The sequence below is a fragment of the Polynucleobacter sp. genome (genome assembly GCF_030693775.1).
Taxonomy (GTDB): domain Bacteria; phylum Pseudomonadota; class Gammaproteobacteria; order Burkholderiales; family Burkholderiaceae; genus Polynucleobacter.
Map to the genome: position 1 here is coordinate 734,553 of NZ_JAUXZY010000004.1, position 55,951 is coordinate 790,503.

At 50.7% G+C, this 55,951-nt stretch carries 58 protein-coding genes (1 of these 58 running past the window's edge); 35 read left to right on the forward strand and 23 right to left on the reverse strand.

Translation table 11 applies throughout. The features are described 5' to 3' along the window. Nucleotides 1-351 carry the start of a circularly permuted type 2 ATP-grasp protein gene (locus Q8M75_RS06480; RefSeq protein ID WP_305487539.1) on the reverse strand. 1,062 nt of this gene lie to the left of the window's left edge, so 351 of the gene's 1,413 nt are visible here — the first part of the coding sequence; it begins with the start codon at nt 349-351; its stop codon lies off the left edge, out of view. A gap of 80 nt (nt 352-431) precedes the next feature. After that, nucleotides 432-881 (reverse strand): SsrA-binding protein SmpB, encoded by a 450-nt coding sequence (gene smpB / locus Q8M75_RS06485; RefSeq protein ID WP_108469312.1) that lies wholly within the window; start codon nt 879-881, stop codon nt 432-434. 27 nt (nt 882-908) lie between these two features. Between smpB and Q8M75_RS06490 the strand changes: the two genes are divergently transcribed. From Q8M75_RS06490 to Q8M75_RS06510, 5 genes are all read left to right on the forward strand, one after another. Next, entirely contained in the window at nt 909-1,337 is a 429-nt protein-coding gene (locus Q8M75_RS06490; RefSeq protein WP_305487543.1) for a type II toxin-antitoxin system RatA family toxin, read from the forward strand. Next, on the forward strand, nt 1,337-1,672 hold the full coding sequence (locus Q8M75_RS06495) for an RnfH family protein (protein ID WP_305487546.1): 336 nt from the start codon (nt 1,337-1,339) through the stop codon (nt 1,670-1,672). The genes Q8M75_RS06490 and Q8M75_RS06495 overlap by 1 nt, the downstream gene beginning before the upstream one ends. A gap of 26 nt (nt 1,673-1,698) precedes the next feature. After that, nucleotides 1,699-3,165: an IMP dehydrogenase gene (gene guaB, locus Q8M75_RS06500; RefSeq protein WP_305487549.1), complete on the forward strand. Its 1,467-nt coding sequence runs from the start codon at nt 1,699-1,701 to the stop codon at nt 3,163-3,165. A 13-nt stretch (nt 3,166-3,178) separates the two neighbouring features. Beyond that, a complete protein-coding gene (gene guaA / locus Q8M75_RS06505; RefSeq protein WP_305487551.1) occupies nt 3,179-4,786 on the forward strand; it encodes a glutamine-hydrolyzing GMP synthase in 1,608 nt (535 codons plus the stop codon). Between the two features lie 81 nt (nt 4,787-4,867). Then, nucleotides 4,868-6,058, forward strand: a complete 1,191-nt coding sequence (locus Q8M75_RS06510; RefSeq protein WP_305487553.1) for an anaerobic sulfatase maturase — start codon at nt 4,868-4,870, stop codon at nt 6,056-6,058. Between the two features lie 23 nt (nt 6,059-6,081). Here Q8M75_RS06510 and Q8M75_RS06515 read toward each other — a convergent pair whose 3' ends face one another. Beyond that, the gene (locus Q8M75_RS06515; protein ID WP_305487555.1) at nt 6,082-7,062 is read right to left on the reverse strand and encodes an HAD family phosphatase; all 981 of its coding nucleotides are present in this window, start codon (nt 7,060-7,062) and stop codon (nt 6,082-6,084) included. Nucleotides 7,063-7,152: 90 nt separating this feature from the next. Beyond that, nucleotides 7,153-8,697: an arylsulfatase gene (locus Q8M75_RS06520; protein WP_305487557.1), complete on the reverse strand. Its 1,545-nt coding sequence runs from the start codon at nt 8,695-8,697 to the stop codon at nt 7,153-7,155. A gap of 417 nt (nt 8,698-9,114) precedes the next feature. Here Q8M75_RS06520 and Q8M75_RS06525 point away from each other — a divergent pair, with 417 nt between their 5' ends. The 6 genes from Q8M75_RS06525 to Q8M75_RS06550 are packed head-to-tail and all read left to right on the forward strand — an operon-like array spanning nt 9,115 to nt 13,084. After that, nucleotides 9,115-9,816 carry a hypothetical protein gene (locus Q8M75_RS06525; RefSeq protein ID WP_305487559.1) on the forward strand — a complete coding sequence of 234 codons (702 nt, stop codon included), beginning with the start codon at nt 9,115-9,117 and terminating at the stop codon, nt 9,814-9,816. A gap of 9 nt (nt 9,817-9,825) precedes the next feature. Beyond that, complete coding sequence (locus tag Q8M75_RS06530) at nt 9,826-10,560, forward strand: hypothetical protein (RefSeq protein WP_305487560.1); 735 nt, start codon at nt 9,826-9,828, stop codon at nt 10,558-10,560. 9 nt (nt 10,561-10,569) lie between these two features. Beyond that, nucleotides 10,570-11,223 carry a 7-carboxy-7-deazaguanine synthase gene (gene queE / locus Q8M75_RS06535; protein ID WP_305487562.1) on the forward strand — a complete coding sequence of 218 codons (654 nt, stop codon included), beginning with the start codon at nt 10,570-10,572 and terminating at the stop codon, nt 11,221-11,223. After that, nucleotides 11,220-11,684, forward strand: a complete 465-nt coding sequence (gene queD, locus Q8M75_RS06540) for a 6-carboxytetrahydropterin synthase QueD (RefSeq protein ID WP_305487563.1) — start codon at nt 11,220-11,222, stop codon at nt 11,682-11,684. The genes queE and queD overlap by 4 nt, the downstream gene beginning before the upstream one ends. A 3-nt stretch (nt 11,685-11,687) precedes the next feature. Continuing rightward, a complete protein-coding gene (gene tadA, locus Q8M75_RS06545) occupies nt 11,688-12,143 on the forward strand; it encodes a tRNA adenosine(34) deaminase TadA (protein ID WP_305487564.1) in 456 nt (151 codons plus the stop codon). Further along, nucleotides 12,143-13,084, forward strand: coding sequence for an LD-carboxypeptidase (locus tag Q8M75_RS06550; protein ID WP_305487565.1), 942 nt, complete (start codon nt 12,143-12,145; stop codon nt 13,082-13,084). Before tadA ends, Q8M75_RS06550 begins: the two co-directional genes overlap by 1 nt. 30 nt (nt 13,085-13,114) lie before the next feature. On the opposite strand, the gene Q8M75_RS06555 is transcribed toward Q8M75_RS06550, so the two are convergent. The 7 genes from Q8M75_RS06555 to Q8M75_RS06585 are packed head-to-tail and all read right to left on the reverse strand — an operon-like array spanning nt 13,115 to nt 20,770. Continuing rightward, entirely contained in the window at nt 13,115-13,987 is an 873-nt protein-coding gene (locus tag Q8M75_RS06555; protein ID WP_305487567.1) for a 23S rRNA (adenine(2030)-N(6))-methyltransferase RlmJ, read from the reverse strand. Between the two features lie 3 nt (nt 13,988-13,990). Further along, complete coding sequence (locus tag Q8M75_RS06560) at nt 13,991-14,767, reverse strand: phosphatase PAP2 family protein (RefSeq protein WP_305487569.1); 777 nt, start codon at nt 14,765-14,767, stop codon at nt 13,991-13,993. Nucleotides 14,768-14,774: 7 nt separating this feature from the next. Beyond that, on the reverse strand, nt 14,775-16,028 hold the full coding sequence (locus Q8M75_RS06565; RefSeq protein ID WP_305487571.1) for a glycosyltransferase family 9 protein: 1,254 nt from the start codon (nt 16,026-16,028) through the stop codon (nt 14,775-14,777). 37 nt (nt 16,029-16,065) lie between these two features. After that, on the reverse strand, nt 16,066-17,118 hold the full coding sequence (locus tag Q8M75_RS06570; RefSeq protein ID WP_305487573.1) for a lysylphosphatidylglycerol synthase transmembrane domain-containing protein: 1,053 nt from the start codon (nt 17,116-17,118) through the stop codon (nt 16,066-16,068). Between the two features lie 27 nt (nt 17,119-17,145). Further along, on the reverse strand, nt 17,146-18,738 hold the full coding sequence (locus Q8M75_RS06575) for a glycosyltransferase family 39 protein (protein ID WP_305487575.1): 1,593 nt from the start codon (nt 18,736-18,738) through the stop codon (nt 17,146-17,148). Further along, complete coding sequence (locus tag Q8M75_RS06580; protein ID WP_305487577.1) at nt 18,680-19,552, reverse strand: NAD(P)-dependent oxidoreductase; 873 nt, start codon at nt 19,550-19,552, stop codon at nt 18,680-18,682. The genes Q8M75_RS06575 and Q8M75_RS06580 overlap by 59 nt, the downstream gene beginning before the upstream one ends. Nucleotides 19,553-19,585: 33 nt before the next feature. Further along, on the reverse strand, nt 19,586-20,770 hold the full coding sequence (locus Q8M75_RS06585; protein WP_305487578.1) for an MFS transporter: 1,185 nt from the start codon (nt 20,768-20,770) through the stop codon (nt 19,586-19,588). Nucleotides 20,771-20,836: 66 nt separating this feature from the next. On the opposite strand from Q8M75_RS06585, the gene Q8M75_RS06590 reads away from it, so the two are divergent. Further along, nucleotides 20,837-21,658 carry a DUF3047 domain-containing protein gene (locus tag Q8M75_RS06590; protein WP_305487580.1) on the forward strand — a complete coding sequence of 274 codons (822 nt, stop codon included), beginning with the start codon at nt 20,837-20,839 and terminating at the stop codon, nt 21,656-21,658. Between the two features lie 26 nt (nt 21,659-21,684). On the opposite strand, the gene Q8M75_RS06595 is transcribed toward Q8M75_RS06590, so the two are convergent. Further along, nucleotides 21,685-23,961, reverse strand: a complete 2,277-nt coding sequence (locus tag Q8M75_RS06595) for a cation-translocating P-type ATPase (RefSeq protein ID WP_305487582.1) — start codon at nt 23,959-23,961, stop codon at nt 21,685-21,687. A 47-nt stretch (nt 23,962-24,008) separates the two neighbouring features. Between Q8M75_RS06595 and Q8M75_RS06600 the strand changes: the two genes are divergently transcribed. From Q8M75_RS06600 to Q8M75_RS06655, 12 genes are all read left to right on the forward strand, one after another. Beyond that, nucleotides 24,009-24,203: a heavy-metal-associated domain-containing protein gene (locus tag Q8M75_RS06600; RefSeq protein WP_305487584.1), complete on the forward strand. Its 195-nt coding sequence runs from the start codon at nt 24,009-24,011 to the stop codon at nt 24,201-24,203. Between the two features lie 151 nt (nt 24,204-24,354). Further along, nucleotides 24,355-25,449, forward strand: coding sequence for an iron-sulfur cluster carrier protein ApbC (apbC, locus tag Q8M75_RS06605; RefSeq protein ID WP_371131757.1), 1,095 nt, complete (start codon nt 24,355-24,357; stop codon nt 25,447-25,449). Nucleotides 25,450-25,509: 60 nt separating this feature from the next. Continuing rightward, a complete protein-coding gene (locus Q8M75_RS06610) occupies nt 25,510-26,055 on the forward strand; it encodes a DUF3305 domain-containing protein (protein WP_305487586.1) in 546 nt (181 codons plus the stop codon). Continuing rightward, a complete protein-coding gene (locus tag Q8M75_RS06615; RefSeq protein WP_305487588.1) occupies nt 26,055-26,708 on the forward strand; it encodes a DUF3306 domain-containing protein in 654 nt (217 codons plus the stop codon). The genes Q8M75_RS06610 and Q8M75_RS06615 overlap by 1 nt, the downstream gene beginning before the upstream one ends. Next, nucleotides 26,708-28,804: a 4Fe-4S binding protein gene (locus Q8M75_RS06620; RefSeq protein WP_305487590.1), complete on the forward strand. Its 2,097-nt coding sequence runs from the start codon at nt 26,708-26,710 to the stop codon at nt 28,802-28,804. The genes Q8M75_RS06615 and Q8M75_RS06620 overlap by 1 nt, the downstream gene beginning before the upstream one ends. Next, on the forward strand, nt 28,801-29,454 hold the full coding sequence (locus tag Q8M75_RS06625) for a molecular chaperone (protein ID WP_305487612.1): 654 nt from the start codon (nt 28,801-28,803) through the stop codon (nt 29,452-29,454). Before Q8M75_RS06620 ends, Q8M75_RS06625 begins: the two co-directional genes overlap by 4 nt. Nucleotides 29,455-29,581: 127 nt before the next feature. Then, entirely contained in the window at nt 29,582-29,803 is a 222-nt protein-coding gene (locus Q8M75_RS06630) for a formate dehydrogenase (RefSeq protein WP_305487614.1), read from the forward strand. Between the two features lie 49 nt (nt 29,804-29,852). Next, on the forward strand, nt 29,853-32,843 hold the full coding sequence (locus Q8M75_RS06635; protein WP_305487616.1) for a formate dehydrogenase subunit alpha: 2,991 nt from the start codon (nt 29,853-29,855) through the stop codon (nt 32,841-32,843). Between the two features lie 28 nt (nt 32,844-32,871). Then, nucleotides 32,872-33,519: a formate dehydrogenase FDH3 subunit beta gene (gene fdh3B / locus Q8M75_RS06640; RefSeq protein ID WP_108469285.1), complete on the forward strand. Its 648-nt coding sequence runs from the start codon at nt 32,872-32,874 to the stop codon at nt 33,517-33,519. Beyond that, nucleotides 33,516-33,749 (forward strand): hypothetical protein, encoded by a 234-nt coding sequence (locus tag Q8M75_RS06645; RefSeq protein WP_305487619.1) that lies wholly within the window; start codon nt 33,516-33,518, stop codon nt 33,747-33,749. The genes fdh3B and Q8M75_RS06645 overlap by 4 nt, the downstream gene beginning before the upstream one ends. Before the next feature lie 60 nt (nt 33,750-33,809). Then, nucleotides 33,810-34,877, forward strand: a complete 1,068-nt coding sequence (locus Q8M75_RS06650) for a formate dehydrogenase subunit gamma (RefSeq protein WP_305487621.1) — start codon at nt 33,810-33,812, stop codon at nt 34,875-34,877. 10 nt (nt 34,878-34,887) lie between these two features. Next, a complete protein-coding gene (locus tag Q8M75_RS06655) occupies nt 34,888-35,199 on the forward strand; it encodes a hypothetical protein (protein ID WP_305487622.1) in 312 nt (103 codons plus the stop codon). A 6-nt stretch (nt 35,200-35,205) separates the two neighbouring features. Here Q8M75_RS06655 and Q8M75_RS06660 read toward each other — a convergent pair whose 3' ends face one another. Beyond that, nucleotides 35,206-35,898, reverse strand: coding sequence for an ATP-binding cassette domain-containing protein (locus Q8M75_RS06660; RefSeq protein ID WP_305487624.1), 693 nt, complete (start codon nt 35,896-35,898; stop codon nt 35,206-35,208). Nucleotides 35,899-35,902: 4 nt separating this feature from the next. Continuing rightward, entirely contained in the window at nt 35,903-36,598 is a 696-nt protein-coding gene (locus Q8M75_RS06665; protein ID WP_305487626.1) for an ABC transporter permease, read from the reverse strand. Between the two features lie 97 nt (nt 36,599-36,695). Here Q8M75_RS06665 and Q8M75_RS06670 point away from each other — a divergent pair, with 97 nt between their 5' ends. The 3 genes from Q8M75_RS06670 to cls are packed head-to-tail and all read left to right on the forward strand — an operon-like array spanning nt 36,696 to nt 39,113. After that, nucleotides 36,696-36,890, forward strand: a complete 195-nt coding sequence (locus tag Q8M75_RS06670; protein ID WP_305487628.1) for a hypothetical protein — start codon at nt 36,696-36,698, stop codon at nt 36,888-36,890. A gap of 1 nt (nt 36,891) precedes the next feature. Next, complete coding sequence (locus Q8M75_RS06675; protein ID WP_305487630.1) at nt 36,892-37,641, forward strand: endonuclease/exonuclease/phosphatase family protein; 750 nt, start codon at nt 36,892-36,894, stop codon at nt 37,639-37,641. Beyond that, nucleotides 37,638-39,113: a cardiolipin synthase gene (gene cls / locus Q8M75_RS06680; RefSeq protein ID WP_305487631.1), complete on the forward strand. Its 1,476-nt coding sequence runs from the start codon at nt 37,638-37,640 to the stop codon at nt 39,111-39,113. The genes Q8M75_RS06675 and cls overlap by 4 nt, the downstream gene beginning before the upstream one ends. Here cls and Q8M75_RS06685 read toward each other — a convergent pair. Both Q8M75_RS06685 and Q8M75_RS06690 read right to left on the reverse strand, forming a co-directional pair. Further along, nucleotides 39,110-40,336 carry a CaiB/BaiF CoA-transferase family protein gene (locus Q8M75_RS06685; RefSeq protein ID WP_305487633.1) on the reverse strand — a complete coding sequence of 409 codons (1,227 nt, stop codon included), beginning with the start codon at nt 40,334-40,336 and terminating at the stop codon, nt 39,110-39,112. The two genes, cls and Q8M75_RS06685, sit on opposite strands and share 4 nt — an antisense overlap. Then, entirely contained in the window at nt 40,308-41,477 is a 1,170-nt protein-coding gene (locus Q8M75_RS06690; RefSeq protein ID WP_305487635.1) for an acyl-CoA dehydrogenase family protein, read from the reverse strand. Before Q8M75_RS06690 ends, Q8M75_RS06685 begins: the two co-directional genes overlap by 29 nt. A 178-nt stretch (nt 41,478-41,655) precedes the next feature. On the opposite strand from Q8M75_RS06690, the gene Q8M75_RS06695 reads away from it, so the two are divergent. Beyond that, complete coding sequence (locus Q8M75_RS06695; protein WP_371131758.1) at nt 41,656-42,162, forward strand: YqaA family protein; 507 nt, start codon at nt 41,656-41,658, stop codon at nt 42,160-42,162. Between the two features lie 78 nt (nt 42,163-42,240). Continuing rightward, the gene (locus Q8M75_RS06700; protein ID WP_305487637.1) at nt 42,241-43,017 is read left to right on the forward strand and encodes a 3-hydroxybutyrate dehydrogenase; all 777 of its coding nucleotides are present in this window, start codon (nt 42,241-42,243) and stop codon (nt 43,015-43,017) included. Between the two features lie 27 nt (nt 43,018-43,044). Here the strand turns inward: Q8M75_RS06700 and Q8M75_RS06705 are convergent, their stop codons facing one another. Then, nucleotides 43,045-45,270 (reverse strand): malate synthase G, encoded by a 2,226-nt coding sequence (locus Q8M75_RS06705; protein WP_305487639.1) that lies wholly within the window; start codon nt 45,268-45,270, stop codon nt 43,045-43,047. A gap of 228 nt (nt 45,271-45,498) precedes the next feature. Here Q8M75_RS06705 and Q8M75_RS06710 point away from each other — a divergent pair, with 228 nt between their 5' ends. Then, the gene (locus Q8M75_RS06710) at nt 45,499-46,083 is read left to right on the forward strand and encodes a urate hydroxylase PuuD (protein ID WP_305487641.1); all 585 of its coding nucleotides are present in this window, start codon (nt 45,499-45,501) and stop codon (nt 46,081-46,083) included. 120 nt (nt 46,084-46,203) lie between these two features. Beyond that, nucleotides 46,204-46,782, forward strand: coding sequence for a superoxide dismutase [Fe] (gene sodB / locus Q8M75_RS06715; protein ID WP_108469270.1), 579 nt, complete (start codon nt 46,204-46,206; stop codon nt 46,780-46,782). Between the two features lie 73 nt (nt 46,783-46,855). On the opposite strand, the gene Q8M75_RS06720 is transcribed toward sodB, so the two are convergent. The 3 genes from Q8M75_RS06720 to Q8M75_RS06730 are packed head-to-tail and all read right to left on the reverse strand — an operon-like array spanning nt 46,856 to nt 48,645. Next, nucleotides 46,856-47,263, reverse strand: a complete 408-nt coding sequence (locus Q8M75_RS06720) for a group II truncated hemoglobin (RefSeq protein WP_305487646.1) — start codon at nt 47,261-47,263, stop codon at nt 46,856-46,858. Next, a complete protein-coding gene (locus tag Q8M75_RS06725; RefSeq protein WP_305487649.1) occupies nt 47,260-48,426 on the reverse strand; it encodes an NAD(P)/FAD-dependent oxidoreductase in 1,167 nt (388 codons plus the stop codon). The genes Q8M75_RS06720 and Q8M75_RS06725 overlap by 4 nt, the downstream gene beginning before the upstream one ends. Before the next feature lie 54 nt (nt 48,427-48,480). After that, nucleotides 48,481-48,645: a rubredoxin gene (locus Q8M75_RS06730; protein WP_108470093.1), complete on the reverse strand. Its 165-nt coding sequence runs from the start codon at nt 48,643-48,645 to the stop codon at nt 48,481-48,483. 164 nt (nt 48,646-48,809) lie between these two features. Here Q8M75_RS06730 and Q8M75_RS06735 point away from each other — a divergent pair, with 164 nt between their 5' ends. The 3 genes from Q8M75_RS06735 to Q8M75_RS06745 all read left to right on the forward strand — a co-directional run bounded on the left by Q8M75_RS06735 (nt 48,810) and on the right by Q8M75_RS06745 (nt 50,820). Further along, a complete protein-coding gene (locus tag Q8M75_RS06735) occupies nt 48,810-49,910 on the forward strand; it encodes an alkene reductase (RefSeq protein WP_305487653.1) in 1,101 nt (366 codons plus the stop codon). 48 nt (nt 49,911-49,958) lie between these two features. After that, nucleotides 49,959-50,117, forward strand: a complete 159-nt coding sequence (locus Q8M75_RS06740; protein ID WP_371131775.1) for a DUF2256 domain-containing protein — start codon at nt 49,959-49,961, stop codon at nt 50,115-50,117. Between the two features lie 85 nt (nt 50,118-50,202). Continuing rightward, complete coding sequence (locus Q8M75_RS06745; RefSeq protein ID WP_305487657.1) at nt 50,203-50,820, forward strand: phasin family protein; 618 nt, start codon at nt 50,203-50,205, stop codon at nt 50,818-50,820. Between the two features lie 74 nt (nt 50,821-50,894). Here Q8M75_RS06745 and Q8M75_RS06750 read toward each other — a convergent pair whose 3' ends face one another. Genes Q8M75_RS06750 through Q8M75_RS06760 form a run of 3 tightly spaced genes read right to left on the reverse strand, consistent with a single transcriptional unit; the run spans nt 50,895 to nt 54,420 of the window. Then, nucleotides 50,895-52,493 (reverse strand): rhodanese homology domain-containing protein, encoded by a 1,599-nt coding sequence (locus Q8M75_RS06750; protein WP_305487659.1) that lies wholly within the window; start codon nt 52,491-52,493, stop codon nt 50,895-50,897. 48 nt (nt 52,494-52,541) lie between these two features. Next, nucleotides 52,542-53,501: a DMT family transporter gene (locus Q8M75_RS06755; RefSeq protein ID WP_305487661.1), complete on the reverse strand. Its 960-nt coding sequence runs from the start codon at nt 53,499-53,501 to the stop codon at nt 52,542-52,544. A 7-nt stretch (nt 53,502-53,508) separates the two neighbouring features. After that, nucleotides 53,509-54,420 (reverse strand): NAD(P)H-hydrate dehydratase, encoded by a 912-nt coding sequence (locus Q8M75_RS06760; RefSeq protein ID WP_305487664.1) that lies wholly within the window; start codon nt 54,418-54,420, stop codon nt 53,509-53,511. 78 nt (nt 54,421-54,498) lie between these two features. Between Q8M75_RS06760 and Q8M75_RS06765 the strand changes: the two genes are divergently transcribed. Then, nucleotides 54,499-55,920, forward strand: coding sequence for an MBL fold metallo-hydrolase RNA specificity domain-containing protein (locus Q8M75_RS06765; protein WP_305487666.1), 1,422 nt, complete (start codon nt 54,499-54,501; stop codon nt 55,918-55,920). The last annotated feature ends 31 nt before the right edge of the window (nt 55,921-55,951 follow it).

Here is a 55,951-nt window from a genome sequence, read left to right on the forward strand (position 1 = left end):
TATCTGCTCTGCAGGAATAATCCCAGCACGAATGATGTCTTCATCGTGGTAAACGTCGTATATGAAGCGATTGAGCGCGTTTACCCGCTGACGTAGGCCTGCTTCCAGCATAGACCACTCTGCAGCGGTAAAAATGCGCGGAATTTGATCAAATGGAATCGTTCGTTCTGAGCCGGCATCATCACCATAGACTGCAAAGGTGATGCCGACCCGCCGAAAGATTAAGTCGGCCTCGGCACGTTTGAGTGCCATTAGGGCTTCACTTTGTTGGCCAAGCCACTGGTGAAAGTCGGCATAGTGAGATCGCGCCGAACCATTCAAGTCGAACATTTCATCAAAAGGCAATTTCATGCCTCAACGCTACCTTGCACCAGTAGGGTGAGCTTCTTGTAAGTGAAGCAGTCTGGTGCAATTGTGCACCAATTTAGTGCTTACTGGAGATCGCCCCGCGCGATTCGGGCTTTTTGAATCTCCCACTCCCGCTCTTTGGTGGTGGCGCGCTTGTCGTGCTGCTTCTTGCCGCGCGCCAAGCCAATTTCACATTTGACATTGCCTTTGGAGAAATGCAGGTTCAATGGGACCAAAGTGAAGCCCTTTTGTTCCACTTTGCCAATCAATTTGCGGATTTCCACGGCATTTAGTAATAGCTTGCGGGTGCGGGTAGGGTCTGTGACCACATGGGTCGACGCAGAAATTAAGGGGGTAATGTGGGCGCCGATGAGGTATAGCTCTGCACTGCGGATGACAACATACGCTTCTTTAATTTGGGCGCGCCCCGCCCGAATGGCTTTGACTTCCCAGCCCTGCAGTACGATGCCCGCCTCAAACCGTTCCTCGATAAAATAATCGAAGAAGGCTTTTTTGTTATCGACGATACTCATTGATTAATTTGCTCCACTAACCTGATTATGGCAGACGTCCACAAGACCGTTTTAATTGGCCAATCGGCTGATCGCATGTACTCGCTCGTCACCGACGTGGCCCGCTATCCGGAGTTTTTGCCTTGGTGCGGCGGGGTGGAGATTTATGAGCAAACCGAAACGACCTTGGATGCTAAGATTAAGATCAAGTTCAAGGGCATTGAGCAGTTCTTTCATACGCGCAATACCAACACCCGGCCTACGCAAATTGATATGACCTTTGTTGATGGCCCCTTTAAGCATTTTTCTGGCCAATGGCTCTTTATTCCCTTGCGGGAGGATGCCTGCAAAATCGACTTTAAGCTGCAATGGGAGTTTAAAAGCACGATTTTGGATAAGGTCATCGGCCCCGTATTTAGCTACATTGCCGGTACTTTTGTGGACTGCTTTGTAAAGCGGGCCGAGGAAACCCCCTAATGGAATTACTGATCTGCGATGCTCGCGGGGATGAGCCTGTGCTTAGGCCTTTTACTCTGCAGGCGTGGGCGGGTCTGGTCCCAACGGTTGGCGAGGCGTTGGTGCAGGCCGGATTGGCGAGCGGGCCTGAGGACGTTGGATTTAGCCGTAAAGGGGCCTACGGCGTCTTTGGCAAGCGCAAGGAGTGGGACAGCCCAATTTACGATGGCGACCGCCTAGAGCTCTATGCACCCCTGCAAATTGACCCTAAGACGGTCCGCCGCAAGCGGGCCAACCAAAATCGGGATGCCCACCTAAAGGCCGTCGCGGCTAAGCGCAAAGCCAGGAGGCTATAATCGGTTTTTGCGACTAGGGGTTTTGTATGCGACTCATCCAAAAAGCACTCACTTTTGATGACGTGCTTCTCGTACCGGCGTATTCGTCGGTTCTCCCTCGGGATGCCAGCTTGGCATCCAAACTCACTCGGGATATTTCCATTAATACGCCATTGGTGTCTGCAGCCATGGATACCGTGACCGAAGGCCGCTTGGCAATTGCCATGGCGAGTGAAGGCGGTATTGGTATCGTCCATAAAAACCTGAAGCCGGCTGAACAGGCTCGCGAAGTCGCCAAGGTAAAGCGCTATGAGTCTGGGGTATTGCGCGATCCGATTACGATTGGTCCAGATGTCACAGTGCGTCAGGTGATGGGCCTTTCAAAAGAGCATGGCTTTTCTGGCTTTCCGGTATTGCAGGGTAAAACAGTGATTGGCATTATTACCAATCGCGATTTGCGCTTTGAAGAAGATTTGGATGCACCCGTTAAAGTCAAGATGACACCGCGCGAGCGCCTAATTACAGTTAAAGAGGGATGTACGCTCGAAGAAGCAAAACGCCTCATGAGCAAGCATCGCTTAGAGCGCGTCTTGGTGGTGAATGATGCGTTTGAGTTACGCGGCCTTATTACCGTAAAAGATATTCTGAAAGCAACCGAGCACCCCAATGCATGCAAAGACAGCGAAGGCAAGCTGCGCGTTGGCGCTGCAGTGGGTGTTGGCCCCGATAACGATGAGCGCATTGAATTATTGGTCAAGGCCGGTGTCGATGTGATTGTGGTGGATACCGCCCACGGCCACAGCCAGGGCGTACTGGATCGCGTCAAGTGGATCAAAAAACACTACCCACAAGTACAAGTGATTGGCGGCAACATTGCTACAGGTGATGCTGCACTGGCTTTGGTCGAGTACGGCGCTGATGGCGTCAAGGTGGGAATTGGCCCTGGCTCCATTTGTACTACGCGGATTGTGGCTGGTGTTGGCGTACCTCAAATTACTGCGATTGTGAATGTCGCCAATGCATTGAAAGGCACTGGCGTTCCCCTGATTGCCGATGGTGGCGTGCGTTATTCCGGGGATGTAGCAAAGGCTTTGGCTGCAGGCGCCCACTCGGTGATGATGGGCGGCATGTTTGCAGGTACGGAAGAGGCGCCTGGCGATGTATTTTTATACCAAGGCCGCTCATATAAGAGTTACCGCGGCATGGGTTCACTCGGAGCGATGACTGACGGCGCTGCAGACCGCTACTTTCAGGAAGACATTAGCGCTGCGAATGCTGAGAAGTTGGTTCCAGAGGGTATTGAGGGCCAAGTGCCTTATAAAGGCAGCGTACTGACCATCCTTCACCAGCTGATGGGTGGTGTTCGCTCCTCGATGGGCTACTGCGGTTGTAAATCGATTGCTGAATTGCATGAGAAGGCTAATTTTGTGGAAATCACCTCAGCCGGTGTGCGCGAGTCGCACGTTCACGATGTGAAGATCACCAAGGAAGCGCCCAATTACCACATTGACTAAATGAGGATGGCCCGTGCACGATAAGATCCTCATTCTTGATTTTGGCTCCCAAGTCACTCAGCTGATCGCGCGTCGTGTACGCGAAGCAAAGGTGTATTCGGAGATTCATCCCTACGACTGCGACCCCGACTTTATTCGCCGCTTCATCCAAGAAGAAGGTGGCAAGGGCATTATTCTTTCTGGCGGCCCTAATTCAGTAACGCAGGGCGAGAGCCCACGAGCACCGCAAATCGTATTTGAACTGGGTGTTCCTGTTCTTGGTATTTGCTACGGCATGCAGACCATGGCAACGCAGTTGGGCGGAGCCGTTGCTTCTGCTGAGACGCTTGGTAAAGCCCGCGAATTTGGCTACGCGGAAGTGCGTGCCCATGGCCATACCGAATTACTCAAAGGCATTCAGGATTTTGCGACGACCCAAGGCCACGGCATCCTCAAGGTGTGGATGAGCCACGGCGATTCGGTAACGACTTTGCCCGATGGTTTCAAACTGATGGCATCGACTGACTCTTGCCCGATTGCGGGCATGGCGGATGAGGCTCGGCGTTTCTATGCATTCCAGTTTCATCCGGAGGTAACCCATACCCTGCAAGGGCCGGCCATATTAGATCGCTTTGTGCGCACAATTTGCGCTTGCCGTGGCGACTGGGTCATGGGCGATTACATTAGTGAAGCCGTAGCGCGCATTCAGGAGCAGGTCGGTAGCGATGAAGTGATCCTAGGCTTATCGGGCGGCGTGGACTCTAGCGTAGCTGCCGCATTAATCCACCGCGCCATTGGCAAACAACTGACCTGCGTCTTTGTTGACCATGGTCTCTTGCGCCTCAATGAGGGCGCGATGGTCATGGAGATGTTTGCCCGCAATCTTGGAGTTAAAGTCATTAGGGTCGATGCCGAACACGACTTTATGTCGAAATTGGCTGGTGTCAGTGATCCGGAAGCCAAGCGCAAAATTATTGGTAAAGAGTTTGTCGAAGTCTTCCAGACGGAGTCGGCCAAAATTAAGAATGCCAAATGGCTTGCCCAAGGAACAATTTACCCCGATGTGATTGAGTCTGCCGGTAAAGGTAAAAAGGGCGCGCATACGATTAAGAGCCACCACAATGTTGGCGGATTGCCGGATGACATGCATTTGCAATTGCTTGAGCCCTTGCGGGAGCTGTTTAAAGATGAAGTGCGTGAGTTGGGCGTTGCCCTAGGCTTACCGCGTGAAATGGTCTATCGCCATCCTTTCCCGGGGCCTGGTTTGGGTGTGCGGATCTTGGGTGAAGTAAAGCAAGAGTTTGCTGATTTACTGCGCCGTGCCGATGCCATTTTTATTGAAGAGCTACGTAATACGATCGATGAAGCGAGCGGCCAGTCATGGTATGAGCTCACTAGCCAAGCATTTGCTGTTTTCTTGCCTGTGAAGTCGGTTGGCGTGATGGGCGATGGGCGTACCTATGAATACGTGGTTGCCTTGCGCGCCGTGCAGACCCAAGACTTTATGACGGCCCACTGGGCGCACCTGCCGCATGAGTTACTGGGCAAGGTATCGAATCGCATCATCAATGAAGTCCGCGGCATCAACCGAGTCGTCTTTGACATCAGCGGCAAGCCCCCTTCGACGATCGAGTGGGAGTAGTCGGTTTTGGGTGACCGGGCGCTGGAGCCGAAGCTAAACCTCCCTGCATTGCCAGCGGGTCGACACTATCGCTTTCATGCGATGAATAAACCTTCTGGTGCTGAGTGCAATATCGATTGCGATTACTGCTTTTATTTGCACAAGACTGACTTACTCAAACACGACGAACATGCGCGGATGAATGATTCGCAGCTCGAGCAACATATTCGGCAATATATAGAAGCGCAAACCGGTGAGCAGGTGGTCTTCTCATGGCAGGGTGGAGAGCCTACTTTAATGGGCTTGCCATTTTATGAGCGCGTCGTAGAGCTGCAGGCCAAGTATGCCAAGCCAGGGCAGCGGATTGAGAATGATCTGCAAACCAACGGTATTGCGCTTGACGATGAATGGGTTGCGTTTTTAAAAAAGCACGGCTTTCATGTGGGCTTATCGATTGATGGCCCCAGGGAACTGCACGATTACTACCGTAAAACCCGGAACGGCAAGCCTACCTTTGACTATGTCTTGAGCGCCGCTCAAAAGCTGGCTAAGGCCGAGGTGCCATTTGCTGCTTTATGTGTTGTGAATCGCCAAAATGCCAAACAGCCCGAAGCGGTTTATCGCTTCTTGACAGAAGAACTTGGCACCTGGCGAATTCAATTTAATCCGGCAGTAGAACCGCGCAGCTTTAAGCAGAGCGCCCCAGGCAAGATGGATTTTTCCTCTGCGCCAATTCAAGACTCGGAGCGAGCCAAGCCAGGCCACCCCCTCTCGGTTGTTACAGATTGGTCGGTTGATCCCGATGATTACGGCCATTTTTTATCGGTCGTCTGGGATGAATGGCTGAAAAAAGACTTTGGCCGTATTCATGTCAATTTATTTGAAACCGCCATTGCCCAAGCAGCCGGGCTACCAGCTCAAACCTGTACGCAAGCAGAGTTCTGTGGCAAGGGATTGGCGGTGGAGCACGATGGTGAAGTCTACTCATGTGATCACTTTGTCTACCCAGAATATCGATTAGGAAATATTGCAGAGACGCACTTAGGGGATATGGCGTTTTCTGCCGAACAAGAAAAGTTCGGTATGGATAAGCGCGACACCTTACCCAAGCAATGCCGTCAGTGCGATTACCTACAGCTTTGCTGGGGCGAGTGCCCCAAAAATCGCCTGATCAAAACCAAAGATGGCGAAACGCAATTAAATTACTTGTGCTCTGGCCTGTATCGCTTCTATGAGCACATCGGGCCCGATGTGATCCGCATCTTGAGGCACTTGGGGCGCCTACCCCAGTAAATTTCTTTTCAGATCTACGTTATTTATTTTGTCTGGATCGCCGGGTAAATCGTACGCCAGTCTTTTTTCATATCCACTACGAGCCAATTATTTTTTGGGGCTAGATCTAGTGCGGTATTGAGCTTGCCAATTGCCGATTGGCGATCGTAGGCAACTTCCCTTGTGCCATCCGTATGATGAATAACTCCACCCAAGCGTGGCCCTGGAGTGCCAGTAGTCCATAGCAACATGTCTTGGTCGCCATCGGAATTGCCAAAAGCAATCACAGGTCGCTTGCCAATCTGGTGTTGAATAGCGAGTGGTTTATTTGGACCATCATTAATCCATTCAATTTCTGGCAGACCAATAATGCGGTATTGGTCATTTATATTGACAAACTTTGATTTAATCGCGCTACCAATAATGCGTTCCGGCGGAATGCCATAAGCCTGTTGTGTCCACGGACGCATGAACTCTGTGCCGCCACCAGAGACGATGTAATTGGTATAGCCATTGGATTTGAGGTAGGCCAATAATTCGAGCATAGGCTGATAGACCATCTCGGTATAGGGTCGATTGGTCACGGGATGGCGTGCGGTCTTCAGCCACTCACTAACGATTGCCTGAAATGCTTCGGTACTCATGCCGGCATGCGTTGCTGCAATCAGTTCAAATAATCCTTTTTGCCCGCTAGCCTTGATCGCTTGAATATCATTTTCTAATACGGCTTTAAATGGCTGCTGCGTTCTCCATTGGGGGTTTTGTGCAGCCAGTGCTTTAATTCGGTCGATCGTGAAGGCAATCTGAACATAAATGGGCTGCTCACTCCAAAGGGTGCCGTCATTATCAAACACCGCAATGCGCTCTTCTGGCGGAATAAATTGACTTGACCCAGGTTTGGTCGTTTCTTGAAGAAAGCGAATGATGGCTTTTTTACTGGGACCATCATTCCAGGCTGGCAGGGGGTCTTGGGCTAACGCGCTGCCTGAGAAAATAAAAATCAGACTGACGAAAAACAGTTTCATCTTGAGTAAATTGTATTAAATGAGAAGTGAGTACAAAAAAAATCTGCTACCAAACGGGCAGCAGATCTAATTTTAGAGCGATTGGGTAGCTTATTTACTTTGTGATTGGGTTACCGCCTCCATCACCCGATCTAAGTTGAAGCTACCAGGCTTTTGGCGCGGCGGAAACTCTTTAAAGCTCTGCAACCATTTGCCGACATACGCACCTGCCGGGGCAATCATGAACATGCGATCGAGGTACCAGCGCTGGTAACCCATGGCGTGTTCTTGCTGAGCCCGCTCAAACGGATCCATGCGAAGGTTAGTTAAGGCGGGGGCACGCAATACAGTAAATGGCTTTTGCCATACCTCAAGACCCTCCGCCTCTTGCTTCATGAAGGTGAGTTTCCAGTTGTCATAGCGTAATGCGGCAACGCTGCCATCGTCCGTCCAGTAGATAAACTCGCGACGTGGCCACTCTTTGGCCTCACCCTTGAAGGAGGGCAGTAGGTCATAGCCATCTAAATGCACTTTATAGGACCTGTTGCCAGCCTTACGGCCTTTGAGAAGATCCTGTTTTACCGTTTTATCACCAGCAGCGGAGAGCAGGGTAGGTAGCATATCCTCGTGCGCCGCAATATCGTTAACCACTGTGCCGGGCTTAATCACGCCGGGCCATTTGATCATGGCTGGAACACGATAGCCGCCTTCCCAGTTAGTATTTTTCTCGCCGCGGAACATGGTGGTACCGCCATCGGGCCAGGTGAATGTTTCAGCGCCGTTATCCGTGGAATACATGATGATGGTGTTTTCATCGATGCCGAGCTCTTTTAACTTGGCAAGCAATGTACCGACGTGCCCGTCATGTTCAACCATGCCATCGGCATAGACGCCGAGACCGGTTTTGCCACGGGATGCTTCTTTTAGGTGGGTAAAGATGTGCATGCGGGTGGAGTTCCACCAAATAAAGAAGGGCTTATCTTCTTTTTTAGCGCGCTCCATAAAGTCAAGCGTCTTCACCATCACTTCATCATCAATGGTCTCCATGCGCTTGCGCGTGAGGGGGCCGGTGTCATTAATTTTACCGTCCGCAAAACTATGAATTACGCCGCGTGGACCAAATTTCTTTTTGAATTCTGGGTTCTTGGGGTAATCGACGTTTTCTGGCTCTTCTTCTGCGTTGAGGTGATAGAGGTTGCCAAAAAATTCATCAAAGCCATGCGCCGTTGGTAGCATGTCATCGCGATCGCCCAAATGGTTTTTGCCGAACTGACCGGTTTTATATCCACGCGCTTTTAAAAGAGTTGCGAGAGTGGGGTCTTCCTTGCGCATGCCTTCGGGTGTCCCGGGCAGGCCTACTTTAGTCAGGCCCGTACGAATGGGAGACTGGCCGGTAATAAATGCAGCGCGACCAGCGGTACTACTTTGTTGCCCATACCAATCCGTAAATAGAGCCCCTTGTTTCGCGATGCTATCGATGTTCGGTGTCTTGTAGCCCATCATGCCTTGGTTGTAGGCGCTGATGTTGAACTGGCCGATGTCGTCGCCCCACAAAATTAAAATGTTGGGCGCTTTTTGTGCCAAGGCATTAGATGAGAGCAGGGCGCCTGCCGTCATGGCAAGGGCAAGGGAGGTTTTTTTCAGTTTCAAGGGCATGGAAATCTCAAGTTGCGGTACATATAAATGAAGTTCCTATAGGAACATAAACTCCATTCTATTTATATTAGCTCTAAGGCGAATATGCTGCTGTTGGCCAAATAATGGTGAGGGGTTTTTGTTGGAATAATCAGGACTACTTTGAGCCGTTATTTTCATTTGAGTCTAGTCGCCTACCCTTCACTTTACTGATAACCCGGTTTTGCTAAGGTACTGATTTTTATGAGAATTAGGCTGTTACAATGCGTTAACCACTATTTTTTGAAGCAAATCAAATTCGCATAAAACATGCCCCCTTTTAAAATAAGTGTTTGATTTAATTGATTTTATGGACCTGCCATAGAGAACCGGACTGCATTTGAGGGGCGGTTTTAGAGTAATTGCATCTGTGTAAAGTAAATGAGAGAGCAAAGCAATATGCAAAAAACCCGCCGACTTTTTATTGCTGCTTCGGCCATAGCGCCGATTGGGTGCAGCATCCCCATTTCCCGTGACCACGGTATTCCGGTAGCAGCGCCAATGCCGATGCCACTCGTGCGTTTGCCACAGATTGGGCAGGAATGGCGCTACCTTGAGCGTGATTTCTTCAGCGGCCAAACTCGTGGCGTCGTAGTAGAAAAAATTAGCAGCATAGGAAAGACCATCACAGTAAGTCGCTCGGATGAGTATGGCTCGCCATTGCCCAGTGAAATTCAGGGGCCGCATGGCATGGTGATTACTGATCCCCATTGGGGCAAGGTGCTGAATTTCAATCCAGCGATTCCATTGTGGCCCGAAAAAATGAGTAGCAGCTGGAATAAAGAAGTATTTTCTAAGTACAGCATCAGCGGGTATCCGCAAAATAAAAACGATTGGCAGCTCTATATGAGTGCCCACGGTTGGGAAAAAATTACCGTACCGGCGGGGGATTTTATTGCGTTACGTTTTCAGAATCTCATCAACTTTGAGAATAATGATCCGAATATAATCAACTCCATTCGCCGCGAAACTATCTGGTTTGCGCCGCAAATTGGGCGCTGGGTTGCGCGCGAATCTTCTGGTTCATTCCAAATTCAAGGTCAAATTGGCGCAGTCTTGCTAGAAAACAGCACAAAGTGGGAATTACTTTCGTGGGCCTGATTTAAGTCGATGTCACTCTTATCCTTGTCTCTTTTGCAGCGTGCTCTGAAATGCATGGCATTGCTGAGTGCGCTACTGCTTACCGCGTGCTTAGGCTCGGTTTCGCACATCCCTAAGACCCCTATAACAGCGCCCATAACCATTCCTGCAGTACGTGCTCCGGCAATAGGGCAGCAATGGGTATACGAGGTTCGCAATTACTTTAATGGCGAGTTGCTTGATGTGGTGACCGAGACTGTGGTCGAGATCGGTCCTAAGGTGCGGATTGCACGCCAAGGTCAAAAATTAGGCCCGTTACCAGATGAAATCCAGGAGCCCTGGGGCATGAACTTGCAGGATCCCAACTGGACACCGCCCCAGCGCTTTATAAAGCCTGTACCGCTATGGCCTGAAAAGCTGGTACCAGGGTGGTCTGGCTTTTATCGAACTCGTTATCAAGTAGTCGGGTTTCCAGATAATGATTTTTATTGGGGTCTGAATATTGATGCCAAAGCGTGGAACCGTGTAAAGACCCAGGCGGGTGAATTTGATGCTTTGCATTATGTCAACACGGCTGATTTTTTTGAGAGCGACGATTGGTTCCGAATAGCCAGTAATCGCCGCGAAAATGCGTGGTTTGCACCGGAGGTTGGACGTTGGGTCGTGCGCGAACGGTTTGGTGAATACCTTTGGCTTGGTATGCGTGGATGGTCGGAGTCCATCAAAGAGGACTACTTGCGCTGGGAGCTAGTCTCATGGAAGTGATCAAAACCAATGTATAGCGTAAAAGAACTTTTCGCTACCCTACAAGGTGAGGGCGCGCATGCTGGCCGTGCCGCGGTTTTTTGCCGTTTTGCGGGCTGTAATTTATGGAGCGGTCGCGAAGAAGATCGTGCCAATGCCGTGTGCCAATTTTGCGATACCGACTTTGTTGGCACGGATGGCGATGGCGGTGGAAAATTTGAGACTGCGCTAGATTTGGCCGCGCAAATTGAGCTTGCTTGGCAGGCAGCGGGTGGCGCTAGCCACCATCGTTATGTCGTGTTTACTGGCGGTGAACCTTTATTGCAACTCGATGCAGATTTAATCAGCGCACTGCATGCATTGCATTTTGAAATTGCGATTGAGACCAATGGCACGCTGCCTGTACCCAAAGGAGTGGATTGGGTTTGCGTGAGTCCAAAAGCGGGTTCTGAGCTAGTGGTCTTGCAGGCAGATGAAATGAAGTTAGTAGTTCCGCAAGTAGGCCATGATGGATTGGAACAACTGCTGACGCGGTTTGAGCGAATGGACTACCGACATCGCTACATTCAGCCCATGGATGGGCTGCTGCGTTCAGAAAACACGGCATTAGCAGTGCGTATTTGCCAAAACAGGCCGCTCTGGCGGCTGAGCTTACAAACCCATAAATGGATCGGAATTCGATGAGCATCCCCACCCCAGCCATTACCATCACCCGTCGGCTTGAGTTTGATGCAGGACATCGCATTCCTCACCACGATGGCCAATGCCGTCATCTGCATGGGCATCGCTATGCGATTGAGTTAACCGTATCGGGCGATGTGCTTGAGACCCCTGGCAAGGCAGACGATGGCATGGTGCTTGACTTTGGAGACATCAAGCGCCTGGCAAATGAACATCTGGTCAGCTTATGGGATCACGCTTTTTTAGTCGCCAAAGAAGATCAGGCAGTAGTCGCATTTTTAGCCAGCATGCCGAATCACAAGACAGTGATATTGGATCGGGTGCCCACAGTCGAAAACCTCGCGCAAACTGCCTTTGCGATTTTGGAACCTATTTTTGCCGAGGCGTTTCAAGGACGGTTGCGCTTAGCCTCCATTCGTTTGTATGAAACCCCCAATTGCTGGGCTGACATAAGCCAAAACTAGACAATGCAGGCCGATATCGATCAGCAATTTATGGCGCTAGCCATAGAGCAGGCTAACTGTGCTGCTTTAGCTGGTGAAGTGCCGGTCGGCGCTGTAATAGTGCGCAATGGCCAAGTCTTAGCAAAAGCCTTTAATCAACCAATCGGTTTACATGACCCCAGCGCCCATGCTGAGATGCTGGTGTTGCGTGCCGCAGGGCAGAGTGAAGGCAATTACCGCTTGCCTGGAACGACGCTGTATGTCACTCTAGAGCCCTGCGCCATGTGTGCAGGAGCGATGCTACATGCGCGGGTAGAGCGGGTGGTTTATGGCGCGCCGGATCCGAAAACAGGTGCTGCCGGAAGTGCTCTGAATTTATTTGCCAACCAGCAAATTAATCACCAAACCCAAGCTGAGGGCGGTGTGTTAGCAGAAGAATGCGGCCACGTTTTAAAACGCTTTTTTAAGGAGCGCCGTTAATGCAAGTGCAGTTAATTGCCCCATCGGGCGCTAGTTTGGATGCGCGTAGTCCACAGGCTGGCATTTCCTGGTTAATCGGGCAGGGTGTATCTGTGCTGAATACGGAGTGCACAGAGCGCGTCCACCAGCGTTTTTCAGGTAGCGATGCAGAGCGAGTAACTGAACTAAATAGTCTTTCTGCATTGCCTGCAAGCACAACGGTGATGGCGATGCGCGGCGGCTATGGATTGCATCGCCTGCTCGGGAGTATTGAGTGGCAGGCAATTCACAAGGCAGTAAAGGCTGGCCTGCAGATTTGCGGGCACAGTGATTTCACGGCATTTCACCTAGGTTTGCTTGCAAAAACCGGCAGCATTAGCTTGGCTGGGCCCATGCTCAATTACGATTTTGGTCGGATTGACGAGAACCAGGTTGTAGCGCCTGATCCATTCATGTGGACCCACTTTCAACGTGCAGTTCAGAAGCGCAGCCTGAGTGCGCAAGTCAATACAAGTCAGCAGCTCAGCGGCTTAGGAAGCAAAACAAAAAACAGTACTGGCATGCTCTGGGGTGGCAACCTAACGGTTCTTACGAGTTTGATTGGCACGCCTTACTTTCCTGCCGAGCAACAATATCAGAATGGCATTCTTTTTCTGGAGGATGTGAATGAACACCCTTACCGGATTGAGCGCATGCTCATGCAACTGCTCGACGCTGGAATCTTAGCAAAGCAAAGCGCAATCGTAATGGGTGGATTTTCAGCTTACCGCTTGTATGACAACGATCGTGGCTACAGTTTGCAAGTGGCGTTTGAGCTAATCCGCAGCCGTTTGCCCGGTTCAATTCCAATGTTGACGGATCTACCATTCGGACACCAGCCAAATAAATTGACATTACCTGTGGGCGCTATTGTTGAAATCGAAGCAAACGATGCCGGCTATTCCTTGCAAGCCGATTGGTAATCTACTCTAGGTAGCTTCTAAGGAATGCCTTTAAGCCTCGCCGGATTGCAAGGTGTAACTAGCCCCAGAATCCAATCCCAAGGCGTTTTTCAGAATAGGTAATGCGTCTTTGAGATGATCGCGCAGAGTCCAGGGTGGATTAAACACAAACATGCCACTGGCCTGCAAGCGCCGCTCACCGGGGGCGTTTTCAACCCGTAACTCAGTACGAAGCCAACTGCGTTGATGGGCTTTCGCAATGGCCTTCAGTCGATCCGGTAGTGCAATCGATTCGCGCCGCGCAATCACGGGATACCAGATGGCATAACAGCCGGTCGCAAAACGGCCAAGGGCTTCCTCTAGGCACAACTCCAGATTGCGATAATCATTTTTGTCCTCATAGGACGGATCAATTAAGACAAGCCCACGCCGGCTCGGCGGGGGCAATAATCCTTTGAGTCGACTAAAACCATCGGCAGAATAGACATCCACTTGCTTTGCGCGATTGAGTTGATTGATATTGCTACGCAAAATATCAATTTCATTGGGATGTAGTTCAAATAAACGCAGGCGATCCTGTGGGCGCAATAAACGGGCCAAGATAAAAGGAGAGCCTGGGTAGAGTGCAGCACTTTCTGCGGCATTCTCGATGGCAACGCAGGCCAAGTAGTCAGTGATGCTGGTTGGCACATCCGCGCCAGTACTTGCCAGATAGTCTTTAAGGCGAACAATACCGCCAGCCGATTCTTGGCTAATGGCAGCAAAGCCATCCTGTAGGTTGTATAGGCCCGCGCCAGCGTGGGTATCCACAATCGACAGTGCCCCCGGCTTTTCTTGCAAGTAACGGAGCAATTGAATCGCAATTAGATGCTTCAGAATGTCCGCGTGACTGCCCGCATGAAAGGCGTGCCGATAACTAAACATGCCTTAGATACGCCTGCGGGACTGCTGCTGCAAAAAGACGGCAAGCGTGAGTAATACAAGCGCAATGCACGCATATTGCAATGGCAAATTGAATGGGTGATCTAAAGTTTGATTTAGCAAGACGTAAAGCGAGGCAAGGCCGCCGATGGCGATCAGCCTTAGCCATGGACTGCGGGGCGATAGCTGTTTGTTTGGTAATAAGCATGCCAACTTAGCGCCAATCAAGCCGCACCAGATGCCGAGTCCCGCACCAACCAGTACATCGGTTAGCCAGTGGGCTCCTATGGCATTGCGCGAAAGCCCAACAGCACTTGCTGCAATGAAAAGCAATATAAAGGGTTTGCGTTTTTCGGCAGGAACGATAAAAAAGTAGGCGCTAGCAACCGCAAATGCGGTGAGGGTATGGCCTGATGGCATCGCCTTATGAAACACCGCCTCGCCAATCCGGTAAAACTCATGCTCTTGCAAAATCCCAGCAGGGCGTGGCAGGCTAAATCCATTCTTAAGTACTGCGCTGATGATGGCGGCAACGCCACCTGCAAAGATTCCCGCGCTGAGCGCACGTGGAGCAAGGATTAATAAGGGGAATGAAAGTGCAAAGACACCCCAACCATTGCCTAAAAATGTAATCCAGGTCCAAATCCAATCCGGAGCCAAGCGGGTTACCGCATTAATCGCAAGGAATGTACTTTGTTGTGATTCCGTAAAGTAGAGCGCAGCACCGATTCCGATGGGAACCAGGGGAATGCACCAAGCAACCCAAGAGAAGCGGGCGCCCATGATTGACTTAGCGTGCGCGATCGGCAGCGTCCAACTGGACTTCTACCTTAGCAAGAACATCGGCCACCGTAATGGCCTGCATGCAGACATTATTTTGGCACGGTGTTTTACGGTGATTGGCAGCACTGACGCAGGGTGAGCACGCCAAGTTAGCCGTAATTGCAATCGAATTACCAATGGAGCCATACAGTGCTGGCGTTTCAGGTCCAAACAATACAACCGTACGCAACGGAGTTACTGCAGAAAAGTGACCTGGTCCAGAATCGTTTGTGACCATTACATCCGACAGACTGTAGAGCGCAGGCAGTTCACCAAACTTAACCTGCCCAGCGAAATTGATCGCCGCTTTTACTTCGGCAACACGGCGCACCTTCTCCACATAATCAAATTCAGCTGGAGATCCGGTAATCAAGATCAAATCAGCCGGCCAGCGGGCGTGTGCTGCGCGTATCAGCTCCGAAAAGCGCTGCTGTGACCACCGCCGCTGCGGCAATAGATCGCTGGCATTGGGATTGATCAAAATGAGGCGCTGTTGGCCATGACGATAAGGTACATCGGCATTGCGGGCCAAAGACTCAATGCGCTCCAATACCGCATTACGCACGGCCGGATCAATGACGGCCTGCGCCAGCTGAATTTCGTCATCGCGAATCTGAATTTTGCTAAATGGGATTTCGATTTCAGTGGCAAAGGCCGCATGTATTAAGGAAAAGAAATTCTTGGTAATGTGGATGTGTGGGTTGTAATGCACTTTGCGTGTCAGCATCGTGCCACGCCACAATCCCTCACCATGGAAGATGTGATAACCCACACGTCTGCGAGCGCCACATAGGCCAGTTAGCAATGCAGTAAAACGTGAGAACAGTTCCAAGTCGATTACGGTATCGATGCCACGCATGCGCGCCTTGATTAAAAAAGCGATGGTATCGACAAGCAGTGTTCTGAGGCTGGAGGCATCAATCGTGAAAATATTTTCAGGTTTGACCGTGTTCAGCAAAGTAAGGCTGGCCTGATTACTCTTGAAGATTAAGAAAAAAAGTTCTGCGCCGCGCGCTTGCGCATTGCGCATGGCGGGGTCCACCAAGATTGCGCTGCCCATTTCGGAGAGTTCAATAAAGAGGAGTTTTTTTGGCGCTTTGGAGTTGGCAGTAAAAATTCCCTTCACGAAATCAATGAGTGCTACTACTGGGCTCATCAGCGCGCAAAGTGGTACACCGACCCAATGGTCGATGGCTCGCATGGTATTGACACTAATGCTCATAAATAACTTATCTTCGCGTTAAAAAGTGGGTGCATGGCTATTTTCGCTTGAGAAGGGCATAAGCACCAGGCAAAACGCAGAAAAGGGTCATGGCGCCATAGCTAATGGAGCCCAATACGGTCAGTGAAGGGTTGATGCCCCACAAGGCCAGAACCGATACCAAGGTTGCCTCCCGCAGACCCCAGCCCGAAATACTAATCGGCAACATCAGTAATAGGCTCAGGGCAGGCAAGCCAATCATGAGTGCCTCAATCGGCACTTCGGCGCCATAAGCTTTTAAACAAAAACCCAAGGCAAAAATAGTTAGAAAATGAATGCCCATGCCAAATATTGCTTGCGCAATGTTCATCGGCCAGGCAAAAGCCATTCGCACTCCAGGCAATGCACTGCTCATCCGAAAACGATCCAGTAGTTTTTGCAGTAGCACGCGTGTTGGTCCCCACGCCAATCCAATCGCCGCAATCAAAAACGATGCGGCCATGACTGCCATGACGGCATAGCCTAGCTGATTGCCCCATGCGGCCAAGGTAGCCCCGCCCAATATGAGACCAATACCGCCGAGTAAATTGTTTCCTGCAAGTCCAAGTAAGCGATCAACGAAGGTCATTACAAATCCCAGTCGCAAGGTAGGATCGACTTGCTCGAGGCTTACTTCCTGATGCAGCTCGGTGTCGAGTTTTTTCTCTTCAGATGCGCTGCTCGCTAATTTCCCGCTGGGCTTTAGGTGGCTGCCGGTGATCGCACGGTAACTGTCGCCGCCTAAGGTGCTTGGAAGACCTTGATTAATCAGGCCGCCTGCAAAATACAGGGAAATGTAACCCGCAATGCTGCCTTGAAAGCCCACGCTGCGCATGAGCAAACCCCAGCGTAGGCCACCGCATAAAAATGCACCACTCAAGCAGAAAAAAGCCGCCACAAACCACAGGGGTTCTATTTGTAAATCAGATGCAAATAAGGCTGCCCAATCAATTCCGCTGGTTGCTTTCCATAACAGGGCAATTGACAGCACAACCCGTATGGTTGGCCAGCTGCGTTTTAGAAGGTACTTCCAGCGCGGGGACGTGCTTGCTGGGGCCGATTTTGCGCTCATAGCCGTAAGGATAAAGCAGGCGAGCGCTTAGTTCGGATCTTTTGCCATCCAGTTTTTGCACAGACTAAAGTCAAAATGGGACAGAACGCGTCCAAGATGCCTGACTTCAACCCGCTCCAAGGCTTGGCATTGGGCAAAAGCCGCTTGCAAATGGGCTTGAGTGCCTTTTACTGGCAGGGGGTACGGCATTGCAGACCAGTTGACTGTAATGGCGTCGGAGCCGGGTTTTAGACTGCCGAACCACAAGTCAAACTGGTCTTGGCGTTGATCCAAGATAAAGACAGGGGATGGTCTTGCATACCAGGCGATGCGGCTACCCAGGGTCCAGTTTTGAACTGCAATGCCAGTAACCGAGTGAGTTTTACTTAGAGCCAGTGCGGTTTTGCCTGCCTGATCCCAGCCGTATAAATCGGCAATGGGATTGCTTCTTGGGTTGCTACCGACAATGCCGCCGGATAAAACAAACCCGAAGCCAATCAAGCACAGCGCGATTTGAAGGACAAAAATAAATCGAATGAGTCGGCGCTGCTGGTTGGCCCATGCGCTGGCAATGCCGATCCCCGCAAATGGCGCCAAGCAAAACCAGGCTGGTGTAGTCCAGTGCGGCAAGCCACCACCACCTGAGAGCCATGCAAAGATTCCAAACGGGATCCAAAAAAAACCGAGTAGACAAACTAGGGCTGCTGGCGATTTAGCCCAGTAGCGCTTCAAAAAGAAAATTATGCCCACAGCAAAGAGGAATCCAAACACCAATAATTGCAAGCCAATAAAGCCTGCAAAGCGACGAAACAACCATTCACCTCCGCTGCCATGAGCCAGCTGGTACTTAAATGAAATCCAATCGTTTGCCCAGTTCCAGTAGAGCACGGGCGAGATCATTAGCAGTGCTAGCAATAAGGCGAGGTAAAAACCAGCCTGATTGATCCAATGCTTGCGTGGCGGACAGAGCAGAACGAGGAGCAAAGCAAACGCAGTGAAGGCGGCGGTGTACTTGCTCAGACCTGCAAGGCCCAGCAATGCTCCGGTGATCAGCCAGTCGCGCAAGGTAAAGTTGCGGCCTATCTGCATCCAGCGTAAAGCCATCCATAAGAGCCCCAGACTGAGTGGCGTCAAAATCGAATCAGGCAATAGGCCTACTGATAAGACATGCGGTAGTGGCGCTGCAATCACCAGTAGTACAGCAGCAAAGCTAGACGAGCCGATGGGAGGCAATGTTGGAGTGGCGATCGATGCCTTAGCTTGCAAGAAACGCTGCAATTCAGAGGTGACCATATAAACCAAGGCACACGAGATCAGCCAAAGTAGCTCTGGAACGAGTCTTAGGACGCCGGTGCTGGCATCAAGGGATACCAATGGCCACTGAATCCAGCCAACCAGAGGTGGATGATCAAAGTAGCTCAAGGCCATATGCTTGGCATAGAGCAGGTAATGAGCTTCATCCACCGAGAGCTCAAATGAAAAGCCCAGCCCCAAATGAACTAGCGCAGCGATTGCGAGGCAAATACCAGCCTTGCCTGTATACGAACAGGACTTCCAGTAGGAGCTCACTACAGAAGCCAAATTACGGCACTTCTTTGCGCAAATAAAGTTCAAACAGCGCGTGATAGCCAGTACGACCATGCCCCTGTTGCATTAGGATGTCATAGAGTTTCTTGGCTTGGGTTAGTCCGGGTAGCACGAGGCCCATGCGATCTGCCTCAGCAATAGCTAAGCCAATGTCTTTGACGAAATGCTCCAACATAAAGCCAGGCGCAAAATCCCCCTTGATCATGCGAGGGCCTTGCACATTGAGTTGTACGCCACCGGCAGCGCCGCCACCAATCACCTCTAATACGGCAAGGGGATCCAGACCCGCAGTTTTGGCGTACATCAAACCTTCGCATACACCCATGATGCTTGAGGCAATCACAATTTGATTGCATAACTTCGCGTGTTGACCTGCGCCAGCCGGCCCCAAGAGGGCAATATTTTTTCCCATCAACTGCAAGAGGGGGAGCGCCGCATCAAACGCCTGTTGATCGCCGCCCACCATGATGGATAGCTTGGCATCACGGGCGCCGATGTCGCCGCCCGATACGGGCGCATCGAGGCAAGCAATGCCGCGCTCTGATCCTATATTCGCAATCTGTTTCGCTAGTTCTGGGCTCGACGTGGTCATGTCAATCGTGATGCATCCTTTGGGCGCGTGCTGCAAAATGCCTGACTCCCCTAAGTACATCGCTTCAACGTCCTTAGGGTAGCCGATGATCGTAATGATGACTTCCGATGCTTTCGCAAGCGCAGCAGGACTATCAAACCAGTGCGCCCCGCGAGCCAGCAAGTCTTCTGCTTTGCTACGGGTGCGGTTGTAAATGGATAAGGTATGCCCAGCAGCCATTAAATGGCCTGCCATACTTTTACCCATAATGCCGGTGCCAATAAAGCCAATCTTCATCGTAAGGGTGCCTAATTAAGTTGCTGAAATGAATCAGCTAATTTTAGACTGCTTATGGAGGCCAACATTGCCTTTTGCGCCAAGCCAAATCAAGGCCAATATGATGCAGGCCAAGGGGGCAATGGAGCCCCAATTCAGCAACGCCCATCCCTGGGTTGTGATCAAAATACCGGAGCTGAGGGCCGAAAGGGCGGTAGTCAAAAAGACAAAGAAATTAATCGCGCCTTGGGCTTTATCCCGCTCTTCTGGTCGGTAGGCTTCTAGGGCTAAGGTAGTGCTGCTGGTGAATAAGAAATTCCAACCCACACCCAGTAAAAAGAGTGCGATTAAAAAATGGGTAAAGGTGACCCCGGACAAAGCAATAGCGATGCAAGCGATATACAGCAGAACGCCAATGCGCATGACCCACAACACACCCCAGCGACGAATCAAGTTCCCGGTAAAAAAGCCGGGCGCAAACATACCTATCACGTGCCACTCGAGCACTAATACCGTTTTATCAAACGGCAGCTTGCACATTTCCATCGCTAAAGGGGTTGCTGCCATGAGGAGGTTCATGACGCCATAGGAGAGGGATGCAGAGATAGCGCACACAATAAACAGGGGTTGACGCATGATCTCGGAGAGGGGCCTGCCAGTTTCTTTGGTTTCGCTAGCGGCTCGTTCCTGAAATCGAATCAGGCTGATGGCAACAAAGGCAAAGACGGCAACAGCAACTAAGGCAATGTAAGCGCCTGCAAAGGGCACGCTTAGCCAGTCACGGGTTTGGTTCGCTAAATTGGGGCCGAGAACAGCGCCAATCACGCCGCCAGCCAAAACCCATGAGACTGCCTTTTCTTTTGATGTCGGTCCGGCAATCTCGGCAGCGGTAAAGCGATACAAGAGGGCGTTGGCATTGTAAAAACCCGCAATCACAGTAGCAGCATTTAGTAACCAGAAATTACGTTCAAGCACGGCGAAGGCGCAAAGAAGTGCTGAGAAGCCGGCAACCGCCAATCCAATTTGGAAGGAGCGCTTGCGCCCCCATTGTTTTTGGGTTCGGGCCACTAGGGTGGTTGACAGTGCGCTACCGATTACATAACCCATGACTGGAAGGGTTGCTAACCACGGCAGCGGAGCAAGCATAAAACCCACTAAGCCATTGATTGCAATAAAGGTGACGTTGTTCGTCAAATACATGCCTTGCGCAAACGTCAGCAACCAGAGATTTTTATTCATGAAATATGCCTGTGAAAGCATTACGATAAAGCATCTGTATTTATCCTGACCCATTTCCTACGCTAAATGATCCATCCAGTCGACCAATTTAAGCTGCATGCGCTTCGCCGCGTTGGTATTACGCTGAGTTTGGCACTCGCTTTATCAGCATGCGCTGGTTTGTCTGATGAGGCTAGCGAGGTCAGCTCGCCGCCGACTGCAGAAATACCGGCGCAGGAGATGCTGCCTAAATTTTCTGAGCAGCCTGCCAAGTCAGTCTTACCTAGCGGTTGGAGTTTTTATCGCCTAGCGCCTTACAAAAAGAATACGGCCTATCGCCTTGAAAACTACCAAGGTAAAACCGTATTGAGTGCGAACTCTAAAAGATCAGCATCCGGTTTGGCCGTGAAGTTACAACCACAACCTGCTACTGATTTATGGCTAGAGTGGGAGTGGAAAGCGGTTGGCAAAATCCCGAAGGCAGACAATGCCATTCGCTATACCGATGATGCCCCCCTGCGCATATTGGTTGCGTTTGATGGCAATAAATCCAAGCTACCCTTAAAAGAGCAGCTCACATTTGAGGTTGCTGGAATGCTTAGTGGTCGGGAGATGCCATACGCCACCCTCATGTACATCTGGGCCGGCAACAGTCCGCTGGATAGTGTGGTGGAGAACACCTTCACTACCCGCATCAAAATGATTGCAGTGGACTCGGGCTGGCAACATACCGGGCAGTGGCGCAAGCATGCGCGCGACTTAAGTGCAGACTACCGCACCGCCTTTGGTGAAGAGCCAGGGGATGTGATTGGTGTCGCGCTCCTCACCGACACCGACAATACGAAGTCGCAGGTGAGTGCGCTGTATGGTGATATTGAGTTGGTACGCAAAGCGCTCAAACAAAAGTAATACAAAAATAGCGCAAAAGAAATACGTTATTTAGGCTTCCACAGTCCCAGTAGCAGCGCATTGCTCAGCACAAACAGACTCGATAAAGCCATCGCGCTTCCAGCAACCGCGGGCGTTAAGTAACCCAGTGCCGCTAAAGGAATGCCAACCACATTAAAGGCAAAGGCCCAAAACAAGTTTTGACGAATCTTGTTCCAAGTGCGCTTCGATACATCAATTGCAGCAGCCACCAAGGTAGGGTTCCCTTGCATTAATGTGATGCCAGCGGCTTGCATGGCCACATCGGTTCCAGTGGCCATGGCCATACCGACATCCGCCATCGCAAGTGCGGGCGCGTCATTAATGCCATCGCCCACCATGGCAACCCATTGCCGCTCACCCGCCGCATTACGCTTTAAGCGTTCAATCCAATCCGCCTTGTCTGCGGGAATGATTTGAGCATACACCGCACCAATACCAATGCGCTGACCGACGTGGTCCGCGGCAGCATGATTGTCGCCGGATAGCATCACCGTCTGTATCCCCATATTGTGTAACTGCTGCACTGCTGCAGCTGCATTGTCTTTCAGCGCATCACCAAAGGCGAAGATGGTCAGCGGTGTTGGTGACTGAGTGTCTGTGGGAGTTGCGGTTAAAGCCGAGACAGTCTGCCCGGCTAAAAATAGGGGAGTTGCTTTGAGGATTAGGTCACTGTATTGCGGATGGTCTTCGAGTGAGGCAAGACTTTGCAGTCGCAGTAATTGGCCTTGCCATTCACCAGTCAGCGGCCTGCCTTCAATCCCCACTCCGGGAATGGCCAGCATTTGGGCGCAGACAACAGGAGTGACGCCGCGTAGCTTCGCGTTTTCGAGAACTGCTTTTGCGAGCGGATGTTCGCTACCCATTTGCAGTCCCGCCGCCAAAGCAAGCACCGTCTCCTGCGTCAAACCGAGGCTTGGGTCGATTGAGAGTAGGGTAGGTTTGCCTTCGGTGAGGGTGCCGGTTTTATCAAATGCGACGAGTTGAATGCGATGGGCCAACTCCAATACCTGCGGATCTTTAATCAAGATGCCAGCGCGTGCAGCAACCCCGGTACCTGCCATGATGGCCGCCGGAGTAGCTAAGCCCAATGCACATGGACACGCAATCACCATGACCGATACCGCCCTTAAGATGGCTTCGCTAATGTCGCCGATCAGGAGCCCAGTAATCAGGCCGGTAGCGATTGCGATACCAATCACTGCGGGCACAAAGATTGCGCTGACCCGATCTACTAAGCGCTGAATTGGCGCCTTTTGCGTTTGTGCAGTCTCAACTAAATCAATGATGTTTGCCAGCATGCTATCGGTACTAGTCGCACTCACTCGAAAGACCAGCTGACCATCACCATTGAGTGAGCCGCCAATGACGGCATCGCCAAGCCCCCGTTTTACAGATTGACTCTCTCCTGTGAGTAGCGATTCATCCAGATGGCTGTTGCCAATCACGATGAAGCCATCGGCAGGTACGCGTTCACCGGGCAAAACCATGACCAGATCATTTACTAATACGTGTTCGAGTGGTACTTCAGCGTGCCGGTTGATGAGGGCTGGATTGCCGCTGATCAGGCTAAGGTCACTTGTCTTCAATACCCTTGCATGTTGTGGCCATAAGGCGTGCAGTGCACGAATAGCCTCACCGGTTTTTTGCTTGGCTCGCGCCTCAAGCCACTTACCCAAGAGCACCATACTGATAATGACTGCTGCCCCTTCAAAATAAAGAGCATGGGGGTCGCCCCATACCAACTGATAGACGCTGAGTCCGTAAGCTGCACTTGTTCCCAATGCGACCAGTAAATCCATGTTGCCAGCGCCGGATATCAGCGCCTTGAATCCAGATCTATAAAATCGCCAACCGAATACAAACTGCACCGGGCTGGCGAGCAAAAGCTGCCATAGGCTACTTGGCATCCAGTGGACCCCAAATGGCATGAGTACCATGGGGAGAACAAGGGGGGCGGATAAAGCAAAGCTGAGTATCACAGGGCCCAAGCCATCGGCCGACCAAAATGCCGATTGCTTTGTTTGCTTCAGTTGCCCAGGCGCCGCACTTTGTTTGGCGCCATAACCCGCTTTGTGAATGATCTCGATGATCTGCTCCACCACTCCAGGAACTGCTTCCTTGAGGCGAATGCGCGCCTGTTCGGTCGCTAAATTGACGGTGGCTGCCTCTATGCCTGGCGCATTGGCCAGGGCCTTTTCAACGCGGCTGACGCAGGAGGCACAGGTCATACCCTCAATATCAATCGAGATAAAGCGCGTGGCGTCTTTCGAACTTAAGTTCATACTAGGGATAATCTACTGCAAGATTGAATTTAGTGGAGGGAAATAAAATGCAAACCCTATTTGTTACGGGCATGACCTGCGGCGGCTGCACGAAAGCCGTTACCAGGGCAATTCAAATGCAGGATGCTAGTGCGACGGTTCAGGTGGACTTGGATTCCCAGAAAGTGGAAATTGACTCCAAGCTGAGCCGGGAAGCCCTGATTGCCATTGTCACGGATGCAGGCTTTCCGGTCGTGAATTAGCTCCTTATTGCCTAACCATGGCGTAATCAGGGCGCATTTCAGCAAAAAATCCCTCTTGGGATTAACCTAAGCTCTGTTTGAGGCGCGTTACCTTGTATTCTCAGGGCTCAATACAATACTAAAAGTTACGTAAATTAGAAAAGTAAGGGAGATGACATTGGCAGTCAGTATTGAGTCTGTACAGCAGACCTTAAAAACCGTTTTAGACCCAAATACCCAAATTGACCTCATGACTGCAAAAGCAGCTAAGAACATCAAGGTTGATGATGGTGCAGTTTCATTGGATGTGGTCTTGGGCTACCCTGCAAAAAGCCAAATCGATTTAATCCGAACTTTGGTTGTGAACGCCATTCGGAAATTGCCTGATGTAAAAAACGTCAGCGTGAATGTGACGAGCAGCATCGTGGCGCACGCGGTTCAGCGTGGCGTTAAGCTGATGCCGAATGTAAAAAATATTATTGCAGTAGCAAGCGGTAAGGGCGGTGTTGGTAAATCCACTACCGCAGTGAATCTCGCCCTTGCACTCGCTGCAGAAGGTGCTGAGGTTGGTATTTTGGATGCGGACATTTATGGTCCCAGCCAACCGATGATGCTCGGTATTACCGGCAGGCCCGAATCATTGCAAGAAAACACCATTGAGCCCATGGAAGGCCATGGCTTACAAGCTAGCTCGATCGGGTTTTTAATTGATGCCGATAATCCGATGGTATGGCGCGGCCCGATGGTGACATCGGCCTTGGAACAATTGCTCAAGCAGACACGCTGGCGCGATTTGGATTACCTGATTGTCGATATGCCACCGGGCACTGGCGATATTCAGTTGACCTTGTCTCAAAAAGTGCCCGTTACTGGCGCGGTGATTGTGACAACGCCCCAAGACATTGCTTTGCTGGATGCGCGCAAGGGCTTAAAGATGTTTGAAAAAGTTGGCGTGCCGATTATTGGCATCATTGAAAACATGTCAACCTACATCTGCCCGAGCTGTGGCCATGAAGAGCATGTCTTTGGTCAGGGTGGCGGTCAAAAAATGTGCACCGATTATGGCGTGGATTTCTTAGGATCATTGCCTCTCAATTTATCGATTCGTGAACAGGCTGATTCGGGCAGACCTACTGTGATTGCTGACCCGGATGGCGCTATTAGTGCAGTATATAAAAACATTGCACGTCAAGTAGCGATTCGAGTTGCCAATCTGAGTAAAGATATGAGCAGTAAGTTTCCGAACATCGTGGTTCAAAATACGTAAACCCCGATCCCTAAATGCAAACCCATTTCAACCGCTCTTCTTAAAGGCTCAGCCAAGACCATGCGCTTTGCTGTAGTGATGCGAAAGCAAGCCATCGATAACCCATGGGTCTCCCATCGGTGGATGCCAGTTGAGGTTTTTGCGGATTCAGGACAGTTTGAGGAGGATGGCGTAGCGATTACAACAAGCAATCCATTGGGTCGTTTTATTGAGCGGGATGCGGAAGGGGAGACCTGGCTATTTCGCGGCTTTAGCTTAGATCTGTTTCCGGATGAAGCTGAGGGATACTTTTTAAATGCCACAGCAGCCGAACCTTGCTGGTTTGTCATGTGGCGACTGGAAGAAGACTATCAGCGCTTTTTGGAGCCCGATAGTTTGTCCCATTGTGAGGCTGAATCCACTCTGGCTATCCCGCATCGCATTTGCTTGAGTTACAACGAAGCTGCGCGATTAATAGATGGCGGTGAATCGGTAGCCACGGTTGTGCTCGACAAAGCACACTGGCAGTGGCTGCACGATTTTGTGGGCGCGCATTACCGGCCTGAGCCAAAAAAACGGCAACGACCTGAATCGTTTAAGGGCGCACAGCGCTCGGCAGAAGATTAATGGCTGACGGATTCCTTGGCCGCTGGTCGCGTCGCAAAGCAGGTCTAGAGCCCGAAGGGCTCGATGGTTCCGCGCCGGAGTTAAAGCCGAAGACAGCACCAAATGCTGTCCCGCATGATAAGCAGACCATTGAGAGTACATCCGCCCCAGCAGAAGAAGAGATCCTGCCGCCCACCCTCGAAGATGCTGAATCGATCGACCGTTTTGCGCCGGACTTTTCAGCCTTCATGAAGCCCAATGTCGATCCAGCAGTGCAACAAGCAGCGATGAAAAAATTGTTTTCCGATCCCCATTTCAACATCATGGATCGGTTGGACATTTACATAGACGATTACTCCATTCCGGACCCGATCCCGATGGAGATGCTCAAACGCATGGTGCAGTCCGAATCCCTCGGTTTATTTAGAAAGTTTGAAGATGGGCCAGGCTCTAAGGTTCTCGCGGAGTCGAAAGAGGAAAAAGAGGAAAAAGCCCTTGAGCCAGAGCCATCTGCATCAGCTGCAGCAGCAGAGCCCGATCTCGCTGAAATCCCCGATGCTTCTGCGGGTAATGTCACAATCCCTCAAGATGAGATCAAGGTTGATGTCCCCAATTCAGATCTTGATCAAACGGTAGCATCCCTAAATATAGTGCCTGAACAGAAAATAAAATAATGACCCAAAAGCTCATTTGCGATTGCAATCGCACCATGCCACTGGATGCAAAAGCCTTAGGCACTCCTGTGCATACCGCCTTGTGTCGCCAGGAGGTGGGTTCATTTTTAAAGGCGCTGGATGGGTCGGAGTCGATTTTGGTGGCATGCACACAAGAGCGTGGTTTGTTTTCAGAGTTGGCGATGCAATCCGAAAAGCCTCTGGTTGCGCCATTGCGTTTTGTTAATATTCGAGAGCTTGCCGGCTGGACTCAAGAAGCCGAAAAATCCACTCCTAAGATCGCCGCATTATTAGCGCTCGCGGATGTGCCAGAAGCTGACCCGGTTCCGGTAGTGGACTATCAAAGCCATGGTCGTTTGATCATTATTGGACCTGGTGCCGAGGCCTTACTATGGGCTGAAAAACTACATACCCAATTAAACGTATCGGTACTGTGCACGGAGTCAGGCGCGCTGCCCAGTACGCGGGAGTATCCGATTTACAGTGGCCAGGTTAGCAAGGTGGAGGGCTACCTCGGTAACTTCACCGTCGATTGGGACTTAAAAAACCCAATCGATCCAGAGATGTGTACCCGGTGTGGTGCTTGCGTTACCGCTTGCCCAGAAAATGCGATTGACGATTCGTTTCAGATTGATATGGATCGATGCAAATCGCATCGTGCTTGTATCACTGCGTGCGCGGGCATCGGTGCAATTAATTTTGATCGAGTTGAAGTTAATCGAAGTGTCGAGTGCGATTTGATTTTAGATTTGCGCCCCGATGCGCAAATGCGTATGAGTCAAACACCGCAAGGCTACTTTGCCCCTGGCGCAGATCCCTTTGCGCAATCCTTAATTGCTAGCCAACTCATCACTATGGTCGGTGAGTTTGAGAAGCCAAAGTACTTCGCCTATAACGAGAAAATTTGCGCGCACGGTCGCAATGGCAAAGTGGGATGCAGTGCCTGCATTGATGTTTGCTCTACCGGTGCGATTGGGTCTCTATTTAAAAATGGTCAAGGTCAAGTTGAGGTTAATCCCAACTTATGCATGGGCTGCGGCGCCTGCGCTACGGTTTGCCCATCGGGTGCAATGCGTTACAACTACCCCAGCGTATCGCATCAAGGTAAACAATTAAAAGCCCTGATCACGGCATACAGTGATGCAAACAGTAAATCCAAATCGCCCCAGCTGGCACCTACACTCTTATTGCATAGCTTAGAGGCGGGCGCCGAGGTCTTGGATCGACTGGGTAGGGCGGCTCACTTAAATCCAAAACGGGTTGAGGGACTTCCTGCTTTCGTTGTTCCCATGGGCATTGAGCACATTGCATCGACGGGGCTTGATCTCTGGTTGGGCTCCCTGGCATACGGATTTGGCGAGGTCGTGTTATTGCTTAGCGGCGATGAGGACCCTTCTTACCGCGCGGCTCTAGAAGAGCAGGCCGACTTAGCGAATGCGATGTTGGCGGCGTATCAGTTTCCGGGTGCGCGCGTACAGCTGGTTGCGATGGCGAATAAAGATGATTTACCTGGCGTATCGAGTGCCATGGGACGCTTGCGTCAGCGCGGTGCTCTCCAGGCTATTGGCAAGCCAGCCGTTTTTGCGTTTTCGAACCAGAAACGCGAAACCTTAGAGGCGACCTTGGAGCACTTTCAAAAACAAGCTCCAGCACCATTGCCGGTAGAAGGTAAGCCTCTGCCTAGCTCATCGCCACTTGGCGCGATTCAAATCAATACAACGGCCTGTACCTTGTGCATATCCTGCGTTGGCGCTTGCCCAGAAGGCGCTATTTTGGATAATCCGGATGCACCGCAGCTCTCCTTTATTGAGAAGCAGTGCGTGCAGTGCGGCTTATGCGTACAAACGTGCCCAGAATCGGCCATCACCTTACAGCCCCGGATAGCAACTGTTGAGCAGCGCAAAGAAAAAGTATTGCTGAACGAAACCAAGCCCTTTCATTGCATTAGCTGCGGTAAAGCCTTTGGCACCCTCAAGTTAGTCGAGTTAATGCTAGGTAAATTGGCTTTGCACGATGCCTTTTCTGGCGAAGCCTTAGAGCGCCTCAAAATGTGTAGTGATTGCCGAGTAGTCGATATGATGAAGAAAGAACTATGAGCGATTCAATCAAGCCAAGTGCTACAGAGCAGGCGCCAACTGAGGTTGGCAATATCGGTATAGCGGAGGATTTGGCAAGAGCCGACTTGTACGGTCTCTTAGCTGCGCTTTACTTAAAAGCACCCGAGCAGGAATTCTTAGATTTAATTACTGCCTCAGCCCCCCAAGAGCAGTCCCTCAGTGAGGTCTCGCCCTTATTGGGTGTTTGGCTCAATTTAATCTCAGCAGCAAGGGACAGCACTGCGAGCGATTGGAATGCGGAATATGCATCCGAGTTCATGGGTGTGGGTAGACCCAATCTTTTTTTAAATAGCTCGTTTTATTTGGCAGGCCATTTAAACGAAAAACCCTTGGTCGAAGTAAGGCGAGCCTTGGCTGAATTTGGCCTTGAGTCTTCTGAGGATGTAACTGAAACCGAAGATCACGTATCGGCCTTGTTCGAAGTGATGCGCTACCTGATTGCAGGCGATGACGTCGAGATTTCTAACCTGACCAATCAACGGGTGTTTTTCAACGATCATATTCGGCCTTGGTATGACGATTTTTGCGATGCAATAGAAGCGAACCCAGAGACGCATTTATATCGCCCAGTTGCTGCATTGACCCGTGAATTTCTGGCGGTTGAGGGCCAAGCATTTGACATGATGTGAATTGCGCCCAGTTAGTAAGGGTATCTACTGAGCCTATATGCCTTGAGCAGGCTTCACAAAAGTCATAAAAGTACTACACTGATTAATAGAAAAAGTCGCATATACACGTCCAACCATTGGAGTTCACATGAGCACAAAAACAAAGCCACTTTCAAGTCCAGCCACAACTGCTTCACGCAGAAAATTTTTCATCAGTGCTGGTGCTACAGTCGGTGCGGTTGCCGTTGTTTCGCAAACACCCATGGGCAAAGCCATTATTCAAGAGGTGGGTAGCACGGTAGAAGGTAAGAAAGACGGCTACCAACTTACAGCCCACGTACGCAAGTATTACGAAACAACCTTAATTTAGTTTTAACCGACCCTTACTCTAAAAATATAAAACCCCTCAGGAGCATCAGATGAGTCTGATTCGTAAAAATCCAGTAAACACAACGACCCGCTCGGTACCGGTATCGAACTTAATTGGGAGTTTGTCGCGAGGTCTTAAGGCGGCAGTTCCAACTATGGATCGCCGAACCTTCTTGAAGCGCTCCGGAATTGGGGTTGGCGCTGGAATTGCAGTAAGCCAGCTAAATCTAGTGCAAAAAGCAAGCGCAGCCGACCCAAGCAAAGCAATGCTGGATGGCAAGGGCAAGATTGAAGTAAAACGAACCGTTTGTACCCATTGTTCCGTTGGCTGCGCCAGCGATGCAACGGTCGAGAATGGCGTTTGGGTTCGTCAAGACCCGGTATTTGATTCCCCCATCAATATGGGCGGCCAGTGCGCCAAGGGCGCTGCATTGCGTGAGCATGGCCATGGCGACTACCGTTTGCGTTACCCCATGAAATTGATCGACGGCAAATACCAGCGCATTACCTGGGACCAGGCCCTCGACGAAATTACCGCCAAGATGAAAGATCTTCGCGCCAAGTACACCCCTGACTCCTTGTACTTCATTGGCTCGTCCAAGTTTAATAACGAGCAAGCCTATTTGCTGCGTAAGTGGGTGTCCTTCTTCGGCACCAACAATACCGACCACCAGGCGCGTATCTGCCACTCCACCACGGTTGCTGGTGTTGCCAACACCTGGGGCTATGGTGCGATGACCAATAGCTACAACGACATGATGAACTCCAAGGCAGCGCTGTACATCGGCTCGAATGCCGCTGAAGCGCATCCTGTCTCCATGGTGCACATGCTGCACGCTAAAGAAAACGGCTGCAAGTTGATCGTGGTTGACCCACGCTATACCCGTACCGCTGCCAAGTCAGATCAATATGTTCGCATTCGTTCAGGCTCGGATATTCCATTCCTGTTTGGCGTTCTGTACCACGTATTTGCGAACGGCTGGGAAGATAAGAAGTACATCAATGACCGCGTATTCGGCATGGATGACATTCGCAAAGAGGTAATGGAAAAGTGGACTCCTGCTGCGGTTGAAGAGGCATGCGGCGTTCCTGAGGCGCAGGTATACAAAGTGGCGCAAACCATGGCCATGAATCGCCCCAGCACCATTGTCTGGTGTATGGGTCAAACTCAGCACACCATCGGTAACGCCATGGTTCGTGCATCCTGCATCTTGCAATTGGCATTAGGCAACATCGGCAAGTCCGGCGGCGGTGCAAACATTTTCCGCGGTCACGATAACGTGCAAGGTGCTACTGACGTTGGTCCTAATCCGGATTCATTGCCTGGCTACTATGGCTTGGCTGCCGGATCATGGAAGCACTACGCTACCGTCTGGGGTGTGGATTACGAGTGGATTAAAGGCCGCTACGCTCCAAACATGATGGAAAAGTCGGGTACAACTGTCTCGCGCTGGATCGATGCTGTGCTAGAAAATCCGGACATGATTGACCAAGAAACTGCAGTCAAAGGCGTGTTCTTCTGGGGTCATGCGCCAAATTCGCAGACACGCGGTTTAGACATGAAGCGCGCCATGAATAAATTGGATTTATTGGTTGTCGTTGACCCATATCCAAGTGCAACAGCGGCGATGGCTGCGATGCCAGCGGCTAAAGGCGAAGAGGTTAACAAAAACCGCGCCGTGTACTTGTTGCCAGCATGTACGCAGTTTGAAACCACCGGATCGGTTACGGCGTCCAATCGCTCGATTCAGTGGCGTGAAAAAGTTATCGATCCATTGTTTGAATCGGTACCCGACCACGTCATCATGCAAGAGTTTGCAAATCGTCTTGGCTTTGGCAAAGAACTGTCTGTTAACTACAAGGTGACCGACGCTAAGTACGCTGGAAAAAATTGGCAAGAGCCCGAAATTGAATCCATCCTCCGCGAAATCAATCGTGCTGTTTGGACCATCGGTTACACAGGACAAACACCAGAGCGTCTCAAAGCCCATATGCGGATGATGAGCGTCTTTGATCCGAAGACGCTGAAGTCGCGTGGCGGTAAAGATCCAGTTACGGGTTACGACACGACTGGCGACTATTTTGGATTGCCATGGCCATGCTTTGGTAATGCAGCCCTGAAGCACCCCGGTTCGCCCAATCTGTATGACACCAGTAAGCATGTCATGGACGGTGGCGGCAACTTCCGCGCTAACTTTGGTGTAGAAAAAGATGGCAAGAGCTTGCTGGCTGCAGATGGTTCTTACTCGAAAGGCGCTGACATTAAGACCGGCTACCCTGAGTTTGACCACGTGCTGATGAAAAAATTGGGATGGTGGAGTGAGCTTACGGAAGCTGAGCAAAAAGCAGCTGAGGGTAAAAACTGGAAGACCGATTTATCAGGCGGCATTATTCGCGTTGCCATGAAAAACCACGGTTGCCATCCCTTCGGCAATGCGAAGGCGAGGGCGGTGGTATGGAACTTCCCAGATCCAGTGCCGCAGCACCGTGAGGCGCTTTACAGTACTCGCCCTGATTTAGTGGCGAAGTACCCAGCGTCTGCTGACCGTAAAACTTTCTGGCGTTTGCCAACCCTTTACAAGTCACTTCAGGACAAGAATATTGAAGATAAATTGGCGGATAAGTTCCCAATTATTCTCACTTCAGGTCGTTTAGTTGAATATGAGGGCGGTGGTGAAGAGACCCGTTCGAATCCATGGCTGGCTGAGCTGCAACAAGAAAACTTTGTTGAGATCAATCCATCAGCAGCGGCAAAACGCGGCATTAAAAACTGGGACTACGTCTGGGTCAAATCACCTACAGGCGCCAAGATCAAGGTACGTGCAATGGTCACTGAGCGTGTTGGCCCAGATACTGCCTTTGTGCCATTCCACTTCTCTGGATGGTGGGAAGGTAAGGACTTATTGGAGTACTACCCTAAGGGCGCACATCCAATTGTTCGTGGTGAGGCTGTGAATACCGCAACAACCTACGGTTATGACAACGTAACGATGATGCAAGAAACCAAAACAACGATCTGTCAGATCGAAAAAGTGGCATAAGCCCAACCGCTAAAGTCAGGAGATCACAATGGCACGAATGAAATTTATCTGCGACGCGGAACGGTGTATTGAATGCAACGGCTGCGTTACTGCTTGTAAAAACGACAACGAAGTACCTTGGGGTGTTAATCGCCGCCGGGTTGTCACCATCAATGATGGTGTGATTGGGGCGGAGAAATCCATCTCAGTTGCCTGTATGCACTGCGCGGATGCGCCTTGCATGGCAGTTTGCCCGGTGGATTGCTTCTACCGCACCGACGAAGGTGTTGTGTTGCACGATAAGGACACTTGCATCGGTTGCGCTTACTGCTCCTATGCTTGCCCATTTGGCGCGCCACAATTCCCAAGCACCGGTACCTTTGGTTTGCGGGGCAAGATGGACAAATGCACATTCTGTTCTGGCGGCCCAGAAGCCAACGGTAGCGTCGCTGAATTTGAAAAATATGGTCGTAACCGCTTAGCTGAAGGTAAGTTGCCTTTATGCGCTGAGATGTGTTCTACCAAGGCCTTGATTGGCGGTGACGGCGACGTGATTGCCGACATCTTCCGTGCGCGTGTAGTTAAACGTCAAACCGCAGGCAAAAATGCCGGTGCTGATGTGTTTGGCTGGACTACTGCATACGGACAGCCAGATAAAGCCGGCGCGAAGGCTGCTCCAAGTGGAGGCAAATTATGAGAACCATTCGTACCGTAACTGCTGCACTGTTAGCTCTTGGCTTTTTAAGTGCCTGCAATAGCGAGCCGGGAACCTTGGCCCTGAATTCCAAACGGCCCGATATCGCTCCTTACATGGGAGCAGATAACGGCTTTATGGTTAAAGGTTGGAAACCAGGCGATGCCAAAAGTTGGCAAGAAGAAATTAATAAGCGCAATCAACAACAATCTGAGTACAGCAAAATCAAGTAATGGACTTTTTTACCCTTATTCGGAACACTAAATAACAGAATTGCTGTTGAGGAAATTCGCATGAATCAATCTATTTGCGCAACACTCCGTCCATGGGCCTTAGCCACGGGATTGCTTTGCTCGGTTTTTGCTGGCACAAGCTTAGCTCAGCAAGCACCAGCCCCTGGCCAGCCCGCTACCTTGCCACAGGTCCAATCTGCCAACATCATGGATGTGGGCCGTGCTCCTGATGCCACCATTGAAGCGCAACGCAAAGCCGCACAAAACCAACCTGGAAATAGTGCGCCGATTTGGCGTACGGTGAACAGTGATGCGGTCAATTACGTCAGTATTCCTGATAAGCAGGCGGGCGTACTGATTCAGAAATCGGGCCAGCAGTGGCGTTTGATCCGTAACGGCGTTATCACTGTTTACGGAGCTTGGCTACTTGCACTCGCCTCCGGCGGCATTTTGGCGGTCTTCGTGCTCAAAGGAAAAATCAAGCTGCATGAGCCAATGACAGGCAAGAAAATCAAGCGCTTCACCACCCTTGAGCGAGTCAATCACTGGACAATGGCATTTAGCTTTATTGCCCTTGCCATTACTGGTTTGTTGATTCTGTACGGCAAGTACTTTGCGATTGATCTATTGGGCGCTAGCGCCTTTAGTGTCTTGTTGCTCGTCAGCAAGAATATCCACAACTTTGTTGGCCCATTGTTCACGATCAGTTTGATTGCGTTTTTCCTCCAATTTGTAAAACGCAATATGCCTGAAAAAGGCGACTGGGAGTGGATCAAAACATTTGGAGGCATGTTCGGCGGCAAGCATGTACCAGCCAACTTCTTCAACCCAGGTGAAAAGTTTTGGTTTTGGTTTGGCATGGTCGTGCTCGGCGGATTAGTTTCCGCATCCGGTTGGGTTTTAGACATGATTGTTCCAGTTCCTGGCCTGGAGTACTGGCGCGGCACCATGCAGATATCGCATATCATTCATTCGGTAGGTGCATTACTTATCACCGCAATGGCTTTTGGCCACATGTACATCGGTAGCATTGGAATGCAAGGTTCAATCGACGGCATGAAAACCGGCTATGTCGATGAGACTTGGGCAAAAGAACACCACGAAGCTTGGTACCACAAAGTTAAATAAGGAATTGGCTATGAAAAAGACCATCGCACTTCTCGCTTGCGCATTCACTGCAACTGGTGTGTTTGCAAAGTTACCAGCACCGACTCCAGAGCAGGCTGCAGCAGCAGAGTTGGCAAAAGCCAAAACGGCCTACGCCGGCAAAGTCAGTGCGTATCAATTGTGTATGTCTGAAAATGCCGTGGCGAACCGCTATAAGGCTCCAGGAACGCCTGCACCTGCGGCTTGTGTACAGCCGCCCCCATTTGTAGCGCCAACAACACAAGCTGCGGCACCTGCTCCAGCAGCAGCGCCTGCTGCCGCTCCTGCGGCTGCAAAAAAGTAGGGTGATTTAATCTGCAGCGCGCTCGCGCTGCATGTACCGCTGTGCTGCCTCAGTTTGAGGCTGTGCAAAGAAGGGGGCGCAAGCCCCTTTTTCTATGATCTGTCCGCCATCGATAAAGAGGATTGAGTCAGCTAAGCGCCTGACTTGCGCTAGTTGATGTGAGCTAATCAGGACATCGCAACCCGATGCGGCAAATTCCCGAATCATAGCCTCCACTTGGGCTGTTGTAGTTGGGTCTAAATTGGCCGTTGGCTCATCGAGCAGTAGTAGATTCGGATTCTGCAGGCGAGCCCGGCCAAGACATAGCTTCTGCTTTTCCCCGGCAGAGAGTTGATGCGCCGGCTGATGTTGCAAGTGAATTAAGCCTGCTTCTTGCAGCACTTGATCAATTTCAGCTTCAGTTGGTTTGCGCACACCATTCAGGCTAATATTGCATCGAACACTGGCCTTGATCATCGGCGTATGGTGTAACACTAATGCGCTGCGAATACCATGAGCGTAGCTGAGGCTGCCGCCCGCATTGAGCTTGATTAGCCCATGCAATAACTTTAAGAACGTCGTCTTGCCAGCCCCATTGGGACCAATGCATGCAGTGATGCCGCCCAGCTGAATGTCGGCATTCGGGATATCTAAAATAGTACGCCCGTCACGCACAATTTGAATGGCCTGCAACTCAATCTGCTTCGCTTGATTTGTCATTGAATTAACCATAGCGCCGTTCTGCAATCGATCGCACTGCGAAGGTGAGTAAATTGGCTAATAGTACGATGACCAGCAGCACGATGCCGAGCGCTAGAGCGAATGGCAAATCGCCTTTGCTGGTTTCAAGAGCGATGGCAGTCGTCATCGTACGGGTGGAGTTGAGAATATTACCGCCCACAATCATGACGGCACCTACCTCCGATATCGCTCTAGCTAGACCTGCCAAGATCGCAATCGTGAGCGAGAAGCGGCAATCCCAAAGTAGCCATTTGATATAACCAAAGCGTGTGAAACGGAGGGATAAAAAGGTTTCGCGGTGAATCTGCCAGGCATCCTCTAAGACCTGCCTGCTTAGAGCAGCCACCAGCGGTGTGGTGAGCAGAAATTGAGCGACTACCATGCCTTTGACGGTAAACAGCCAGCCTAAATCCCCCAATGGCCCACTGCGCGACAAGACTAAATACACTAGCACCCCAATAATCACGGTGGGGACACCCATGAGGGTATTGATCGTAATAATCAGCGCGCGCTTACCCCGAAATTGCTCGGTTGCTAACCAGGCCCCAAGGGGGAGGCCAACCAGCGTACCCAACACCAAGGCGCTTAGGCTGACCTGCAGGGAGACCAGCACAATGCTGATCACGCCCCGATCAAATTGGGTCAATAGCGCAAAGGCGTCTTGAAAGGCAATTAACATGCCTAATTCTAGCAAGCCTCACTCGCAGCGGTGGCACAATCCAGTTATGGGGCTTTTAGTGATGAAGTACAACCGATAGCACGATTAGGTAAGCGGAATGGCAGAGGTAGTATGTGTTTGTAACGGCATAGTGGACCTGGATTTACGGGAGTATCTGGATACGCACCCCATTAATTCAATCGAAGAGTTGCGAGAGCAGGCATCGATCTGCAATAAATGCATGCAGTGCCAAGAGCTTGTCGAATCCGAGATTTATTACGCTAAAGTGCGTCGTCAAAGTGCATCCCAGTAAGATGCCGCAATCACACAATCGGGTGCGAGTTGTGACCCTCAATATGCATAAAGGCGTTTCGGCCCTGCATGCGCATTCTACGGTTTACCGTTTGAAGCAAGAAATGCGTTCACACAACCCAGATCTGATTTTCATTCAAGAGTTTCAACAAGAGCATCGGGGTCGTATCCGGCGTTTTGGGCAATGGCCCGCAAATGAGTTAAGCCACTTCTTAGCCGAAGGATTTTGGCACGACTGGCACTATGGGAAAAATGTGGAGTACCGCCAGGGACACCACGGTAATGCTATCTTCTCTAAACATCCTTTGCACAAAGGGTTTAATTACGATATCTCGGCCTATCGTTTTGAGCGCCGAGGCTTATTGCATAGCTCGATTCAGTTGCCTGGCAGTGATGTGCCAATCCACTGCTTTTGTGTTCATTTGGCATTATTTGAGCGGGGGCGTGAACGCCAGTTGGTGGAAATCATCTCGTACATTAATAGCTTGACCCAAGATGGCCCTGCAATTGTGGCAGGAGACTTTAATGATTGGCGGAACCGACTGAGCGCCCCAATGCGCGATGCTGGCTTTATAGAAGTTTTTGAGACTTTAACCGGCTCACCCGCAAAAACCTTTCCGAGTATTAAGCCGCTTCTACCGATGGATCGGATTTATGTTCGCGGCCTACAGATTCATTCTGCCGATCTGTTAGAGGAATGGTTTAGGCTATCGGATCACCTTGGTATTGCTGCTGAATTGGAACTTTTATGAATTTCATTGACATCCTGATTGGCCGTCAGGCTGATTTATCCTTTCCATGGTTTGCACTGGCGCACGCGGTATTGGTGATTTTGTTTGCGCTGCGCTTGATTTGGTTTCGGCGCCCTGTGAGCGTATCGTTTGCCTGGTTTTTAGTTGTAGTGATGCTGCCCGTCGTGGGAATTGTGTTCTATGTCATGTTGGGCGAGCGCCCGGTGGGTCGCAGCTTGACGAAGAAAATTGTGCGCATGGAGCGAGAGCACGCTAAATTACGTCGGCAAATGTGCGAGCACTATGCGGCTGATCGCGCGCTCTTGCCCATCGAGGCAAATGCATTAAGTCTGCTTGCAGAGTCGCAAAAGGGCTCGCCTGTCACTGCGGGCAACCGGATTGAGCTGTTTACGGAGTCGCTCACCATTCTGAAAACCTTTGTTCACGAAATCGATCAAGCCAAAGTCAGTTTGCATATGGAGTTTTACATTTGGGCTTTGGGTGGCGATGCCGATGCCGTGGGTGAGGCTTTGATTCGTGCCGCAAAACGCGGCGTAGCGTGCCGTGTTTTATTGGATTCTTTGGGTAGTAAGGCTTGGTTTAAATCCAGCTGGCCTAGTCGCTTTAAAGAGGCCGGCATTGCCATCACCGAGGCCTTACCGATTCAGCTGGGGCGCTTTCAGTTCCGCCGGGCTGACTTGCGCCTGCACCGCAAGATCTTTGTGATTGATGGCCGCGTTGTGTGGACCGGCAGCATGAATTTGGTCGATCCACGGACGTTTAAACAAGATTCGGGTGTGGGTGAGTGGGTCGATGCGATGGTACGCATTGAAGGGCCGGTAACCGCCCAATTTGAGCTCACTTTCTTGTTTGATTGGAGCGTTGATAATCCATCCGTTTCTCACTTCAAAGACCATCACCTAATGCCTGCTCTGGAGGACGGCAAAACCTTGGCTCAAGAATTCTCCTCTGGCCCGGTGTATCGCGACGACATCCTTTATCAAGTGCTCTTATCTGCCATTCTGGATGCGCGTGAGGAGTTAGTCATTACCACCCCATACTTTGGGCCAGACGACGGTCTTTTGCAGGCATTAATGGCAGCCTCCCACCGCGGTGTCAAGGTAACCTTAATCGTGCCCAAACGCAATGATTCCACTTTAGTTGCTTGGAGCAGTCGCAGTTTTTATGAGGACTTACTGCAAGCGGGTGTTCGGATTGCAGAATTTCATGGCGGTTTATTGCATACCAAGAGCCTTTTAATTGATCGCCAGACTGCGATATTTGGCTCGGTGAACTTTGATCAGCGCAGCCTGCGACTCAATTTTGAAATCAGCCTCATCGTATACGACACAGTGTTCTGCGCGCATTTAGAAAAGTTAATTCACAGCTACCTGAAGGATGCCGATATTGTTTCGGCGACGCAGTGGGCTAAGCGTCCGCGTTGGCGCGTCCTTCTTGAAAATTTAGCCCACCTGACTTCGCCTTTGCTTTAAATCGCCTTGGTGGCCTTCATGGCGCTGATTTGGTCTGGATTGAAGCCAATTTCAGTCAGAATGGCCTTCGTGTGTTGCCCAACAGACGGTATCGCATCCATCCGGTAATCAAATTGATCATTGGTGCCGGGTGGCAGCAAGGCCGGAATCGGTCCTGCAGGGGAGTCTACTGATACCCAGCGCTCACGTGCCGCTAATTGCGGGTGATGCCAGACTCCATTCATATCGTTTAAGCGGGCATTGGCAATCTGCGCTTGATCCAATTTAGCAATTACCTGATCACAAGTCAGTTTGCTAAAGCAGGCATCAATCAGTTTGGCCAAGGCATCGCGGTTCTCATGGCGTTTGCTGTTTTTATCAAAACGAACATCACTGGCTAATGCGGGATTATCTAAAACCACCTCGCAAAAAGCCAACCACTCCCGCTCATTTTGTAAGCCCAGCATGACCGTTGCTCCATCGCCTGCTTTAAACGGGCCATAGGGATAGATGGTGGCATGGGATGCACCGCTGCGCTGGGGTGGGCTAGCACCCTGATAGGCGTAGTACATCGGGTAACTCATCCATTCGCCAAGGGATTCCAGCATGGATACGTCAATGCTGCTTCCTACGCCGGTTTTTTGGCGCTGCAATAGTGCTGCCAAGATATTACTGTAGGCATACATTCCCGCTGCAATATCTGCAATCGAGTTGCCTGCTTTGCTGGGGACGTCGGGAGTGCCAGTAACCGACAAGAAACCTGCCTCACTTTGTATGAGTAAGTCGTATGCTTTTTTATCGCGATAGGGGCCATCATTGCCGTAGCCGGAAATATCACACAAAATGAGGCCTGGGTTATCGCGCTGTAATTCAGTCGCGGTGAGCCCCATACGTGCCGCTGCGCCAGGAGCTAAGTTTTGCACTAAGACATCGGCCGTTTTAAGCAGGGTCTTGAGAGCGCTGAGTGCTTCAGCCTGTTTTAAATCGAGAGTGAGACTTTCTTTGGAGCGGTTCACCCACACAAAGTGCGAGGCCAGACCACCAACACGTTCGTCATAGGCCCTGGCAAAATCACCTTCTCCAGGACGCTCCACCTTGATGACGCGCGCGCCTAAGTCTGCCAGTTGGCGAGTGCAAAAAGGAGCAGCAATCGCATGCTCGAGTGAGACAACGGTGATGCCATCGAGTGGCCGTACGGCAGGCTTACTACTCATATTAAAAAGACCGAGGAAGGCCGAGGACATGTTCGGCGATATAGGAATAAATCAAATTCGTGGAGATGGGGGCCACTTGATAGAGGCGGGTTTCACGAAACTTCCGCTCGACATCGTACTCACAGGCAAAGCCAAAGCCACCGTGGGTTTGTAGGCAGACGTTGGCCGCCTCCCAGGATGCTTTGGCAGCTAGGTATTTAGCCATATTCGACTCTGGACCGCATGGCTGGTGGCGATCAAATAAATCGCAAGCCTTAAAGCGCATTAAGTTAGCCGCTTCCGTTTCCATATAACTGTCCGCAATCGGAAACTGAATGCCTTGATTCTTACCAATCGGTTGATCAAATACCACTCGCTCATTGGCATAGCGCCGCGCGCGATCAATAAACCAGTAGGCATCGCCAATACACTCTGCTGCAATCAGCACACGCTCCGCATTTAAACCATCAAGGATGTATTTAAAACCACGACCTTCCTCGCCGATTAAATTTTCGGCTGGGATTTCCAAATTATCAAAAAAGACTTCATTGGTTTCGTGGTTGACCATGTTTTCAATCGGGCGTACTTCCATACCTTTGCCAATCGCATCAGCTAGGTTGACGATAAAAATCGACATGCCTTCTGACTTGCGTTTTACCTCACTCAGCGGAGTAGTGCGCGCCAATAAGATCATCAAGTCGGAATGCTGTATCCGCGAGATCCAGACTTTCTGGCCGTTGATCACATAGCGATCCCCTTTTTTAACGGCGGTCGTTTTGAGTTTGGTGGTGTCTGTGCCGGTAGTGGGCTCGGTTACGGCCATGCTCTGCAAGCGCAGTTCGCCGCTGGCAATCTTGGGAAGATAGAGCTTCTTTTGGGCCTCAGAGCCATGTCGCAGCAAGGTGCCCATGTTGTACATCTGACCATGGCAGGATCCCGAGTTGCCGCCAGAAAAGTTAATTTCTTCCATGATGACCGACGCTTCGGCCAGTCCCAGGCCGGAGCCGCCATATTCTTCTGGGATTAATGCGGCGAGCCAGCCTGCTTTCGTGACCGCATCGACAAATGCCTCGGGGTAGCCGCGTGCGTGATCGACTTTTTGCCAATAGCTGGAATCAAACTGACCGCAGAGGTCACGCAGCGCATCGCGAATGTCTTGGTATTGATCGGGTGCTGGAATGGGGTGATTCATTAATCTCTTTCAGAACAGGAATTGGTGCGTGTGCAGGGCACAATAGACCCCTAGTTTAAGCAAAAATACAAAATCTTGGAAAATACAGCTTCAGTATCAAACGACTTCCGAATGCAGGGCCTGAGAATAGACTTATGCTGTTGTAATGGGGATGAGATAAAGAGAAGGGCATAGCGGATTGGAGCACTACTTCATTGCATTTTTAGATTGGTTCGGGATGCCATCCGTTGGTCTCCCAGCAGTCTTTCTGGTCGCACTGATTTCAGCGACCTTGCTGCCGATGGGTTCCGAGCCGGTTCTATTTGCCTATGTCAGCGTGAATCCAAGCATGCTATGGCCTGCCATTGCGATTGCAACGGTGGGCAACACCATTGGCGGGATGGTGAACTGGTTTTTAGGCCTGGGTGCGCGCAATGCCTTCGAGGCCTATAAAGGGCCTACAGCAGGGCGCATGCAGCGCTGGCTTGTTAGCCTAGGCCCGAAGATGCTGTTGCTATCCTGGCTGCCGGGTATTGGTGATCCATTGTGCGCTTTAGCAGGGTGGTTACGTATGCCCTGGAAGGCTTGTTTGGTCTATATGGCGATTGGCAAGTTTTTACGCTACGTTACCTTTACGCTGGTTTTAGTAAGCATACCCAGTGAGTTTTGGCATGCCATTGGCCGTTTTATTGGGATTGGTACTTAGGGCTATCGGCTATCATTGATCTCAATCGAGGCAGCTTTAAAAGTACCTTCTATCCCCACTTCTTTAGGAATGCATGCTATGTCTAGCTTACGCGGAAAAACAGCTCTTGTTACAGGATCAACCAGTGGTATTGGCCTCGCTATGGCAGTTGCTTTGGCGAAGCAGGGCGCCAACATCATGATGAATGGCTTTGGTGAAAAAGACGCGGCTATTGCGAGTGTGAAAGCTTGCGGTGTTGAGGTCGATTACCACGGCGCCGATATGAGCAAGCCTGCTGAAATTGAGGCGATGATTGCGGCAACGGAAAAGCGCTTTGGCGCACTGGATATTTTGGTCAACAATGCAGGTATTCAGCATGTTGCCAACGTTGAAGAGTTTCCAGCGGAGCGTTGGGATGCGGTGATTGCGATCAACCTAAGCTCTGCATTTCATACGAGCCGTTTTGCCTTGCCTGGCATGAAACAGCGCAATTGGGGCCGCATCATTAATATTGCATCCGTTCATGGCTTAGTTGGATCGATGCAAAAAGCGGCTTACGTCGCAGCAAAACATGGAATTATTGGTTTAACTAAAGTGGTGGCGCTGGAGACTGCACGAACCGGTGTGACCTGCAATGCAATCTGCCCAGGCTGGGTCTTAACCCCCTTAGTCCAAAAGCAAGTGGATGCACGCGCTGAGCGGGAAGGCGTTTCCGATGAAGCCGCTAAATTAGCACTAGTTTCTGAAAAGCAACCCTCAGGAGAATTCGTTACCCCCGAACAGCTTGCTGCGTTGGCTGTATTTCTGTGTGGTGATGCTGCATCTGAAGTACGCGGTGCAGCTTGGAATATGGATGGTGGCTGGACGGCCCAATAGGGCATCCAGATCCACCATAAGACGCTGTTACGCTAAGCCGCCTTTAGCATTCGCTTTCACTACCAAGCGATAGGCATGCAGCAAGGGCTCGGTATAGCCGTTAGGCTGCTCAAGGCCCTTAAAGATCAGATCACTTGCAGCTTGGAATGCAAGAGAATCTTTATAGTTTGGCATCATTGGCTTATAAAGAGGATCGCCGGCATTTTGACCATCAACAATCGTAGCCATACGTTGCAAGGCTTCCTCTACTTCCGCTTTGGTGACAAACTTGTGCAATAACCAGTTGGCAATGTGCTGACTCGAAATCCGCAAGGTGGCACGATCTTCCATTAAGCCAACGTTGTAAATATCAGGCACCTTGGAGCAACCAACACCTTGATCAATCCAGCGAACGACATAACCCAAAATACCTTGGCAGTTGTTATGGAGGGACTCACGAATCTCCTCTTTAGTCCAATCCGGATAAAGTGCAATGGGTACCGTTAAGAGATCATCGGTTAAGGCTTCATACTCAGCTGCAGTATCTTGTTTCTCCATTTCCTCTTGGATCTTTGCCACATCGATCTGGTGATAGTGCAGTGCATGCAAGGTGGCAGCGGTAGGGGATGGGACCCAAGCGGTATTCGCTCCAGCTTGAGGGTGAGCTCCTTTTTGCTCAACCATTTCCTTCATGAGATCTGGCGCAGGCCACATTCCTTTACCAATTTGTGCACGACCACGTAGGCCGCAATCTAAGCCAGCCAATACATTGCGGCGTTCATAGGCTCCAAACCATTTCGCAATCTTCATCCTACCTTTGCGAACCATTGCGCCGCCATACATGCCGGTATGCATTTCATCGCCAGTACGGTCCAAGAATCCGGTATTAATAAATGCAACGCGAGCGCTAGCTGCAGCAATAGCAGCTTTCAGATTGACGCTCATACGGCGCTCTTCATCCATGATGCCTAATTTGACGGTGTTCTCGGGTAAGCCCAGTAACTTCTCCACCCGACCAAAGAGCTCGCTAGCAAAGGCAACTTCTTCTGCGCTGTGCATTTTTGGCTTCACAATGTAGACAGAGCCTTTGCGCGTATTACCAATCGCCTGTGTCGCTGGGCGATTGATATCGTACAAGGCAATCAACACAGTCACGACTGCATCTAAGATGCCTTCGTAGATCTCCGTTCCATTGGCAGTCAAGACGGCCGGGTTAGTCATCAGGTGACCTACGTTGCGGAGGAACAGGAGCGACCGGCCATGCAAAGTAACAACACCATCTTTCGCATTGACAGCGCCAATACCTGCGGTGTACTTGCGATCTGGATTCAGTTTGCGAGTAAATGTCTTGCCGCCTTTGCTGACTTCTTCAACTAAGGTACCTTTGAGAATGCCGAGCCAATTCTCATAAGCCAGTACTTTGTCATCGCCATCCACAACGGCTACCGAGTCTTCTAAGTCCAAAATAGTGGACAGCGCAGCCTCCAGCACCACATCATTTACTCCTGCTGGATCAGCAGCGCCAATAGTTTTCGTCTTATCAATTTGGATATCAATATGAATGCCATGATTGCGCAATAAAACAGAGGATGGTGCAGAGGCATCGCCTTGGTAACCAACAAACTGTTTCTCATCAACCAAACCCGTTGTGCTCCCATCCTTTAATTTCACGGACAGTTTTTTGTCTACAACGCTATAAGCCACTACATCACTATAGGAAGCTTTAGCCAAAGGAGCGGCCTGATCTAAAAACTGACGCGCATAGGCGACTACCTTAGCGCCACGAATTGGGTTGTATGCGCCATCTTTGCTTGCACCATCTTCTTCCGAAATCACATCTGTGCCGTAGAGAGCATCATACAAAGAGCCCCAACGCGCATTGGCAGCATTTAAGGCATAACGTGCATTGAGTACCGGAACCACCAGCTGGGGACCCGCTTGGAGAGCTAGTTCATCATCCACATTCTGAGTGGTAGCCACAACCTTGGCAGGTACATCTTCGATATAAGCAATGTCTTTTAAGTGCTTGCGATACGCAGGCATATCTTTGATTGGGCCTGGATTGGCTTTATGCCAAGCATCTAAGCTACGCTGTAGATGGGTACGCTTAGCTAGCAAGGCTGCATTTTTGGGTGATAGGTCGTTCACGATCGCATCAAAACCGGCCCAAAAATCAGCACTCTTGATATTTAGCCCAGGGAGTACCTTGTCTTCAATAAATCGATAGAGGGGAGTGGCAACTTGGAGGCTGTGGCATTGGGTACGAGCGGTCATAATAGGGGCCTTAAAAGCGGTTTTCGAAGGAAAAAACAATTGCATTGCAGTGCAATATATTTTCCCATATTTTTGTAATATATCTGTAAAAAATAGGGTAATAAATGCTGTTTTTAGCAAAAAAAGTAATGTTTCCGATTGTAAACTGAGCCTTGCACCGCAATACCTTTGCTTCTTGGCCGCCTCTGTATCTGCCAAGACGAAGGCGATAAAAATAGGATACTTTGCATGACAGCCATTTTGAATTCCCTTAGTCGCACCATCTTGGCTGGATTTGCCTTGCTGGCAGTCATTTTGCTCATTTTTGCTAACCAGGGCGCCCTGGGTTCGCCAGAATGGTTGCTGTTTTCGCTGCGCTGGCTTCATATCCTCTGTGGGGTGATGTGGCTTGGCTTGCTGTGGTATTTCAATGCGGTGCAAATTCCATCGATGCCCCAGATACCAGATGAACAAAAGCCAGCAATTAGTAAGGTCATTGCGCCCCGAGCCTTGCTATGGTTTCGGTACGCTGCGCTTGCGACGGTAGTGACAGGCGTATTGGTCGCGATCCTTGCCGGTTATGCGCATCAGGCGTTTACCCTGCAGCCCGCGTTTCGGGCGATCGGTTTGGGTATGTGGATTGCCCTCTTTATGGCATTCAATGTCTGGTTTGTGATTTGGCCCAATCAAAAACGTGCTTTGGGGATCGTCGCTGCTGAGCCAGCGGCCAAAGCAGCCTCCGCCCGCCGAGCCATGCTGGTATCACGCTTTAATACGATTTTGTCGATTCCGATGCTGTATCTGATGAGCGCCCAATCCCACGGGGGTCTGTAGGCAAAGGGGGGATAAATATGCAAAAAGTACTGCACCCGCATAAAATAGTGGCTGTGAGAACGAAACAGGTTCTCGGAACCGATTCGCATTAACAAAAACCATATTTATTAGGGAGACACGATGGAACATACATTACCGCAGTTGCCTTACGCGCTTGACGCCTTGGCCCCACACATTTCAAAAGAAACCATGGAGTTCCATTACGGTAAGCACCATCAGACTTACGTTACCAATTTGAATAACCTGATCAAGGGTACCGAGTTTGAGAACGCCAGCCTCGAAGACATTATCAAAAAATCATCCGGCGGTGTTTTTAACAACGCAGCCCAAGTATGGAACCATACCTTTTATTGGATGGGTCTTAAGCCGAATGGCGGCGGCGCTCCTACTGGCGCGCTGGCTGATGCGATTAATGCCAAATGGGGTTCGTTTGACAAGTTCAAAGAAGAGTTTGCAAAGTGTGCCGTTGGCACCTTCGGCTCAGGCTGGGCATGGCTGGTTAAAAAGCCCGATGGCTCGCTTGATCTCGTGTCCACTAGCAATGCCGCCACACCATTGACAACCGATGCAAAAGCCTTGGTGACCTGCGATGTGTGGGAGCACGCGTATTACATTGATTACCGCAATGCACGTCCTAAGTACCTTGAGGCATTTTGGAATTTAGTGAACTGGGATTTTGCTGCAAAGAACTTTGCTTAATTCCTGATTTACCGTTGCGCCATTCAAGTCACCTGAGGGTGACTTGTTTGTTTTTAGGGCTGCAAAAAATGACTTAGCCCGGCTTGTTGCGCATCCAGTCGGCAGTGGCGAAAAAAGATTCATGGAGACGCTCTTTGAGTGGTGCATCGATTGCTACTTCATCCATGGCGCGCTGCATGCAGTCCAACCACTGGTTGCGCTCGATTGAGCCAATCGGAAAGGGTAGGTGACGGGCCCGTAGTTTAGGGTGCCCATACTTTTCTTGGTAGAGATCAGGGCCACCCATCCAGCCAGTCAAAAACAAATACAACTTGTCACGGGATGTGCTTAAGTCAGCTGGGTGCAATTGCCGAATCACGGCGTATGCGGGCTCAAGCTCCATGAGATCATAAAACCGATCAACCAATTGCCGAATCGATTCTGCGCCGCCAATCCATTCATATGCAGTTGTTTGCGGGCCGTTGGTTTGATCTGCGCTCATGCTAATACAGGAGGCAGTAACTTAACCAGTGCAGCGCGTTCCGAGGTTGCTGCACCCAGTAAGGCAAAGCCCAGCAACTGACCATCGCTAGATTCAAAGCGACACACCATGCCGCCCTCGACCTTGGTATTGTTCCACTGGCCTTCTGCCCCTTTGGCTGGGGGCGAGACCACGATAGGGTGGGCGGGGGTTTTAACCATCACAGGCATGGCTGGGTACTGTAGCGTCGCCGCTTGTCCGAGTAATACGGGTGCCAACGCACGCGCTGCTTGCATGATCGGCATCACATAGGGCAGGACCAATCCTTCGGTTTCCGCACAATCACCAATGGCATAAATCGAATCCAGATTGGTTTGCAGTTGGCGATTGACTTGGATGCCCATCCCAGTGGCAATGCCTGCATCATGCGCTAATTGAATACGGGGACGTAAGCCCACAGCCGAAAGGACCACATCGGTATCGATCATGGCGCCATTGACTAGGGTAATGCGTATGGCATCACCATGCAGGTCAATGGATTCCGCGGTACTGCTAAAGTGCCAGCGTACACCCGCTGCACTGAGTTTTTCTTCTAGTGCCGTTGCTGCAGCCTCGGGTAAGAGGCGACCCAGCGCATGGGGCGCTAAATCAATGACGTCCACTGAGTAGCCGCCAAGCGTGAGGTCATTGGCGAACTCACAACCAATTAAACCAGCGCCCAGAATTGCTACACGTTTGCGACCCTCAATGGCCTTGCGAAATCGTGCATAGTCTTCTAGGTCATTCACCGTCATGACTTGATTAGCAGCGGTGCCTTGGAGGCGAAGATCAATTTGATCGGCACCCAAAGCTAACACTAGCTTGCTATAGCCTACTTCACCATTACTGGTGCGCAGTAACCGAGCCTGCGCATCAATGGAGTGCGCATCGGTGTTGCTCAATACCGTTAAGTTGAGCTGCTCTGCCATAGCGTCACTGCTGGAGCTAATGAGCTGATCAGCTGCTTTGCTATTGGCAAATGCAGTCGATAGCATTGGCTTGGAATAAAAGTAGCCAGGCTCGCGGGTGATCAGCGTGATCGGTACATCCTTATCGATCTTACGCAATTCGCGAATGACGGTATAGCCAGCTAAGCCGCTGCCAATAATGACAATCGGTAGGGCTTGATCTTGATGTTCGCTCAAAGCGGTATTCCCTTTAACAGATTGAATGACAGTACATTAATAAAGAAGCTTGATTTAAATTTGCACCATTTCAAAATCGGACTTGGACACGCCACAATCCGGGCATTCCCAGTTTGCCGGAACATCGGCCCACACAGTGCCTGGCGCGATCCCATCTTCTGGGAGGCCTTTGGCTTCGTCGTAAATAAATCCACACACAATGCATTGCCACGTTTTCATATTCATCCCTTTATTCTTAGCCAGAAATGCCATTTAGGCCTACAGAATACATGGCTTAAATGGGGCGCCTATAAATACCGGTCTTTGCTGCGGTGTGCAGATCAGCCCCATTCTTGTTACGATCAGGTTTGTTTGGTTTATTCATTTACATAAAGGAAGCATGCATGTCGACCCACTTAGAACTTCTTAGCCCTGTTTCACTCGGCTCCTTAGCGCTCAAGAATCGCTTAGTGATGGCACCACTGACACGCATGCGCGCCATCGATGGCGATGTGCCGAGTCCGCTGGCCAAGACTTACTACGGTCAGCGCGCGAGTGCCGGCATGATCATTACCGAAGCAACCCAAATCTCCCCCTTAGGCAAGGGCTACCCAGCCACGCCGGGCATTTATTCCGAAGCGCAAACGCAGGCTTGGAAAGAGATTGTTGCAGCGGTCCACGCCAAAGGAGGTTTGATTGTTTCCCAGCTCTGGCATGTTGGTCGCATTTCCCATTCCTCATTGCATGCAAACGAAGGCTTGCCTGTCGCCCCTTCAGCAATAGCACCTGCTGGCAAAACCTATGGCGCCGATTGGCAGTTGCACGAGTATGAAACCCCAAAAGCCATGAGCGAAGCCGATATTGCCCAGTTACTGCTTGATTTTCGTAATGCCGCGCTCAATGCTAAAAAGGCCGGATTTGATGGCATCGAGGTCCATGCAGCGAATGGCTATCTACTGGATCAATTCTTGCAAGATAAAACCAATCAACGCACCGATCAATACGGCGGCTCAGTTGAAAATCGCCTGCGCCTATTAATCGACGTACTAAAAACCGTCAGCGAAGTCTTCTCATATGACCGCATTGGCGTTCGCTTATCCCCCTACGGCAGTTTCAATGACATTGCCGATAGTGATCCAGTGACGCTCTTTACGGCAGTCATCGATAAGCTCAATCCATTGGGCCTCGCTTACCTCCATATGATCGAACCGCGTGCGACTACTGCAGGTGGTAATGACAAGGTTGACGCAAATGCGCCTAATGTATCGGGGCTGTTCCGTAAGGCGTTTCATGGCAAGTTCATTAGTGCCGGTGGATACACCAAAGAATCCGGTGAGGCAGCATTGGAAGCGGGCCTTGCTGATGCTATCGCTTACGGGCGGATTTACATCGCCAATCCGGATTTGGCGGAGCGCTTTGCACAAAATGCGGCACTCAACCCATACGATCGGGCCAGCTTTTATGGCGGTAACGAAAAAGGCTACACCGATTACCCTAGCTTATAACTAAGGTATTAAGGCATGGCAAACCCCATTTGGACATAAATCATGGGCATGCGTAAGAAGGGCGATCTGCCCAGCAAGGACTGTGTTTGCTGTGGCAGGCCCTTTAATTGGCGAAAAAAGTGGGAAAAAGTTTGGAATGAAGTGAAATACTGTTCCGACCGCTGTCGGCAAAATAAACAGGAAGTCAAAAAACCGACTTCTTCGTAATTGCGCGCAGTTGGCAGCATGCTTCTTTCGGTTTAGAGTGGTAGGTGAAGCTTTATAAAAATCACGACCCTCGAAAGGATCAGTAATGAACCAAAAAGACATTCAAGACTGGCAGCAAAAGAAAGCCAAAGAGCTCTTTACGCTATCCCATAAGTTGCTCGATACCGCTAAGCAGCTCAGCGAGCATCATGCCAATGAGTTGAAACACAATATGGATCACGCTCTGCGTTTTGCTAAAACGGCAGCGAAGAATGATCTCGAGAGTTTGAAGCTCTTGCAGGAGGAGGCAACACAAGCCGCCGCCGATCGTTTGCACGTTTATCATAAAAAAGTGAAAGGCATGCTGCGCGAGATGGGCGATGATGCTGCGGACGAGGCAGAAAAATATTTAGAGAAGGCCCGCGAATCCCTCTCTGGTTGGCTTGAAGATGTTGAGAAAAAAATGCCTGCTGGTGGCGAGCATTTAGCCAAAGTAGCCCGCGACTTGTCCCGCGCTGGTGAAAAGGCATTCAAGGAAGGGCGTCGCGTTATTAATGAAGCAGCTGAGGCTGCTGAAAAAAATATCAGCAGCTTATCCAGTCGCACTCAGGCTAGCAGCTCTAAGTCAGCGGCACCTAAAAAGGCAGCCGCCAAAAAGGCGCCAGCAAAACGAGCGGTCGCAAAAAAACCTGCCGCCAAAAAGGCTGCTAAAAAGAAGGCTTAAGCTTATCGTCTTTATTGCTGATCTTGAATCAGTAAGGTAATCGTCGCCACCCTAAACTTGGGGTGGCGTTTTATTTATAAGACCCAGAAATGGTGCGTGCCATCCTTGCCGAGTTGGGCAACCAAACCAAATTCCCAGTCTAGATAAGCCTGCATTGCTTCTCGCCCAATATTGGTTCCTTCATAAGGGCGTTTATAGCGGTCGCGCGCAGGTGAGGCGAGATGGGTCTCGCCCTTCTCAAGTGGGTGTCCAGCCTTGATCCATTCAGCGTTACCACCTTGCAACACAGACACCCGTTTGCCGGAATAGGCTTGCATTTCAGCGGCAGCGAACACAGCGAGTTCTGGCGGAGTGCTGGTCAGCACATAATGCTTTGCTGTTGGAAGCGACTTCAATGCTTCGCTTAATTCGGAGCGAAGGGCAAACCAGGCGCCGGGAATATGACCTCGAACATAAAACGCATGGGTACTGAAATCAACTACTAGAACATCTGCATTCGATTCTTGTAGTTGGGCGAGTGTGGCTACGTCAACGTAGTCTACTGTTGGCAAAGAGGGTAATGGGTTTTTCCACGTGCCGTGCTCGCTCAAGTCGCTGGTCTTTAAGCCATCCACGACATACACATCCCAGGCCATCTGAGCAAGCCACGATGCTGCCATGTCCGCCCGAACACCACTGGGGTCGGCTAAAACAATGCGAGCACCCCGTACTGGCGCAACCATTTCGGTCTCTTGTACAAGCTGCCCACCTGGAACAGAACGAAAGCCGGGAAGGTGTCCGGCTTCATATTCCTCTGGGGTGCGGGTGTCAAAAAAGTAAGTGGTGCGCTCACTCTGCTGTTGCCATTCCTTCACATCACTTAACTGCGCACGTTTTACTTTAGCCCGGTCGGCAACAGAACGAGCGCGCTGCGCTGCCTCTGCTGCAGTTTCAGGCTCTACATCAGAAAAGCGCCGGGTTTGGCCGACATCTAAGCTTTGTCCAGCCAACTTCCAGCCAATCGTGCCATTGCGCAGGGCGTGAACCGGGTTTGGAATGCCCGCATTAATTAAGGATTGTGTTCCTAAAATACTGCGTGTTCTACCAGCGCAATTGACAATAATCTGGGTTTTTGGATTGGGCGCAATTTCCTTCACGCGTAATACAAGCTCAGCGCCGGGGACGCTAATCCCCGTGGGGATGCTCATGGTGTTGTATTCATCAAAGCGGCGCACATCCAGTACCACCATGTCTTCCTTGGCATCAATTCGCTGCTTTACTTCCTCCGCCGAGAAGGATGGGGTGTGGCGTTTGGACTCTACGAGTTCACCAAAGGACTTGCTGGGCACATTGACGTCCCGAAACAATTCACCGCCTGCCGCATCCCAAGCCCGAATGCCGCCTTGGAATACCGATACATCGGTATACCCCAATGCAATCAGGCGGCGCGCAGCCAATTCGGCAAAACCTTCGCCCTCATCGAGGGTCACAATGGGGACATTGCGCCTGGGCAACTTTGCATAGGCATCGTATTCGATGCGAGAGAGGGGGAGATTGGCCGCAAACAGGGGGTGCTCTTCGGCATGAGGACCTTCTTCGCGCACATCTAAGAATGCAATTTCGTGACGCTGCAGAAGTGCATTGCGGACGTATTCGTAATTTTTTTGCGGGATGGTGTGATTGCTTTCAGTCATTTTTATGTCCTATTTTTAGTTATTTTAGCAACTGCCCAATATCAACGCTCAGCGGCCATCCACCTCAGTTGATTTAGCAAGGATTGCCTTATCACTAGGATCATTTTTGACCAGCAACCACATCGCAGCAATGACGATCGCCATGCCGCCAAGCTGCAGCAAGCTAACGGTTTCGGACAGGACTAGCCAGCCCATAAAAATGGTAGCAATCGGACCGACGATGCCGGCTTGCGCCACCAATGGTGAGCCAATCCGATTAATAGCAACCACGATCATCGTCATTGGAATAACAGTACAGATGCTGGCATTAATTAAGCTTAGCCCGTAAATCTCGGGAGCTTGGTTAAAAATGGAACTCGGTTCGTAAAAAAGAATTTGGATGATGCTGCACACGGCCGAAGCAGAGCTCGCAAATACGACCAAGCGAACGCTACCAATCCGGCGCACCATCTCGCCAGAGCCAATCATGTAGGCCGCATAAGCGCAGGCGCTAGCAAAAACCAGAGCCATTCCTAGCCAAGCCTCGCTACCGAGGATTGCCACATCCTGAATAAAAACCAATGTGACGCCAAGGTAGCCGGTGATCAGTGCCAACCACTGAATTCGGGAGATGCGTTTCTTGAAAACAAAAAAAGAAATCAATAAAACGAGTGTGGGCGTGAGGTACAAAATGATGCGTTCAAGCCCCACAGAAATGTATTGCAGACCCAAAAAGTCAAGGTAACTCGATAAGAAGTAGCCTAAAAATCCGAGACCACATACTTTGAAGGTATCTAGTATGGATATGGGGCTCATCGGCTTACTGCGCGCTTGCCAATAGTACAAGGCCCAAAACAGAGGTAGCGCAAAGATCATGCGTAATGCCAGTAGCGTTTCCGGCTCGGTGCCATAGGAATAGGCCAGCTTAATTAAGATCGCTTTGCCCGAAAAAAGGATTGATCCGAGTCCGGCCATGAGGATGCCGGTGAGGTAAAGGCGCCGCTGTTCTGTGCTTGAAAAAAAAGACATGCCGCTTTTATAGCAGGTCGTTGAGCACCTGTCGTAATTCCAGGATCAGCTCGCTTGGGGTCATACCAATCGGCCCACCCAGTTTTTCCCTTAATCGATCAGCTGCAAGGGCATGTACTTCAACGCCAAGGCAGGTCGCCTCCCAGGGGGTGAGCTTCTTATCCATGCCTTGAGCCACGAGGGAGGCAATGAGCCCAGTTAAAACATCACCGGTACCGCCCACTGCTAAAGCTGGATTACCCCGATTACAAACGTGCGTTGCCTGAGTAGGCGAGCCAAGTAAGGTGTGCTGTCCTTTCAGAACCACAATGTGCTTGCTCCAAGATATAAGCGCACTGAGGCTGCCTATGCGATCGACTTGAATGTCAACATTGCTTCTATGAAGCAAGCGCGCTGCCTCACCAGGGTGGGGCGTCAAGATGCAAGGTAAGGTGCAGTTCTGTAGAGCAATCCCTAAAGCATCATCTGCAGCAATTAAATTAAGCGCATCCGCATCGATAATAATTGCGCCCAGCGAAGACAGCACTGCGTAGCCCCTCAGTACTGCGCTTAGCCATGCTTTGGCGAGTAGCGAGGATCCAAGTCCGGGACCAATAGCAATCACATTGGGCTGGATCCGTTGCAAATGCAGGATGGGGTCATCTGCCAGGTTATTCACCTGAGCACTCTCAATCATGAGCTCAGGTTGCCCTGCAAGGGCATGCGCTGAATGGCTATCCAGCATATACAGCATGGTGTAACCCGCTCCACTGTGCAGCGCTGATTTAGCTGTGAGCAAAAGGGCGCCAGCCATGCCAATGGATCCGCCAATGCACAGCACTTTTCCGGAGTGCGCTTTATTGCTATCAGGGCGCCGCTGTAATTTCTTGGCCAAGGGCAATGCGTTGAGTGGCTCAGCAGTAAGATTGTTTTGGCTCATATGTAATGTCAGTGTATGCTGAAAGTACTGCTTGGTAAATGGATGCCAATGTGATTGGGTATTGAGGATTGAAGCCACATGAAGATACAGTTTTTGGGTGCTGCCGGCGAAGTCACTGGATCCAAATACCTATTAGAGATGGACCTGGCGCAACGTAGTCGACGAGTCATTGTTGATTACGGGATGTTTCAGGGTGGTCGTGAGGCGCTGGAAAAAAATCAAGGCGCATTACCCATCTTGGCATCCGAGGTGGATTGCGTCATCTTGACCCATGCCCACATAGACCATAGCGGCCTACTGCCTAGACTTTGCGCGAGTGGTTTTAAAGGCCCGATTTACTGTACTGGCGCCACCTTTGAGCTACTGAAAATTATGTTGCCTGATAGCGCGCATCTGCAACTGGCGGATAGTGAGCGCGCTGCCAAAAAAATCAAACAAGGAAAGTGGCGGGGTACTGTTCCTGAGCCCTTGTACAGCGCTAAGGAAGTGGAGATAGCCTTATCGCAGATACGCGTTGTGGAATACCACCAAACCATTGAATTGTTTTCGGGACTGCGTTTAAGTTTTTATAACGCGGGCCATATCCTCGGTTCGGCTATTGCGGTGCTGGATATTCAAGAGACGGGAGCCAAGTCAAAGCGCTGTGTTTTTTCTGGAGATCTGGGTATGCAGCGACGCCCTCTCATGCCGGATCCTGAGTTAATTGAATCAGCCGATATCGTGGTAGTGGAGTCCACCTACGGCGATCGCTTGCATCGAAGCATGGCCGATACCGAAGACGAGCTGGTTGGCGTCATTTGTAAAGTGATGGCAGAGCATGGCAATATCGTGATGCCTGCTTTTGCGGTAGGACGTACCCAGGAAGTCTTGTTTGTCTTGATTGATTTGGTGCGGCGAGGGCGACTACCTAATTTGCATGTTTGGGTTGATTCGCCGATGGCGACGGCCGCAACCCGATTGACTGAACATTTTTTTGCGCAGCTCGATCCTGAATCGCAATCCACATTTGCTTGGCTCAAAGAAAATCCAGCTGCATTGCATTTGCGTTTTATTGCCGATGTCGAAGAATCCAAGGCCCTCAATCGCGTTAAAGGCGGTGCCATTATTATTTCTGCAAGCGGGATGTGCGATGCTGGGCGTGTTTTGCATCATCTGTTATGGAACTTACCTCGCGCTCAAAATGCGGTCGTCATTACCGGGTTTCAGGCACAAGGCAGTTTAGGGCGCCGCTTGGTTGATGGGGCGGCTTCGATTCGGGTCATGCATCAAGAAGTCCCGGTTAGGGCATCCATTCACACGATTGGCGGCCTATCTGCCCATGCTGATCAGTCCGGTCTTTTAAAGTGGCTGAAGGGTTTCAAAAAAGCCCCCCAGAAAGTATTTGTAACCCATGGCGAGGAGAAGTCCTCCCATGCCCTGGCAGCCGCCATTCAGCGCGAGTTGCATTGGGCTCACGTCACCGTGCCAGTACGCAATCAGATTGAGGATTGCTCGCTTTAATCTGACTACAATGGGTTTATTCCGACTGCAT

Excerpts from the sequence above, each read along its gene's own strand:
- smpB (WP_108469312.1), bottom strand. The coding sequence starts at position 881 with ATGAGTATCGTCGATAACAAAAAAGCCTTCTTCGATTATTTTATCGAG.
- Q8M75_RS06490 (WP_305487543.1), top strand. The coding sequence starts at position 909 with ATGGCAGACGTCCACAAGACCGTTTTAATTGGCCAATCGGCTGATCGC.
- Q8M75_RS06495 (WP_305487546.1), top strand. The coding sequence starts at position 1,337 with ATGGAATTACTGATCTGCGATGCTCGCGGGGATGAGCCTGTGCTTAGG.
- guaB (WP_305487549.1), top strand. The coding sequence starts at position 1,699 with ATGCGACTCATCCAAAAAGCACTCACTTTTGATGACGTGCTTCTCGTA.
- Q8M75_RS06510 (WP_305487553.1), top strand. The coding sequence starts at position 4,868 with ATGAATAAACCTTCTGGTGCTGAGTGCAATATCGATTGCGATTACTGC.
- Q8M75_RS06515 (WP_305487555.1), bottom strand. The coding sequence starts at position 7,062 with ATGAAACTGTTTTTCGTCAGTCTGATTTTTATTTTCTCAGGCAGCGCG.
- Q8M75_RS06520 (WP_305487557.1), bottom strand. The coding sequence starts at position 8,697 with ATGCCCTTGAAACTGAAAAAAACCTCCCTTGCCCTTGCCATGACGGCA.
- Q8M75_RS06525 (WP_305487559.1), top strand. The coding sequence starts at position 9,115 with ATGCAAAAAACCCGCCGACTTTTTATTGCTGCTTCGGCCATAGCGCCG.
- Q8M75_RS06530 (WP_305487560.1), top strand. The coding sequence starts at position 9,826 with ATGTCACTCTTATCCTTGTCTCTTTTGCAGCGTGCTCTGAAATGCATG.
- queE (WP_305487562.1), top strand. The coding sequence starts at position 10,570 with ATGTATAGCGTAAAAGAACTTTTCGCTACCCTACAAGGTGAGGGCGCG.
- queD (WP_305487563.1), top strand. The coding sequence starts at position 11,220 with ATGAGCATCCCCACCCCAGCCATTACCATCACCCGTCGGCTTGAGTTT.
- tadA (WP_305487564.1), top strand. The coding sequence starts at position 11,688 with ATGCAGGCCGATATCGATCAGCAATTTATGGCGCTAGCCATAGAGCAG.
- Q8M75_RS06550 (WP_305487565.1), top strand. The coding sequence starts at position 12,143 with ATGCAAGTGCAGTTAATTGCCCCATCGGGCGCTAGTTTGGATGCGCGT.
- Q8M75_RS06555 (WP_305487567.1), bottom strand. The coding sequence starts at position 13,987 with ATGTTTAGTTATCGGCACGCCTTTCATGCGGGCAGTCACGCGGACATT.
- Q8M75_RS06560 (WP_305487569.1), bottom strand. The coding sequence starts at position 14,767 with ATGGGCGCCCGCTTCTCTTGGGTTGCTTGGTGCATTCCCCTGGTTCCC.
- Q8M75_RS06565 (WP_305487571.1), bottom strand. The coding sequence starts at position 16,028 with ATGAGCATTAGTGTCAATACCATGCGAGCCATCGACCATTGGGTCGGT.
- Q8M75_RS06570 (WP_305487573.1), bottom strand. The coding sequence starts at position 17,118 with ATGAGCGCAAAATCGGCCCCAGCAAGCACGTCCCCGCGCTGGAAGTAC.
- Q8M75_RS06575 (WP_305487575.1), bottom strand. The coding sequence starts at position 18,738 with ATGGTCGTACTGGCTATCACGCGCTGTTTGAACTTTATTTGCGCAAAG.
- Q8M75_RS06580 (WP_305487577.1), bottom strand. The coding sequence starts at position 19,552 with ATGAAGATTGGCTTTATTGGCACCGGCATTATGGGTAAAAGTATGGCA.
- Q8M75_RS06585 (WP_305487578.1), bottom strand. The coding sequence starts at position 20,770 with ATGAATAAAAATCTCTGGTTGCTGACGTTTGCGCAAGGCATGTATTTG.
- Q8M75_RS06590 (WP_305487580.1), top strand. The coding sequence starts at position 20,837 with ATGATCCATCCAGTCGACCAATTTAAGCTGCATGCGCTTCGCCGCGTT.
- Q8M75_RS06595 (WP_305487582.1), bottom strand. The coding sequence starts at position 23,961 with ATGAACTTAAGTTCGAAAGACGCCACGCGCTTTATCTCGATTGATATT.
- Q8M75_RS06600 (WP_305487584.1), top strand. The coding sequence starts at position 24,009 with ATGCAAACCCTATTTGTTACGGGCATGACCTGCGGCGGCTGCACGAAA.
- apbC (WP_371131757.1), top strand. The coding sequence starts at position 24,355 with ATGACATTGGCAGTCAGTATTGAGTCTGTACAGCAGACCTTAAAAACC.
- Q8M75_RS06610 (WP_305487586.1), top strand. The coding sequence starts at position 25,510 with ATGCGCTTTGCTGTAGTGATGCGAAAGCAAGCCATCGATAACCCATGG.
- Q8M75_RS06615 (WP_305487588.1), top strand. The coding sequence starts at position 26,055 with ATGGCTGACGGATTCCTTGGCCGCTGGTCGCGTCGCAAAGCAGGTCTA.
- Q8M75_RS06620 (WP_305487590.1), top strand. The coding sequence starts at position 26,708 with ATGACCCAAAAGCTCATTTGCGATTGCAATCGCACCATGCCACTGGAT.
- Q8M75_RS06625 (WP_305487612.1), top strand. The coding sequence starts at position 28,801 with ATGAGCGATTCAATCAAGCCAAGTGCTACAGAGCAGGCGCCAACTGAG.
- Q8M75_RS06630 (WP_305487614.1), top strand. The coding sequence starts at position 29,582 with ATGAGCACAAAAACAAAGCCACTTTCAAGTCCAGCCACAACTGCTTCA.
- Q8M75_RS06635 (WP_305487616.1), top strand. The coding sequence starts at position 29,853 with ATGAGTCTGATTCGTAAAAATCCAGTAAACACAACGACCCGCTCGGTA.
- fdh3B (WP_108469285.1), top strand. The coding sequence starts at position 32,872 with ATGGCACGAATGAAATTTATCTGCGACGCGGAACGGTGTATTGAATGC.
- Q8M75_RS06645 (WP_305487619.1), top strand. The coding sequence starts at position 33,516 with ATGAGAACCATTCGTACCGTAACTGCTGCACTGTTAGCTCTTGGCTTT.
- Q8M75_RS06650 (WP_305487621.1), top strand. The coding sequence starts at position 33,810 with ATGAATCAATCTATTTGCGCAACACTCCGTCCATGGGCCTTAGCCACG.
- Q8M75_RS06655 (WP_305487622.1), top strand. The coding sequence starts at position 34,888 with ATGAAAAAGACCATCGCACTTCTCGCTTGCGCATTCACTGCAACTGGT.
- Q8M75_RS06660 (WP_305487624.1), bottom strand. The coding sequence starts at position 35,898 with ATGACAAATCAAGCGAAGCAGATTGAGTTGCAGGCCATTCAAATTGTG.
- Q8M75_RS06665 (WP_305487626.1), bottom strand. The coding sequence starts at position 36,598 with ATGTTAATTGCCTTTCAAGACGCCTTTGCGCTATTGACCCAATTTGAT.
- Q8M75_RS06670 (WP_305487628.1), top strand. The coding sequence starts at position 36,696 with ATGGCAGAGGTAGTATGTGTTTGTAACGGCATAGTGGACCTGGATTTA.
- Q8M75_RS06675 (WP_305487630.1), top strand. The coding sequence starts at position 36,892 with ATGCCGCAATCACACAATCGGGTGCGAGTTGTGACCCTCAATATGCAT.
- cls (WP_305487631.1), top strand. The coding sequence starts at position 37,638 with ATGAATTTCATTGACATCCTGATTGGCCGTCAGGCTGATTTATCCTTT.
- Q8M75_RS06685 (WP_305487633.1), bottom strand. The coding sequence starts at position 40,336 with ATGTCCTCGGCCTTCCTCGGTCTTTTTAATATGAGTAGTAAGCCTGCC.
- Q8M75_RS06690 (WP_305487635.1), bottom strand. The coding sequence starts at position 41,477 with ATGAATCACCCCATTCCAGCACCCGATCAATACCAAGACATTCGCGAT.
- Q8M75_RS06700 (WP_305487637.1), top strand. The coding sequence starts at position 42,241 with ATGTCTAGCTTACGCGGAAAAACAGCTCTTGTTACAGGATCAACCAGT.
- Q8M75_RS06705 (WP_305487639.1), bottom strand. The coding sequence starts at position 45,270 with ATGACCGCTCGTACCCAATGCCACAGCCTCCAAGTTGCCACTCCCCTC.
- Q8M75_RS06710 (WP_305487641.1), top strand. The coding sequence starts at position 45,499 with ATGACAGCCATTTTGAATTCCCTTAGTCGCACCATCTTGGCTGGATTT.
- sodB (WP_108469270.1), top strand. The coding sequence starts at position 46,204 with ATGGAACATACATTACCGCAGTTGCCTTACGCGCTTGACGCCTTGGCC.
- Q8M75_RS06720 (WP_305487646.1), bottom strand. The coding sequence starts at position 47,263 with ATGAGCGCAGATCAAACCAACGGCCCGCAAACAACTGCATATGAATGG.
- Q8M75_RS06730 (WP_108470093.1), bottom strand. The coding sequence starts at position 48,645 with ATGAAAACGTGGCAATGCATTGTGTGTGGATTTATTTACGACGAAGCC.
- Q8M75_RS06735 (WP_305487653.1), top strand. The coding sequence starts at position 48,810 with ATGTCGACCCACTTAGAACTTCTTAGCCCTGTTTCACTCGGCTCCTTA.
- Q8M75_RS06740 (WP_371131775.1), top strand. The coding sequence starts at position 49,959 with ATGCGTAAGAAGGGCGATCTGCCCAGCAAGGACTGTGTTTGCTGTGGC.
- Q8M75_RS06745 (WP_305487657.1), top strand. The coding sequence starts at position 50,203 with ATGAACCAAAAAGACATTCAAGACTGGCAGCAAAAGAAAGCCAAAGAG.
- Q8M75_RS06750 (WP_305487659.1), bottom strand. The coding sequence starts at position 52,493 with ATGACTGAAAGCAATCACACCATCCCGCAAAAAAATTACGAATACGTC.
- Q8M75_RS06755 (WP_305487661.1), bottom strand. The coding sequence starts at position 53,501 with ATGTCTTTTTTTTCAAGCACAGAACAGCGGCGCCTTTACCTCACCGGC.
- Q8M75_RS06760 (WP_305487664.1), bottom strand. The coding sequence starts at position 54,420 with ATGAGCCAAAACAATCTTACTGCTGAGCCACTCAACGCATTGCCCTTG.
- Q8M75_RS06765 (WP_305487666.1), top strand. The coding sequence starts at position 54,499 with ATGAAGATACAGTTTTTGGGTGCTGCCGGCGAAGTCACTGGATCCAAA.